We start from the raw sequence: 55,471 nt of genomic DNA, 5'->3' as shown, positions 1-55,471 counted from the left end.
CGCACCAGCAAGAGCTCGGGTTGGCTCGTGCTGGACTATTCGGGCGATGCCTATGAACTGCAGAGCCTGCCCGGAAAGCCCGCCGTCACGGCCAAGATCGCTCCGATTCCGCAGGGCGGCCAGTGCCCCTACTCGCGCAACGCGCCCAACGCCACCTACACGATCGAGTTCATCCTCCGCAACGTGATCTACCGCGGATGCGGCTACTTCACCCAGCCGCAATGACCCCGGCGGCAGGTGCCGCCGTCTGAGTCTCGACGGCCATCGGCGGTGGCCGCGGTGCCCCTCGCCCCCGAGTCCACCGCACCACCGCCGGGGCCGTCACCTCGCACTACCCCCCGCAGGAGCGGCGTAAGCCGCGAGGACCTTCCCATGAACGCCCGATCGCGGCTTACGCCGCTCCTACGAAGAGCGTTTGTCTGCTTCATGACCCCAGCCCCCTGAGTCAGGGGGCGATTCGCGCCGCAGGCGCGAATGGGGGTGTGGAAGCGCAACGGCGGGGCCCAAGGTTTGCGCAGCAAACTTTGGGAGATATCCGGGCGCGGCCGGATATCGTTCCCCCCTGAGTCAGGGGGCGATTCGCGCCGCAGGCGCGAATGGGGGTGTGGAAGCGCAACGGCGGGGCCCAAGGTTTGCGCAGCAAACTTTGGGGATTTCCGGGCGCAGCCCGGGAATCGCGGCTTACGCCGCGCCTACGGATGCTCCCATCAATCCACGGCGTCGGCGCGTCGGTAGATCCCGACGAAGGCGGTGCTCCAGCTGGCGCCGCCGTCTTCGGAGGTTTCCCAGTGCTGGCGCACGCTGCCGTCGGCTTGCGGGGTCCAGGTGATGCGCTGGCGCTGGACGCCGCCATCGCGGCCCTTCAGCTCGCCGTCCATCACCATCGCACCCTCGCGCAGCCCGCCTTCCAGCCGCAGCACCCCGCCGTCGCTGCCGATCCAGAACTGGCGCCAGACCCGGTAGCGTCGATCCCAACCGTTCAGGCTCTGGCCGCTGCCGCCACGGGCACTGCTCCAGTTCTCCAGCAGGCGGCAGCCATCGGCGCTGCGCTCGATCCGGTTGCGGCCCAGCAGCGCGGCCTCCTCGTCGTCGGCACGCACCTCCCAGTCGCCGACCCAGAAGTCGAACTGGCGGTACTCGGCGGTGTCGCATTTCGGCGGCGCCGGCGGCGCCGGCGGCGAGGCGTCCTGCGCCCGGGCAAGCGGCAGGCACAGCCACAAACCCAACAACAGGCATGGCGTTCTCATCACGAAGCCTCCGTCGGTGGTGTCGGCCCAGCCTGCGACCGTTCCCGCTGCGCTTGCAAGCTCCGAAGGTCACGCCATCGCGCTAGAGGAAACCGGTGAGCTGGAATACGGTGTTGCCGGCCGCGTGCGCCAGCAGCGGCAACAACAGACTGCCGCTGTTGAAGCGCATCCAGCCGTAGGCGAGTCCGCCGGCCAGGGTGAAGGCGGCCGATACCGGTTCGAACGAGAAGCCGTCGCGGCCATAGCCCAGCCCGTGCCACAGCGAGAACATCAGCGCGGTCACGATCACCACCGCCCACGGCACCCGCCGCGGCGGCGCCTTGCGCCCGAACAGGCCCAGCAGCAGCGCCGGGGCGACGCCCCGATAGGCCAGCTCCTCGGCCAGCGCCGGCATCGTCGCCTGGAACGCCAGGGTCTCCAGCGACGGCGGGCCGGGCCGGAACGCGAAGCCCAGCGCCACGCCCACCGCGACCAGCACGCCCAGGACGATCAGCGAGGCGCGCAGGTTGCGTTGCCTCAGGGTCAGCCCGACCGCCTCGGGCTCGAGCCGGAACACATAGATCACCAGCGCCGCCAGCAGCAGGCTGTAGAGCTTGCCGCTCCAGTTCCAGCCGCCGCCGAGCAGGTCCGCCGAGGCCAGCGCGGTCGGCAATGCGGTATCGAAGTCGTCCAGGCCCAGGTACAGCGCGAACAGCGCCGCGCCGGCCACCCCGATCCGACGGTCGAAACCGGTCGCGATCAGCGCCAGGGCCAGGGCCAGCGCGATCGCGGCGAAGACCAACGAATAGGTGAGGATGAACATGCACGGCCTCCGGACACCGCTCGGCGCCACCGCGGGTGCGGACACGCGACGGCGGCGTCGACCGGCAGTGTCCGCCGCGGCCATGGCCTTGTCCAACGCGGCGGCCGTGAGGCCGCCATATGCCGTCCCGGCATGTCGCCATGCGCAGCCGCATGGGTCCGCGCCTTTGCCCTGAAACTCCCCGGTTGCGACAATGGCGGGCCCGCTGCGCGCCGCCACGGACGCGCCCTCCCACGATTCCGCGAGACCCCTCCATGACCGACACCCCGTCCCAGGCCGCGCCGAAGATCATCTACACCCTCACCGACGAAGCCCCGCTGCTGGCGACCCAGTCGCTGCTGCCGGTCATCGAGGCCTTCGCCGGCACCGCCGGCGTGGCGGTGGAGACGCGCGACATCTCGCTGTCCGGCCGCATCCTGGCGCAGTTCCCGGAGCGGCTGTCGGACGCGCAGAAGGTCGGCGACCACCTGGCCGAGCTCGGCGAGCTGGCCAAGACCCCGCAGGCCAACATCATCAAGCTGCCGAACATCAGCGCCTCGGTGCCGCAGCTCAAGGCCGCGATCAAGGAACTGCAGGCGCAGGGCTACCCGCTGCCGGACTACCCGGAGGAGCCCAAGGGCGAGCAGGAAAGCGAGATCAAGGCGCGCTACGACCGGGTCAAGGGCAGCGCGGTGAACCCGGTGCTGCGCGAGGGCAACTCCGACCGCCGCGCGCCGGCCTCGGTCAAGAACTACGCGCGCAAGCACCCGCACCGCATGGGCAAGTGGGACGGCGACTCGAAGTCGCATGTCGCCCACATGGACGCCGGCGACTTCTACGGCAGCGAACAGTCGGTGGTGATCGGGCAGCCGGGCACGCTGAAGATCCGCCTGACCGGCAGCGACGGCCGCTCCAACATGCTCAAGACCGGGCTCAAGGTCGAGGCCGGCGAGGTCATCGACGCGACCTGCATGAGCACCCGGGCGTTGGCCGGCTTCATCCGCGACCAGATCGAGGAGGCGCGCGCCCAGGGCGTGCTGTTCTCGCTGCATCTGAAGGCGACGATGATGAAGGTGTCCGACCCGATCATCTTCGGTGTCGCGGTCAGCGAGTTCTACCGCCCGGTGCTGGACAAGCACGCCGCGGTGCTGGAGCAGACCGGCTTCGATCCCAACAACGGCATCGGCGACCTGTACGCGCGACTGCCGTCGCTGGCCGACGACGTCGCCGCGCAGATCCGCGCCGACATCGACGCGCTGTACGCCGAGCGCCCGGCGCTGGCGATGGTCAACTCCGACAAGGGCATCACCAACCTGCACGTACCCAGCGACATCATCGTCGACGCGTCGATGCCGGCGATGATCCGCGACTCCGGCCGCATGTGGAATCCGGCCGGCGAGCTGCAGGACGCCAAGGCGGTGATCCCGGACCGCAACTACGCCGGCATCTACCAGGCGGTGATCGAGGACTGCAGGGCGCACGGTGCGTTCGACCCGGCGACCATGGGCAGCGTGCCCAATGTCGGCCTGATGGCGCAGAAGGCCGAGGAGTACGGCAGCCACGACAAGACCTTCCAGATCCCGGCCGACGGTGTGGTCGAGGTGCTCGACGACGCCGGCACCGTGCTGATCCGGCACGAGGTCGAGGCCGGCGACATCTGGCGCATGTGCCAGACCAAGGACGCGCCGATCCGCGACTGGGTCAAGCTGGCGGTCAGCCGTGCGCGCCTGAGCGCGACCCCGGCGGTGTTCTGGCTCGATCCGCAGCGCGCGCACGACCGCAACCTCGCCGCCAAGGTCGAGCAGTACCTGGCCGACCACGACACCAGCGGCCTCGACATCCGGGTGATGTCGCCGGTGGAGGCGATGCGGTTCTCGCTGGAGCGCATCCGCCGCGGCGAGGACACCATCTCGGTCACCGGCAACGTGCTGCGCGACTACCTGACCGACCTGTTCCCGATCATGGAGCTGGGCACCAGCGCCAAGATGCTGTCGATCGTGCCGCTGATGGCCGGCGGCGGCCTGTTCGAGACCGGCGCCGGCGGCAGCGCGCCCAAGCACGTGCAGCAGTTCCAGCAGGAGGACTACCTGCGCTGGGATTCGCTGGGCGAGTTCCTGGCCCTGGCGGCGTCGCTGGAGCACCTGGCCGAGACCACCGGCAATGCCCGCGCCCAGGTGCTGGCGGACGCGCTGGACGTCGCCAACGGCCGCTTCCTCGACGAGAACAGGTCGCCCTCGCGCAAGCTCGGCGGCATCGACAACCGCGGCAGCCACTTCTATCTGACCCTGTACTGGGCACAGGCGCTGGCCGCCCAGGACGCCGATGCGGAACTGAAGGCGACCTTCGCGCCGCTGGCGGCGACCCTGGCCGACAACGAGGCGAAGATCGTCGAGGAACTGATCGCGGTGCAGGGCCAGCCGGTCGACATGGGCGGCTACTACCACCCCGACTTCGCGCTGCTGGCCAAGGCGATGCGCCCCAGCGCCACCCTCAACGCGGCGATCGACGCGCTGGCCGGCTGAGCCGGCGCCGCGCATCGATCCGGACGGGCCCGGCACTGCCGGGCCTTTTCGTGTCCGCGGCCGGCACCGGCGTCACTGGATGTACGGAGCGTCGCCGTTACGATCGCGCTGGCGCGCGCGCTCCTCGAACAGCTGCTCGGCCTTTTCCTCGCTCATCTGGAACTTCGGCGCGACGTGCGGCAGCAGCAGGCGCAGCCACGCGCTGCTGACCCGGCGCGCTTCCTCCGGGCAGCTCCTGGCACGCGCCTCAGGCAGGTCGCCGCCGGTGACGATGTCCAGGTAGCGGGCCGGGTCGCTGCCGTACAGCAGGCATTGCAGGTTGAAATAGCGCTGCTCGCCCAGCGCATGCGCGTCGGCGTAGGCATCGAGGTTGTACTGGCCGGTGCTGCGCAGCAGGAACCAGTGCGAGGCCATGCGCAGGTTCTCGGCGACCGTCGCCGAGGACTCGTCGATGCCGGCGAAGCGCAACATCAGCGTGGTCGCCAGCTGGTCGACCGCATCTTCCTCGCGCCCGGTGACCGGGATCTCCAGCAGGGTGATCAGGGCATGCCCGGTCTCGTGCAACAGGATGAAGCGCACGTTGGCGTCGAGGTACCGGCGCGCCAGCGTCTGGGCGTCGGCACCGGCGATGCCGTTCTGCGCGGCCAGCTCGAGGCCGCGTTCGCGCAGCACCCGCATGGTCTCGTAGCACAGCACCACCTCGCCGCGCTCGTCGGAATAGAACGCGTTGATCTCGCCGCACTCGGCGGTGACGAAGCGGATCGGCCGCGGCAGCATGAACATACCGTCGATGGCCTGGATCTCGGGCTGGTGCTTGAACAGATCGGCGTCGACCACCTGCCGGTAGAACGGCATCAGCGCCTCGTCCCTGGGCTCCAGGTAGGCATAGGCGAATTCGGCACCGCCGGGCTGGTTCTCCGACTCCGGCGCCCGCTCGATCCGCAGCGGCCTGAGCGCGGCCAGCTCCTGCTCCAGCGCCGCGCGCGCCGCCGCCTCGCCGGCGGCCCAGCCTTCCTCGCGGGCCTGCTCGCGCGCGGCCTGCAGTGCCGCGGCCTGGCGCGCGGACGACAGCAGTGAATAGCCGAACGCGCCGCTCACCAGGCCCAGCGTCAGGGTCAGCAGCAGGAGCAGGGTTCTCGACGACATCGTCCCCCCAAGGACTCGCGCGCGGACGACAGGGTCCGCGGCCGGCAGTGATGTTCGTCGGGAATCCTACCGGACCCGCCGCGACGGCGTAATGCGTGCTCAGCCGGCCGGCGCCACGCAACCGCGGAACAGGTCCAGCTCGGGACGGTACTCGGGCGTCGCCACCTGCATCAGCCCCAGCACCGAGCTGAACAGATTGTCGTGGCTGGCCGGGCGGCGCGCGCGTTCGCGCATGCAGGCCACGTCCAGACCGCGACTGCCGGCCAGACCGGGCGAGAACCACATCAGCATCGGCACCCGGGTCTGGGTCCTGGGCGCGATCGCGTACGGCAGCCCGTGCAGGTAGACCCCATCCTCGCCGAGCGACTCGCCGTGGTCGGACAGGTAGATCAGCGCGCTGTCGTGGCCGTCGTCGGCCTGCAACCGCGCGATCAGCCCGGCCAGCACGCTGTCGGTGTAGCGGATCGCGTTGTCGTAGGCGTTGACGATCTGCTCGCGGCTGCAGCGCGACAACTCCTCGCTGGTGCAGTCCGGCGCATAGGCGCGGGCATCGCGCGGATAGCGCTTGTAGTAGGCCGGGCCATGGTTGCCGAGCATGTGCAGGACCACCACCTGGTCGGCGCCGGTGTCGACGCCGGGGTCGGCGAGCGCCTCGTCCAGGCCGCGGGCGAGCACGCCATCGAGGCAGCGGTCGCCGTCGCACAGCGCCGGATCGTCGAGATGGGCCAGCGCGCGGTACGCCACGCCGTCGCAGACCCCCTTGCAGCCGCTCTGGTTGTCGTACCAGCGGGTCGCGATCCCGGCATGGTCGAGCACGTTGAGCAGCGACTCCGAGCCCTCGATCCGGGCCTTGTCGTAATCGGCGCGGCCGATATTGGAGAACATGCACGGCAGCGACACTTCGGTGTTGGAGCCGCAGGCGGTGACATCGCCGAAGTTGACCGGATCGATCCGTCGCAGCGCCGGCGTGGTGTCGCGGGCATAGCCGTTCAGCCCCCAGTTCTGCGCACGCACGGTCTCGCCGACGACCAGCACCAGCAGCCGCGGCTTCGCGCCGGCCGGCCGGCCGACCACCTTCGCCTGCACCCCGACCGGGGTCTTCGGGCCCTGGCGACGGCCGTGGCCATCGCCGGCCACCCGCAGCAGCGACACCAGATAGTTGCCGGGGGTGATCAGGTGGCGCAGTTCGCGATGGTTGCGCATCAGCGAGGACACGCTCTGGAACGACCCCAGGATCGCCGCGATCGCGACCAGCAGCGCCAGCGCCAGGCTGCCGGCCCGGATCAGCGCGGCGCGGCGCCATGGCCGCCGTCGCAGGCGGACCCGCCACACCAGCAGCGACGGCAGCACGCCCAGCAGCAGCCATTCCGGCAGCAGGCTGGAGGTGACCAGTTCACCGGCCTCGTCGGGATCGGTATGCAGGATGTTGCGGATCATGTCGGTGTCGAAGTACACCGTGTAGTCGCGCATGAAATGCAGCGCGAGCGCGCCGCTGAGCAGCAGCGCGATCAGCACCGGCTTCGCGGTCCAGCGGGTGAACAGCAGGCCCAGCAGGATGAAATGCAGCGCGGCGATCGCGACGAACAGGGCCACGCCGGTCATCCAGCCGCCGGCGCCGTGCAGGCCGCCGCTGTCGATCACCGCCGAGAAGAACGGCGTGTTGAACACGGCGGCGAAATACAGACTGGCGAGCAGAGCCAGTTGTTCGCTGCCCAGGCTGGGGCGCATCCGCCACCATTGGCGACGGATGCCCGCGCGCGGCGACGACGCCCGCGGATGGACGATGGACGCGGGACCTACCGCGCTCATGCCACGGCCTCCGCCGCATCCGACCGTCGCGGCCAGAACATCAGGTACAGACCGAGCGCGACGAACCAGCAGATCGCCGCCGTCCAGACGTCGTGGGACAGGAAGTGGGCGCCGCGCAACTGCTGGGCGACGCCGAACACCAGGCCCATCGTCAGTCCCAGCGCCAATCCGGCGAAGCGCAGGCGCGGCCACGCCACGCGCAGGAAGAAATACGACGCCATCCACGCATAGCCGCCGCTGGCATGGCCGGCAGGGAAGCACGCGGCCTCCGGCAGTCCCGCCGGACGCACCGAGAACAAGCCGACCATCGGCAGATCGCCGCCATAGCGGCTCAGGTCCCACGGGCAGTCCATTCCCGTGACCCCCTTCAGCAGCGACACCGCCGCCGTGGCGACCGCGGTCGCCAGCAGCAGGTAGCCCAGCGGTTTGCGCAGCGGCGCCCAGCCGGCGCGCAGGCAGGCCACCAGCCAGGCCGCCAGCACCGCCAGCCACATCAGCGCACTGAGGTTGCGTCCGCCCAGATGGATCGCCTGCTGGGTCACCCAGCTCCCACGCAACGCCCAGTCCCCGCCCTCCCAGGCGTACAGGTGATCGGCCAGCCAGAGGTCGCCGCCACCGGCCATCGTCGCCACGGCCAGGACCAGGAACGCCAGCAGCGGCGCCAGCGCATGGCCGCGCAGGAAGCCCGGCCCCGACGGCAGCGCCCGCGACCGGGCCGTTCCGGAGGTCGCGTCCCAGAGGGCGGGCAGCAGCCAGGCCGAGCCGCCGCTGCGGATCGCTCGGGAAGGTCTGGAATGGGGGCTCATGCGGTCGATGGGACGGGGTCGCGAAAGTCGCACGCATCGTCCTGGCGGCCACGTCGGACAAAGGTCGGAGCAGGATTCGCCCACCGTTAACCGTTCAGCATTCCGACGTATTTCCGACACTCCCCGGCCGACGCTGGCAGCCATCGACTCGCGCCCGGGGGCGCGATCGCACGACAATGTCCCAGGGCCGACTCTCAGGAATCCCGATGCGCCTGCTGGTGGTGGAAGACAACCGCAACCTGATGGCCAACCTCTTCGACTACTTCGAAGCGCGCGGCCACCAGCTCGATGCGGCGCCGGACGGCGTCACCGGCCTGCACCTGGCGGTGACCCAGAACTTCGACGCGGTGGTGCTGGACTGGATGCTGCCGCGGATGGACGGTCCGGCCGTGGTCGCCGCGCTGCGCGAGGCCGGCCACGAGGTGCCGGTGCTGATGCTGACCGCGCGCGACGAGCTGCCGGACAAGATCGCCGGCTTCCGCGCCGGCGCCGACGACTATCTGACCAAGCCGTTCGAACTGGCCGAGCTGGAAATCCGGCTGGAAGCGCTGGTGACGCGCGCACGCGGCCGCCAGCGCCCGCACCTGCTCGAGGTCGGCGACCTGCGCCTGGACCTGGACACTCTGGAGGCCAGTCGCGGCGGCCGGCCGCTGCACCTGTACCCGGCCGGCCGCAAGCTGCTGGAAGTGCTGATGAAGGCCAGCCCGGCGGCGGTGCCGCGCGACCGCCTCGAACTCGCGTTGTGGGGCGAGGACCCGCCCGACGGCGACATGCTGCGCTCGCATGTCTACGAACTGCGCCGCGCCGTCGACGGCCCGTTCGCGACCAAGCTGATCCGCACCCTGCCACGGGTCGGCTACCGGATCGCGGCACCGGCGGACGAGGAGGACGGCGATGACGCATGAAGGCGGCGCCGGCGCGCGACGTCCGAGCCTGCGCAGCAAGATCCTGCTGGCGATGGTCGCGTTGATGGCGGTGCTGTCGGTCGCGGTCGTCTACCAGGGACTGGTCGTCAACGAATACGTCGAGCGCATCGTCTGGAAGACCCTGCTCGACGGCGAGCTCGATCACCTGCTGCAGCGGCACCGCGAAGAGCCCGGCTATCGCTGGGTCGACTCCGACAACATCGCCCTGTACGGCATGCCCGGCAGCAACCCGATCCCGCCGGAGTTGACCGGCTTCGGACCGGGCCTGCACGACGACATCGACTTCGCCGGCGGCGAACGCGTGTTGCTGGTGCGCGAAGTCGACGGCCGCCCGGTGATGCTGGCACTCGACGCCGAGCCGCTGGAACAGCGCGAACAGGCACTGGCGGCGGTGATCATCGCCGCCGCTCTGACCACCCTGCTGCTGGCGACGGTGGCGATCGGCTGGAGCGTCAGCCGGCTGATGCGGCCGCTGGACGCGATCGCGACGCGGATCGGCGCGCTGCACCCCGACCGCCCCGGCCAGCGCCTGCAGACCCCGGCCGGCGCCAGTCACGAGGTCGCGGTGATCGCCGAGGCCTTCGACGGTTTCCTCGACCGCACCGACCGCTTCGTCGAGCGCGAGCGCGGCTTCATCAACCAGGCCAGCCACGAGCTGCGCACGCCGATCGCGATCATCGCCGGCGCCAGCGCCCTGGCCATGAACGCGGCGGACCTGCCGGACGCCGCGCGCGGACAGCTCGAACGCATCCAGCGCACCACCCGCGATGTCGAGCAGCTGATCTCGCTGCTGCTGGTGCTGGCCAAGGACCCCGAGCGGCTGGCCGCCTCGTCCGACCTGGTCGCGTTGGACGCGCTGCTTCCGGAGATCGTCGACGACCACCGCCACCTCGCCGCGGGCAAGGATCTGGCGATCGATATCGCGCCGCTGCCACCGTGCACGCTGCGGGCGCCGTTGCCGATCGTGCAGGCGGCGATCGGCAACCTGCTGCGCAACGCGATCGAGAACAGCGACCGCGGCCATATCCAGGTGCGGCTGGAACGGCCGGCGCGGGTGGTGATCGAGGACCCCGGCCATGGCATGTCGGCCGAGGAGATCAGCGCGATCTACGCACGGATGGCCCGCAGCGGCGGACCGGACGGCGGCGGTATCGGCCTGGAGCTGATCGCGCGCCTGTGCGAACACCTGCACTGGCGGCTGGACATCGCCTCCGATCGCGGCCAGGGCACCACCACGGTGCTGGACCTGGACACGGCCGGCACCGCCGCGGACTGACCGCGGCGCGTCCGCCTCAGGGGCAGCCGCCAGTCGCCATCGCGACATCGCCGATCGCGGACATCGTTTCCTGGTCGCTGCCGCGGGCGGCGGCGCCCCGGGACTCGCGGGTCGGCGCCGGTCCGGATACCTGTACCTCGGAATCGGCGACCGCCGGGATATCCAGCAGGTAGCCATGCAGGAACAGCAGGTCCTTGTAGATGCTCATCGTCGTTCTCCAGGCTCGGGCCCCGGTTCAGTCGCACCGGTTCAGTCGCAGGTGTCGCCGGACAGCGGCGTCGCCCGCATCGAGGCACGTTCGGCGAAGCGCTCGAACCAGACGGTCAGCCGCGGGCGGTCCGCGCGGAAATCAGGCAGGCCGCGGAAGCGCAGCCAGTCCAGCGCGGTGGCCACGGCGACATGGCCGACATGCAGCGGTCCGTCCGTGTCCAACCCCGCTTCCAGCCAGTCGTAGGCGGCCACCAGCTTGGCCAGGTAGCCGTCGCGCAACGGTGGATGACGCAGCGGCGGCGGACGGCGCTCGGTCTCCCAGCGCACGGCGATGCCGGCATCGGCCATTCCCTGGGCGACGGCCTGCAGCCGCAGCGCGTGCCAGCGCGCCTCGCCCGCCGCGGGGATCAACGGCGGTCCATCGTGCAGGGTGTCGAGACAGGCGCAGATCAGGTCCGAGTCGAACAACGGCGCCTGGCCCTCCCTGAGCAGCACCGGCACCTTGCCCAGCGGGTTGTGCGCGAATACCTCCGGGTTGCGCCGGGTCGGACTGGTCTCGTGGTGGATCACGTCGATCCGTCCGGCCAGTCCGGTCTCGTGGGCGAACACCAGGACCTTGCGGGCGTAGGGGGAGTGGGTCTGGTAGAGCAGTTTCATGAGGATTCCGGAATGCGGATGGGGCGCTGGGCGGGCATGCTAGGCCCGCCGTCGCATCGCTTGGCCGCAATCGTCGGGCCTTGGCCGCGGTTTTCCGGCGCACTGTCCGCCTAAGATTGAGCGATGGACCTCGACCGCTTCGATCGCCAGTTGCTCAACCTGATGCAGGACGACGCCGGCCGCACCGCCGAGCAGTTGGCCGAGCATGTCGCGCTGTCGCCCTCGGCGATCCAGCGCCGCCTGCGCCGGCTGCGCGAGCAGGGCGTGATCGAACGCGAGATCGCGATCGTCGACCCGAAACATGCCGGGCGACCGGGCTTCTTCATCGTCAGCCTGCAGCTCGAGCGCGAACGCCCCGAACAGCTGAACCAGCTGCGCCGCTGGCTGGCCGCGCAGGCGCATATCCAGCAGGCGTTCTATGTCACCGGCGAAGTCGACTTCGTCCTGGTGGTCACCGCACCCGACACCGAGAGCTATGACGCGCTGATGGCGCGCATGGTCGCGGAGAACCCGAACGTGTCCCGGTTCACCACCCACGTCGCGCTGGGCGTGGTCAAGCGCGGACTCGCGATTCCGGTGCCGCCGCTCGAAGCCGGGTGAGTCGCGGGCGCCGCGCCAGGATGGCGTGATGCGCCGTTTTCGTGCACCGCGACGGGCTCGATCGCCGCCGTCCGTCGATACCTTCGCCGCACAGTGGCGGCATGGACATCCCACCCTGGCTGCTCGCTCCCGAATCCGCGCACACGCCCTGGCTCGATTGCCAGCCGACCCGCCTGCTGGCGCTGCCCGCGCTGGCACGACAACTGGGCATCGCCCAGCTCTGGGCCAAGCTCGAAAGCGAGCGGCCGCTGGGCAACTTCAAGTCCCTCGGCGGCATCCCCGCCGCCACCCGTGCGCTCGCCCTGGCGATGCAGCGGGCACCGGGCCGGCCACCGCCCAGGCTGATCTGCGCCAGCGATGGCAACCACGGCCTGGCCGTGGCGGTCGCCGCGCACCGGGCCGGAACCTCCGCCACCGTCTACCTGCCCCGCTCGATCGACGCGGCCCGGGTCGCCCGCATCGTGTTCGCGGGCGCGACCATCGCCTGGGTCGATGGCCGCTATGACGATGCGGTCGAGGCCGCACGGGCGGCCGCCGGCGAGGACGCCCTGCTGATCAGCGACACCTCCGACGACCCCGACGATCCGGTGGTCGCCGACGTGATGAACGGATACGCGGTGCTGGCGCGCGAACTGAGCGACCAGTTGACGCGGGTGCGGGCACGCCCCAGCCATGTGTTCGCGCAGGCCGGGGTCGGCGGTCTGGCCGCGGCCCTGGCCGAAGGCCTGCAATCCGGGCTGGCGCCAGGAGGCCGGGTGCTGGTGGTGGAACCGGCCAGCGCCGCCTGCGTCGGCCATGGCCTGCGCCTGGGCCGGGTCGCCAGCGTCGACGGGCCGTTGAAAACGACGGCGTCGATGCTGTCGTGCGGACGCGCGTCGGCGCCGGCGCTGCGGATCCTGCTACGACACCGCGCCGGGGCGGTCAGCGTCGACGAATCGGAGTTGTCCGATGCGGTGACGGTGTGGCACGGCACCGGCAACGGCACGACCACGGCGTCCGGCGCCTGCGGCCTGGCCGGCCTCCGTCACATCGCCGCCGATCCGGCACGGCGCCGGTCCCACCGCCTGGACGCCGACAGCGTCGCCCTGGTAGTGATCAGCGAGGCGGCGCCATCGGCCTGAGAGCCGGCTCAGGCGCAGCCGCCGGCGGCGACGCAGGCCGCCGACTTGCGGCCGCGGTCCGACCGCGCCGGACGCGCCTGGCCACGGCCGCGGTCGCCGCCGCCCAGCGGCCTCGACTCGACGGCGTCGCCCGGCACCTCGCTGGACGCCTTCGGCGTGATGTCTTCGGCCACAGAGAGATCCCACAGGTGGCCGTGCAGGAACAGCAGATCCTTGTAGATGCTCATCGTCGTTCTCCGGTTGGCGGGCCGTCCGAGGGGAGGGGGGGTGGACGGTCCTGGGGGACGAGTTGCAAGATACGCTCAAGCCTAAGCGCCAAAAAGCGACACTTTTGCAAGTGTTCGTTGAACTGAATTCAAGTCTGGAGCATTGCCATGGCCCGTCCTCCGCTGCACGCCCTGCTCGGCTTCGCCGCCGCCGCCCGCGCCGGCAACCTGACCCGAGCCGCCGAGTCGATGCACCTGACCGTCAGCGCGCTCAGCCACCAGATCCGGGGCCTGGAGGAGCGCCTGGGACGGCGCCTGTTCGAGCGCAACTCGCGCGGCGTGCGCCTGACCGCCGACGGCCGCCACCTGATGAGCCGGGTCGCCCCGCACCTGGATGCGCTGGAGCTGGCACTGCGGCCCTACGGTCCGCGCCACGACGACATGCTGACCCTCAGCGTGACGCCCTCGGTCGCATCGGCCTGGCTGGTACCGCGGCTGAGCGGCTTCCTCGCCGCCCATCCGCAGGTCCAGGTCAGCCTGCAATCGACCGCGCGGGTGACCGACTTCGAGCACGATCGCGAGGTCGACGCGGCGCTGCGGATCGGCCGGGGCCAATGGCCGGGCCTGGTCAGCGAGCATCTGTTCGACGAATGGGTCGCGCCGCTCGCCAGCCCGGACCTGGTCGCCCGGCTCGGGCCGCCGCGGCTGTCCGACCTGCAGGACTGGCCGCTGCTGGGCGAACCCGACGACGGCAATGAACAATGGCTGGCCTGGTTCGCGGCCCACGGCGGCGAGCCGCCGACGCGCTACGCGGCCCATTTCGACGACACCGAGGCGATATTGCGTGCGGCCGCCAGCGGCGTCGGGGTGGCCCTGGGCCGACTGACCCGCGCGCGCCTGCTGATCGAATCCGGCCACCTGGTACGCCTGAGCAACGAGCGCCTGCGCACCAACTACGCGCACTACCTGGTCTACCCACAGCGCTCGGCCGACCACGCCGGCCTGCAGGCGTTCCGCGGCTGGCTGCTGGAAGAGGCGCGCAACTACGAGGCGGTGCTGGAGGAAAGCCGCTGAGGCACGCGCCGCTGCAACGCGGCACCCGCGGCGCCCGCCATCGGGTAGGCTGAGCGCCCCAACCCCCGGAGGCATTGCATGACCCGCACCCTGCTCGCCACCCTCGTTCCGATCCTGCTGCTCGGCGCCTGCGCCGCGCCGGAGGCGCCTCCGGCAGCGGATGCGCCGGCCGCCACCGAAGCCGCCGCCGACGGCACCACCCCGACGGCCGAGGCCGCACCCGCCGACGCCCTGGCCACCGCGATCGCCGGCGACTGGCGCGACCCGGCCAACACCGCCCGCGACGACTTCCGTCATCCGGCCCAGACCCTGGCCTTCTTCGGCATCGCCCCGGACCAGACCGTCATCGAGATCACCCCCGGCGGCGGCTGGTACGCGCAGATCCTCGCGCCCTACCTGCGCGACAACGGCCAGTACGTCGCCGCGGTCTGGGACGACGCGATCGAAGGCCAGCCCGACTACCGCTACCGCCTCAACAAGGAGCTGCGCGCGATGTTCGCCGGCAACGCCGCGGCCTACGGCACGCCGGAGGTGCGCGTGTTCGATCCCAAGGCGCCGGCGTTCGGCGCGGCCGGCTCCGCCGATGCGGTGCTGACCTTCCGCAACGCCCACAACTGGGTCGCCGCCGGTGACGGCGCCGCCTACTTCGAGGCGTTCTTCGACGTGCTCAAGCCCGGCGGCACCCTCGGCGTGGTCGATCACCGCGCCAAGCCCGGCACCGACGCGGAAACGATGAAGAAGTCCGGCTACCTGACCGAGGACGTGGTGATCGAACTGGCCACCGCGGCCGGCTTCAACCTGGCCGAGAAGAGCGAGGTCAACGCCAACCCGGCCGACACCGCCGACCACCCGAACGGGGTGTGGACGCTGCCGCCGAGCAACCGCCACGACGAGGCCGACGACGCCAAGTACCAGGCGATCGGCGAGAGCGACCGCATGACCCTGCGCTTCGTCAAACCGGCTGCGCCCTGATCGGGGCATTCAATCCTGGGCCGGCGGCGGCAATAATGGTCGCCGCCGGCACCGGACGACACCGTCACGGTGCCGGAACACCCTTTCTCCATGCATAAGGACATCGAGTGCACAAGCTCACCCTGACCGCCATCGCCGCCGGCCTGATGATGGCCACCACCGCCGCCCATGCCGCCGACCCGACCCTGACCGTGGGCCGACTCACCAACGGCGCCCTGACCGAGGCCAGCCGCCCCAGCGACGGCGGTGGCCGCAGCCAGGACTACACCGTGCGGCTGGCCGCCGGCCAGCTGGTCGCGATCAGCGCCAAGTCGGACGACATGGACCCGGTGCTGATGCTGTTCGCGCCGGACGGCAGCCGCCTGGCCGAGAACGACGACCGCGCCGACGGCGACACCAACGCGCTGATCGTCGCCTCCACCACCGAGGCCGGCGAATACCGCGTCCGCATCAACTCGCTGGGCAGCGGCGACAGCTCGCTCGGCGAGTACACGATCAAGGCCAGCGTCGTCAGCGACGACTGAGCGACCGAGTCCGCACCGGCGCGGCCCCGCGCCGGTCGCGGCCCGCGCACCGATCGAACCGCCGTGCTGGTCGCGTTCAACAAGCCGTTCAACGTGCTGTGCCAGTTCACCGACCGCAGTGGATCGCAGGGTGGATCACCGGCACGGCGCACCTTGGCCGGCTTCGGGCTGCCGGCGGACATCTATCCCGCCGGCCGCCTCGACTACGACAGCGAAGGCCTGTTGCTGCTGACCGACGACGGCCGTCTCGCCCACCGCCTGACCGATCCGCGCCACAAGCAGCCCAAGACCTACTGGGTGCAGGTGGAAGGCGATCCGGACGATGCCCAGTTGCGCGCGCTGCGCGACGGCGTCGTGCTCAAGGACGGGCCGACCCGACCGGCGCGGATACGCCGGATCGAAACCCCGCCACTGTGGCCGCGCGATCCGCCGGTGCGCTTCCGCAAGACCGTGCCCGACACGTGGCTGGAACTGACGATCGGCGAGGGCCGCAATCGCCAGGTCCGGCGGATGACCGCGGCGGTCGGCCTGCCGACGCTGCGGCTGGTGCGGGTGGCGATCGGTGCGGTCCGCCTGGACGGTCTGGCGCCGGGCCAGTGGCGCCTGCAGCCACGCGGATAGACCATCGAAAAACCGACGCGATACCGGCGGTATCGTCCTGTGCAGGTTTACAGGATGTACGGCGAGGCAAGCCCCTCGGTTTCTGCTAACGTGCAAAGCTGTTGAGGAATGGATCGACGCGTGTCTGGGGAAACCGCGCGACCCTGGGGCCACACCGCATGACCACACCTGCCAACAGCCAGGGCCAGATCCTGGTGGTGGACGACCAGGCCGCCAACCTGCGCGTCGTCGGCACCCTGCTGACCCGTCAGGGCTACGCCGTGACCACCGCCTCCAGCGGCGACGAGGCGCTCGCCCGTTGCCGGGAGTCGGACTTCGATCTGATCCTGCTCGACGTGATGATGCCGAGCATGGACGGCTTCGAGGCGCTGACCGCCCTGCGCGGGGCGATGGACAACGCCCGTGTGCCGGTGATCTTCGTCACCGCCGCGCACGACCGCGACCTGCTGCTGCGCGCCTTCGATGCCGGCGTGGTCGACTACGTGACCAAGCCGTTCCTGCCGGAGGAACTGCTGGCGCGGGTCAACGCGCACATCGGCCTGAAGCTGACCGTCGACCGCCTGGAACGGGTCGCGCGCGAGCGCGAGGAACTGGTCAGCCTGGTCGCGCACGACCTCAAGAATCCGCTGACCAGCGCGTTGTTCGCCAGCGAGCTGCTGCTGGAGGACCAGTGCAAGCCCGAGCGGGTGCCGCGGTATCTGAAGATCATCCACGAGAGCGCGACCGACGCGCTGGGCTACATCCACCACTACCTGGAAAGCCGCCACGAGACCCGGCGCGGCAACGGCAATGCCCGCGCCAGCGTTTCCGCGACCCTGCACTGGTTGCTGCAGCGCTACGAGGTGCAGCTGGAAGCCACCGGCATCGAGGCCGAGCTGCACCTGCCGCCGCGCGACGCGCTGGTCGCCATCGACGAACGGGTGCTGCGCCAGGTCACCGAGAACCTGGTCACCAACGCGATCAAGTACGCCCCCGGCGCGCCGCTGACGATCAGCGCGCGGATGGGCGCGCCCGGCTATTGGCAGATCGTGGTTTCCGACCGCGGCCCGGGCATTGCGCCGGCTCAGCAACGCGACCTGTTCAAGCCGTTCACCCGCCTGACCGAGGAAGAGGACGGCATCTCCAGCGGTCTGGGCCTGTCGCTGGCGCGGCAGATCATCTCCGAGGCCGGCGGCCAGCTGTGGTACGAACCGCGCCGGCGCGGCGGCGCCCGCTTCATCGTCGAGCTGCCCGAAGCCGGCAACGGCGGCGCCGACAACGCCGCCACCCGCCCCGACCCCGGCCACACCCCGGCGGTCGACCACGAATAGCCGGCGATACCCCGCTCAGTCGGCGCTGGGCGTCAACGCCGACGCGGTCTCCGGAGCGTGCCCGGCGCGACCGGCGTCGACCCGCTGCGCACGGCCTTCGAGGGCATGCTCGTAAAGGGCATGCTCGTCGAAGTCGGGCCCTTCGAGCGCCCGTGCCCGATCCGCGCGCAGCTGTTTTCTGCGCCGATGCGCCGCGTACCAGAGCAGGCCTGCACCGGCCACCGTGGCGATCGCGACCGCCGGATGGCGACGGGCGAAACCGCCGACCACGCGCGCGCCGGTGCGCAGCGCGCCGATCTTGAGTCCGGCCTCGAGCCACTTGGCCGCATCGCTGCGGCGCAGGGTATCGCCGACCTCGCCGGCCCAGTGCTGGGCGTTCTGGGCGGCATGACGGGCCTGTTCGACGGTCTTGTTCATCCTCAAATCCGTTGCGGGGGCAAGGCCGACAGTGTGCACGCAACAGTGTCGAACGGTTGTGAGCGGTTGCCCGCCCGCGGCCGAATGCCGATCATGGCGGCGTTCCCCGTCGCTCCGAGCCACCGATGATCCATGTCCTGCCCCAGGTCCTGAATGCCGCCGAGATGCAGGCGGTGCGCGAGCTGATCCCGCAGATCGGTTTCAACGACGGCCGCATCACCAACCCGGGCTCGGAAGTGAAGCGCAACCTGCAGGCGCCGCAGGAGGATCCGGCCAACGCCCGCATCGCGCAGATCGTCCGCGACGCCCTGGTCCGCAACACCGACCTGCGCAGCTACGCGCAGCCACGGACGATGGCGCGGACCACGGTGGTCCGCTACGAGCCGGGCATGACCTACGGCTGGCACGTCGACGAAGCGCTGTTTCCGTCGCAGCCGCCGATCCGCAGCGACCTGTCCTGCACGATCTTCCTCAACGACCCGGCCGACTACGACGGCGGCGCGCTGACGATCCAGCTCGGCGAGCAGGAGCTGGCGTACAAGCTCGATGCCGGCAGCGCGATCCTCTACCCGTCCACCACCATCCACCAGGTCGCGCCGATCACCCGCGGCGTGCGCATCGCCGCGATCACCTGGCTGCACAGCTGGATCGCCGACTCCCACCGCCGCGAGCTGATGGTGCAGCTCGACGAGGCGCGCGCGCTGGTCGCCCGCGGCGGCGCCGGCGAAGAACAGCGCAAGCGCCTGCAGGTGCTGCTGGAATCGCTGCGCTCCAACCTGTTCCGGATGTGGTCGGATACCTGAGCGGTTCCCGACGCGCTCCGGCCTGATCGCCACGCCCACCCGACCGCCCCCATGCGCCGGATCACGGCGCCGCGAATCGGGGTCCGAGCCGGTCCGGCCAACGCCGCGCCTGTGCCGCCACCCAGGCTTCGCCGGCGGCGATCGCCTCGCCGTGGCGCTGGATCGCCAGTTGCAGGTCGTGGTTGCGGTCGCGGCGGCCGTATTCGTGGCTCTGCGCCTTCGAGTAACGCCCCCAGGCCGGCGACTCCAGTGCCGCCGGCACACCCGCCTCGGCCAGCCCCAGGTGTCGCGCGATCGCCGCCAATGCCGTTTCCGGCGTTTCCAGCAACGCCTCGAAGTCCACTCGCAGCACCCGTGCCGCATGCGGCCCCGCCGCCAGCGCGTCGAAGCGCAGCCGCTCGGCCAGCCAGCCCATCGCGCACTGCTCCGGCAGCGACATCGCGTGCAGCGCCAGGCCATCGCCCAGACCGATGTCGCGCAGGAAGCGCAGCCGCTCGGTGGCGGCGCTGGCGGCATCGTTCACCGAGTCGGGCGACTTGAACAGGGTCGCCAGCCACGGCCGCAGCGGCAGGTCGAGCAGGATCGCGCGCATGCCCGGGACGGCATCGAGCAGCGGTTCGGCCAGGCCGTTGCAGCTGCTGGTCGCCTTGACCAGGCTGCGCGTATGCGGCGGCAACGGTCGCGACCAGGCCGTCCAGGCCGCGCGCAGCAATTGCCCGGCGCCATCGGCCGACAGCCGCGCATCGGCCTGGCCACGCACCGGCCAGGCCTCGGCCAGCACCCGCAGCGGCAGCGGTTCGCGCAGCGATTGCAGTGACGGCCAGCTTTCCAGCAGCCGCGCCAGCAGGGTCGAACCGCAATGGCCGATATGGAAGATCGCATCGGCCGGCGCCGCGACCGCTGCCGGCGACGCCTGCAGCCAGGCCGACAGCGGCAGCCAGCCACCCTCGGGCTGGGCCGGCAGCGCGCGCTCGTCGAGAAAGGCGGCGGCGCGGCGACGGTCCGCGTCCAGGCGCACCCACAGCACGCGCTGGCCGACCAGATCGAGGCGGAACGGCAGGAACTCGGGATCGTGCGACGGAGACGGGCTCATCGCGCCAGTGTAACGAGCCTGTCCCGACCCGCCCGTCCCGACCCGCCGCTCAGCGCGGGCGCGGCTTGGCCCGATGGGTCGCCTGCGCGGTCCAGGGATCGTCCGGCCACGGATGCTTGGGATAGCGGCCCTTCATTTCCTTCTTCACGTCCGGGTAGGTGCGATCCCAGAACCCGCGCAGATCGCGGGTGATCTGCAACGGCTTGCCGCCCGGCGACAGCAGATGCAGGGTCAACGGAACGCGTCCGTCGGCGATGCGTGGGCTGTCGGCCAGTCCGAACAGCTCCTGCAGCTTGACCGCCAACACCGGCTCGACCGGCGCGTCCGCCGCCGCGTCCCAGGCGTAGACGACCGGCCGCTCCAGTCCCGACGGCACCGCCACCCGGGTCGGCGCCAGTGCATCGATCCGTTGCCGCGCGTTCCAGTCCAGCGACGCTTTCAAGGCCTCGGCGAAGGCCTGGGCGTCGAGCGCATCGAGCCGGCTCTTGCCGTCCAGCGCCGGTCGCAGCCAGTCCTCCAGCGTCGCCAGCAGCGCCTCGTCGGACAGGTCCGGCAGATGCTCGGCCAGCTCCGGCATCCACGCCCGCAGGCAACGCACCCGCGCCCGCCACTGGCGCAGGCCGTCGCTCCACGGCAAGGCGTCCAGCCCGAGCTGGCGAACCGCGTCGACCAACGCATCGGCGTAACGCGACGGGTCCGGCCGCGCCGCCGGGCGGCTGTCGAGCACGATGCGGTCGTAGCGCGATTCGCGCACCGCGGCGATGCCGCGCCGCTCGGCATCCCAGTACACCCGCTCCTCGCTGACGAAGCGCTGCGGGAACTCGCGCCGCAACCGCGCCTCGTCCAGCGGTACCGCGCGCAGGACCCGCGCCTCGCGCGCCTCGTCGCGCAGTTCGCTCACCACCAGCCAGGGCTCGCCATACAGGGCGCTGTCGTCGAACAGGCCGGCGCTGCGCCCGTTGGCGAGCACGTAGCGTTTCGGATCGGTCGCGTGCTGGCGGGCGATCCGGTCCGGGAAGGCGTGCAGCAGCAGGTCGCCGAGCGCGTGCGCGGGCAGGTCGGAGGGCGGCGGCGCTTCGACCCGCAGCCGGCGCCGCCACTGCCGCGCGGCCTGGTCGATCGCCGCCAGCGCCGAGCGCGAGGCCTCGGCCGGCAGCCGCCGCTCGCGGAACGCCGCCAGCGCCTGCCAGCGCTCGGCCAGCGCGTCGCTGCGGGAGCGGAGCGGGTCGCGCGCCTCGATCAATGCGGCAAGGTCGCAGGCCAGCGCGATCTCCCCACGATCGTCGGATGCGAGCAGCATCGCCGCCAACCGCGGGTGCGTGCCCAGGGCCAGCATGCGCCGCCCCAGCGGGGTGATCGCGTCGCGATCGAGCGCGCCCAGCCGCTCCAGCAGCGCGCGCGCGGCGGCCAGCGCACCCGGCGGCGGCGGATCGACGAAGGCCAGCGCGTCGTTGCCCCAGGCGGCCAGCTCCAGCGCCAGCCCGGCCAGCTCGACCTGGGCGATCTCCGGCCGCCGCTGCGCCTCCAGCCGCTGCGACTGCGGCCACAACCGGTAGGCCCAGCCCTCGGCAACGCGACCGGCGCGGCCGGCGCGCTGGTCGGCCGAGGCCTGCGCGATCGCGACCACGTCCAGGCGCGCGAACCCGCTGTTGGGGTCGTAGCGCGGCTCGCGCGCCAGTCCGGCGTCGACGACCACGCGCACGCCCGGCAGGGTCACGCTGGACTCGGCGACATTGGTCGCCAGCACCACCCGGCGACGGGCGTCGCCGGCCGGCTGCAGCACCCTCGATTGCTGTTCGACCGGCAACTCGCCGTGCAGCGCCAGCACCTCGACCGCATCGGCCGGCGCGCCGCCGGCCCGCGCCGTCGCCAATGCCGCCTCGACCCGTGCGATCTCGCGCCGCCCCGGCAGGAACGCCAGGACATCGCCCGGGTGCTCGCGCAGCGCGTGCTCGATCGCGCGGCGCATCTGTTGTTCGAGCTTCTCGTCGCGGCGCGCCGGGACGTGTTCGATCGCGACCGGGTGGCTGCGCCCCTGGCTCGACAGCCGCGGCGCGTCCAAGTGTCGGGCCAGTCGCTCGCCGTCGAGGGTCGCCGACATCACCACGATGCGCAGGTCCTCGCGCAACTGCGCCTGCACGTCCAGCGCCAGCGCCAGACCGAGATCGGCGGCGAGATGGCGCTCGTGGAACTCGTCGAACAACAGCGCGCCGACCCCGTCCAGCTCGGGATCGTCCTGGATCATCCGGGTCAGGATGCCCTCGGTGACGACCTCGATCCGGGTCGCCGCGGAGACCTTGTTGTCGAAGCGGATCCGGTAGCCCACCGTCTGCCCGACCGCCTCGCCACGCTCGCCGGCCATGAACATCGCCGCCGCGCGCGCGGCGACCCGCCGCGGCTCCAGCATCACGATGCGGCGGCCCTGCAGCCACGGCGCGTCGAGCAGGGCCGGCGGCACCCGGGTGGTCTTGCCGGCGCCCGGCGGCGCCTCCAGCACCAGTCGCGGGTGCGCGGCGAGACTGTCGCGGATCCGCGGCAGCAACGGGTCGATCGGGAAGGCGGGCGGACTGCGATTCGGTTTCACCCGCGCAAGGATACGGGCTGCGCCGGCGCGCGGGCGACGGCGCGGCCTCGCCGTCCACCTCAGTCGTCGTAGTCGCCGCAGCCGTACAGGGGATGACCGTCGATGAACACCAGGACCGCATGCGGGTAGCGGGTCCCCTCATTGTCCTGGCACGGCGTGCCCGTCGCGCTGGGCGCGATCATCACCTTCATCGCCGGACTGATCCCGTCATCGCTGGCGAGCCCGTAGCGGCCCTTCAGCGGAGGCTCGTCGATGCTCGGCTCGACCGATCGCAGCAGGCCGTCGCTGGCGCTCGCCCGGCGCGGAAAGTGCAGCGTGTAGACGACCTGCCCCGGCGCGACCCGCACCAGGCGGATGCTCCAGTCGGTATTGCCGCCCTGGAACGGCCGGATGGAAAAGTCGTACCGGGGCGCCTTCGCCGCGACCGGATCGACGCGGCCGCCGGCAAGCAAGCTGCAGGCCGACAGCAGGGCCATGGCGAGGTATCTGTACACGCGCATCGGGGGCTCCCAGACTCGAGGCGATCTTGCCTCGTCGGTTTCCAACGCGGCCGCCGCCTGGTTGTGAACACCCCGGCGGGCGCGAGGCGATCAGTCGGGCAGATAGCGACCGCAGCCGTACAGCACCCGGCTGTCGTCGGCGCCCAGGGGGTCGGAAGCGCCCACGCTCACCAGGATCGCCTGGGGATAGCGCACGCCACGCACGGTCCGGCATGGCGTATCGTGCCTGGCCGGACCGACCAGCACCTTCATCGGGCGTGTCGCGTGCTGGTAGCGCAGGCTGCCGGTCAACCCGTATTGCCCGTGCATGCGGCCGATCAGGCCCTCCGGATCGACCGAACGCAGCGACCCGGTCGCGGTATCGCCCTCGCCGGGCGGTTCGAACACGAAGATCGCCTCGCCCGGGCCGTAGCGCCTCAGCACGATCCGCCAGTCGTCGTTGCCCCCCTCGAACGCACGCTCGGGGAAATCATGGCCAGCGGCCACGTGGCGGACATCCTCCTCCAGCGGCCCCGCAAGCACCCCGAGCGCGGCCATCCAGCCCAGCACCAGCAGCAAACGCACAAGTCGCATCGGACCCCCCTGCTGACGGCGCCACGCCGCCTTCGGCAACAGGAACGCCGCTTTCGAGCCGCTGTGAACCCGGCTCGACCCGCGGCCGCCACTGCCGGGCCGGCCGGTGCCCGGTACACTGCGCGCTCCCCGCATCACCGGCACAGCACCTGCCATGCAATTGATCGACATCGGCGCCAACCTGACCCACGACTCCTTCGATCACGACCGCGACGCGGTGATGCAGCGCGCGCGCGAGGCCGGCGTGGTGCAGATGGTGATCACCGGCGCCAGCCGCGAACACTCGCCCAAGGCACTGGCGCTGGCCCAGGCGCATCCGGGCGAGCTGTTCGCCACCGCCGGCGTGCATCCGCACCATGCCAGCGAGTACACCGTCGAATGCGATGCCGAGATGCGCGCCCTGCTGGCGCACGAGGAAGTGGTCGCGGTCGGCGAGTGCGGACTGGACTACTTTCGCGATTTCTCGCCGCGACCGGCGCAGCGGCGCGCGTTCGAGATGCAGCTTCAGACCGCCGCCGACACCGGCAAGCCGCTGTTCCTGCACCAGCGCGACGCGCACGCGGATTTCGTCGCGATCATGCGCGACTTCGAGGGCCGGATCGGGCGCGCGGTCGTGCATTGCTTCACCGGCACCCGCGAGGAGCTGTTCGCCTGTCTCGACCGCGACTGGTACATCGGCATCACCGGCTGGCTGTGCGACGAGCGCCGCGGCCAGCATCTGCGCGAATTGGTGAAGTCGATCCCGGCCGAACGGCTGATGATCGAGACCGACGCGCCCTACCTGCTGCCGCGCACGGTCAGGCCGGCGCCGTCGCATCGGCGCAACGAGCCGATGTACCTGGCCCACATCGTCGAGGAACTGGCCCGCGACCGCGGCGAGGACGTGGCCGTCACCGCAGCCAACGCGACCGCCACCGCACGGGCCTTCTTCGGCCTGCCCGCCGCCACCGGGGCGTAGCGGGCAGACCGTGGCAGCGATCCGAGGACCGGATTACTGCTGCATCGCCGCGGCGGCGGCGGACATTTCCGCCATCTCGCGACAGGCCTGCTCACGCTCGGCGCCGGACACGCCCTCGAGCTTGGCCTTCGCCTCGTTGTAGCCGTTGTCGTAAGCGGCTTCGAAGTCGGCTTCGCTGCCACCGGTCTGCGTGAACGCCAGCATCTGGCCCTGCTTGGCCTGTTCGAGCTGGGCCGCGCTCATGTGACCGCACAGCTCGGCCGCGGCATGCATGGAACCGCCGACCTGGGCCGCCATCGCCATGCCGGAGCCCTGCATCTGCGCGGCCATGCCGTCGACCTCGCCGGCCTGGGCGGCTTCGGAAGGCGCGACGCCGGCCTCGGGCATCGTGGCCTCGGCCGCCTGGGCCGCGGGCTCGGCGCCTGCCGGCTCGGGAGCGGTTTCCGGCTTGCAGGCCGTGGCGAGCACGGCGATGGCGAGGGCGAGCAGGGCGGGGTGGGGCCGCATATGGGTCATGTCGATCTTCCTGTTGGATCTGGCTGTTGGAGCCAGGGTGGGTGAAAAGCCGGTATCGGATCGGTATCGCGATCACGGCGAGTGCAATGGGAAGACGGCCCCGACCGGGCCATCATCGGCGGTGTCGCCCGCGTCTTCGGTGGCGGCCAAGGACCGTCCCGGTGCCGCGGCGCAGTCCGGCGTCAGGCCGGCATCGACCCAGGCGCGGACGAACCGCCGCACCGGGGCCAATTCGGCACGCTCGCGCAGGGTCGGCGCCCAGCGTCTGTCCAGCTCGGCAACGGCTTCCGCGCGACCGGCGCCGATCTCGCCCAGCATCGCGATCAGCAGCATCTGGTCGCGCACGTCGTCCGCCAAAGCGGCGTCCGGCAGCGCGAGCACCTCGAGTGCGGCGGCACGCATCGCCGCCGGATCGCGACGGGCGGCGGCACCGTAGGCGGCCATGACCGCGGCCACCTCCGGCATCGAGGCCGCCGCTTCCGGCAACCACTGCGGGCGGTTCCAGACCGCCTCCAGATCCTCGGCAGGCAGATGTCCGATCGTGCCCTTGGCCAGCGACGCTACGCCCTCGCTCCAGCTCATCAGCAGGGCCGGGTCGTCGGCCAGGTACTGCGAGGTCTGCAGCAGCGCGGGCAGGGCGCGGGCGAGGTAGGGTTCATGGCCGGCCAGCCACGGGTCCAGGCGGCCATCGGCCATCGTGCGCACCGACGCCGCGGCGGTGCCGTGCCACTCGCTGGTCCACACGTTCGGCACCGGCTGCAGGCCCTGCGCCAACGCGGCCGGTTTGCGGCACTCCAGCAGGTCGAGCACCGGCATGCCATTGGTCGCCAGGTGCAGCAGCAGGTCGGCTTTGCCGTCCATGTAGCGCGCGACCGGCCCCAGGTGGGATACCGTCGGGTAGTAGTCCGAATGCGGGGTCACGCCGGTCATCCGCACATAGGCGTGGATCAGGTCGGCACCACCGATGCGGCGCAGGCGCAACTGCCCGGGGCTGTCGAGACCGACCCGCACCAGCTCGGCGCGGATGTCTCCGTCGAGGTCGTTCCAATGCGTCTGCAGCGGCTTGCCGTCGGCGCGCGCGACCATCACCAGGTCGGTGGTGTTGCTGACGTAGATGTCGATGTCGGGAAACTCCTCGACCAGCGCCGCCAGCATCGTCGCCATCAGCGCATCGCTGGTCTCGTAGGAGTGCAGCCATTGCACCAGCACGCCTTCCTCTTTCAGATGCTGCTTGGCGAAGGCGTAGAACTCGCGGGTGAACAGGCTGGCGACGCCGCTGACCCAGGGGTTGGACGGTTCGGAGACGATCACATCGTACTTCTTGCCGTTGCGGGCGAAGAAGGTGCGCGCATCGTCGATCCACAGCCGCGAGCGCGGATCGTCGTAGGCGCGCGCGACCTGCGGACCGAATGCGCGCGCGGCCTCGACCATCTTCGGCTCGATCTCGATGGTGTCGACTTCGCGCGGCACCCGGCTGCCCAGCACGGTGTGCGTGGTCATGCCCGAGCCCCAGCCGATGATGCCGATCTGGCGCGGCTCGCGGTGATAGACCAGCGGCAGCAGGCCGAGCAGCACCATCGTGTGCTCGTCGTCCCCGGCGCCGACCGCGAGCGAACGTATCGCCGCGTCGGGCTTGCCATTGGTGGAGATGATCCGATTGCTCTCGCTCGACAGCACGGTGATGGTCGAGGTCTTGCCGTCCTCGATGAACTCGACCTCCGGCGAATCGATGAAGATCGCGCCGGTGCGGAACACGCCGGAAGCCTGGGCGACCGGGTCGGGACGTCCGTACACGGTGCCGGCGAACAGTGCGACGGCGGCCACTGCGATCGCCACCGCCATCCCGCGCCGATTGCTCCGCGTGGCGGCCTGCCCGGCTCCCGTTCCGGCTTCGTGCGCGCGCTGCGCCAGCACGAACAGGCCGACGCCGATCGCGATATCGATCAACGCCGCCGCCACCACCGCGCCGCGCACGCCCAACAGCGGAATCGCCACGTGCACCATGCCGGCGACACCGATGATCGCGCCCAGGGTATTGGCGGCGTAGATCCGCCCGATCACGCTCTCGCCGCCGCCGTTGCGCAGCAGCACCAGGGTGAACAGCGGCAGGGTCATGCCGGCGAAGAACGCGGCCGGAAACATCACCAGCATCGCGATCGACGCGGAGGCCAGCTCGAACAGCCCATAGCCGCTCCAGCTGCGCTGCAGCGCGTCCATGATCCACTCCATCCACTCGAAGCTGCTGGCGAACACCGGCAGCGACAACAGTGCGGCGACCCCCATCAGTACCTGGGCGTGGCCCAGGTAGGTCAACGGCCGAGCGATCCGGTCGGCCCGCTTGCGGATCCACATGCTGCCGCAGGCCAGGCCGAGGATGAAGGCCGCCAGCATCAGCTCGAAACTGTGCACGGTGGTGCCGAGGACCAGGTTCAGCATCCGCACCCAGCCGATCTCGTAGACGAACGAGGCGGCGCCGGAGGCCATGGCGCCGAAGGTCAGCGCGCGCAACAACAGCGGGTCGACGATGCGGCCGCTCCGAGCTTCCGGCGCGGCGGCCTCTTCCATCGCCGCCGGACGATCGACCTGCTTGCCCAGCCCCCAGGCCAGCACCGCGACCAGGATGTTCAGCACGCCGGCGGCGGCCACCGTGCCCGGCAGGCCCATCATCGGCAGCATCAGGAAGGTCGAGGCCAGCGCACCCAGCGCGGCGCCCAGGCTGTTGGCGAAATACAGTCCCCCCAGCACCTCGCCCTTGCGCTCGGGCCGGGCGCGAATCAGGCCGGCGCTCAGCAGCGGGAAGGTCGCGCCCAGCATCACGCTCTGCGGCAGGATCAGCGCGGCCGCGCTTGTCCACTGGAACAGATGGGCGGTGCCGGAACCGGGCATCCACGGCAACAGCTGGTCGCGGACGAAGCCGATATAGGCATCGAACACCGGATGGAACAGGATCCCGGCCACGCCGATCGCCGCCTCGACCACCGCATAGCACGCGATCAGACGCGTCCAGCGCACGCCGCGACGGCTGGCGATCCAGGCGCCCACCGCCATGCCGCCCATGTAGATCGCCAGCACCAGGGTCTGGGCATGCGCGGCATGGCCCAGCACCAGCCCCAGATACTGCGACCACACCGACTGGTAGATCAGCCCGGAGAAACCCGACAGTACGAACAACAGCAGGGCGATGGGCAGCACCCGCGCCTGACCTTTGCCTTTCTTGGCGCGCGCCGCGTCCACGCGCGCCCCTTCAACCGGCATCGATACCCCCGGCTCCTGGTGCGATTCGATCGAACCGGCCCTACGGCTCGCCTTCGTCGGCTGGCGCATACGCGATGCTCACACCGGCCACATCCTGCTCGGACGTGGTCGTGACCTGCAGACGCGCGCCGGCCACACCGGCGGCGGTCAACGCGTTGTACACGTGCTGGGCGCGGGCCTGGCCCAGCGCGCCGCGCTCGCCCGCCGACAGCCCCGGCCCGGCGCTGCCGCGCAGGGTCAGCGCGGCATCCGGATTCCGGTCCATGTAGCGGACCACCTCGGCGACCTGCGCATCGGCATCGTCGGCGACTTCCGCACCGGCCTTGTAGGTCAGGCCGAGCCGGACCTCCCCCCCTTTTCCAACCGCTCGGCCAGCGCCTGTGCCGACAGCGCCGCCTGTTCCTGCGCCTCGACCGGGATCTCGGCGATCACCCAGCCGCCACCGATGTCGCCGTAGGTGCAGGCATGGACCCAGACGTGACGGCGCGCATCGCGGACCACGTAGGTCCGCACCGGTTCGGTCGGCCAGCACAGGCCCTTGTTGTACTCGGCAGTGAACTCGCGGGTCAGCACCGCGGCGCGCGCGCCACTGGGCACGACGCCGTCGGCGATCAGGACACCGCCCTTGCCGAGGATCTGCTTCTCCAGCGCCAGCGTCAGCTCCGGGCTGGAAAACACCTTGCCGTCCACGGCCTGGATGTTGCCCTGGTAGATGCGGCCGTTGGCGCCGATGTAGTCGTTCCCGTTCCAGAACGCGAACTGCCCAAGCGCCTGGGTGGACTCGTTCTTGGGCTTGGTGTGGTAACCCTCGGGCAGGTGGAAGAACGGGAACTCGCCGAGCCGGACATCGGTCATCGGCAGCTTGTCGGGGTCGAACTCCGGCGCCTCCTCCTCGGTGGCCGCTTCCTCGGCCTCGTCCGCCTCGGCGTCGGCATCCTCCTCGACGACATCCCCTTCACCAACGCCTTCGGAGCAGCCCGGCACGGCCAGCGTTACCGTTGCAAGCAGCGCGCTCAGCAGCACCGTCCGGGAAAACATGAATCCGCAATGCACTTGTTCGATCCTCGTTGAAACCGGTCCGGACCGGCATGTCCTGATTGCCGGCCCGGCCTGAATTTAAGTCAATGGCTGCCCGTTCCTGCAGCTAGTATCGAGCACGACCCCCACCGTCGGCATCCGGCAGTTCGAACAGTTCCGTCGCATCCTCGACGGTAACCACGCTCAACGCCTGCATCTTGTACATGCGCGAGCGGCCGGCCCGGTGCCCCTCGTACCCGAGGATCAGGCCGCGTGCCGGATCGACCCAGAACTCGCCGCGGGCGGTGCCGCCCGGGCCGCGCTGGCCGGCACCCAGGTAACGCCAGCCCTGCGCGCGGACTCCGGCGATCATCCGTGCGGGAATCTGCCGGCACTGCACGCCCAGCCCACTGCATGGTTCACCCGGGTCGACCCGCAGTTCGGCGAATCCCCGCGCCTGGGCCGGCAGTGCCTGTGCGCGTCCGCTGTCGACCAGCCAGCCATTCCCGCTCTGCTCGTCGATCAGCATGTAGATCGACTCGGCGCCACGCTGATTGAAGTCGATCCGCGACTTGCCTTCGGCCAGATGGATGGTGACCGGCACCGGCCGGTTGCCGTCGGCAAGGCCGGGGCCGGCCTGTCCCTCGATGACCGCCTTGATCCGCAGCGCCTCCTCGGCTCGGACAGGAGCCGCGATGGCGAAAGCGAGGGCAAGGCCGCAGACCACGATCCGGATGGCGGACGCCTTCAGGCTCATGGCAGCAGGTTCTTGTCGTATATCGGCGTCTGCATCCGCACGATCGCGTACGACTCGATCGGAATCCGGTAGTGGCTCCAGAAGCCGAGGCGGTTGCTCATCTTGACCTTTGCCGGATCCAGGAAACCCTGCGGTTTCACGTAGTCCGAATCGCCACGCATCACCCGGTCGACGAACGGCACGATCAGCGGGTAGTGATAGGTGACCTTGATCTTCAGGATGTTGGCGTCCTGGACGTTCATGCCGCTGCTGCCGACACGGCGATCGCGAAACGCCAGGCTGTCGTTGGGCAGGGCGTAGCGGCGATTGTGCTGGCGCTCCTTGTGATTGTCCCAGGCACGCTTGGTCGGACTGATGATCTCGATCTTCGCCGCCCGGCCCAGGCCGATGTCCGCCTTGGCACGGCCCCAGGCCGCGGCGGCGCCACCGGCGCCACCCGAGGTCGCATACAGCGGCATCAGCCCGCGGATCAGGCCACGCTGCATCGCCCCCTTGTCGGCGCCCTTGACCGCGCCCATGCGCGCGGCTTCCAGCGCGGCATAGTCGAGCGTCATCTTGGCCCGGTAGATCAGCACCAGCTGGAAGATCACCAGCACCAGGAACAGGAAGATCGGTGTGACGATCAGGAATTCGACCAGCGACTGTCCGCGCGCGCGCCGGGGCGCTCTGCGGTGGCGTAGGGTTGCATGCTTCATCGGCTGCCTCCTGCCTCCTCGTTGATGCCCGCGTCCACGGCTTCCGGCGCCGCGGCAGGCGACCCGTCGGTGGCCGCCGCTCCGGGCTCCGGCATTGCGGTGACGGGCGTCGCCATCGCCGGTGCCGGAGCGGACACGGCACGGCCGCCGTGCTCCAGCACGCGCGCCGTCGCCTCCGCCAACCGGCGATTCTCCTCATGCACACGGGCACGCTTGCTGCCGCGTTTCTCGCCCGCCTCGAAGGCCTCGTGGGCCAGCTTCAGATGCATCATGCCCATGTTGTGCCAACCGCGGGCATTGCCGGAATCCAGCGCCAACGACTGCTGGTAGGACAGCGCCGCCTGTTGGCTCAGGCCCTGGCGCGCATAGGCGTTGCCCAGACGGTACCAGTAATCGGCTTCGCCGGGCATCGCCTCGACGATGTCGGCATACAGTTCGGCGGCGCGCGCATGGTCGCCCTGCCGGTAGGCCTGCTCGGCCAAGCGCTCGGTTTCGACCAGGTCGATCGTCGCGGCGCGCGGCGCCGGCGCGGACGCACACGCGGCGAGCGCGAGCGACAGGACAACCGGAAGCAAACGAACGCTCAGGCGGCCCATCGCAGCACGTCTCCCACCTTGAGCCCGACCTTCTCGGCGACGCCGCCACGCAGCTCCAGCGCGTCGCGCGCGCCGAACTGCATGCAGCCGCGCCAGGGTCTGATATTGGAATGGATCGACATCACCCGTCCGTCCTCGGCCAGGAACACCACGTCCAGCTCATAACGCATGCCAATGGTGTGGATCGACGAGCACGGCCGGATCAACAGCGCATCGCCGCCATCGGCCGGCAGGGCCGGCGAGAACAGCAGACCACGCAGACGCTGCAGCCAGGTGACCGCGCCCCGCACCTTCGGCAGGACGATCGTGTCGCCGTTGTACAGCGGGCCGCACTTCATAGGATCCCGTCCTGCACCATCTTCAGGTAGATGAAGTAGGCCAGCACGATGAAGACCAGCGGGAAGAAGCAGGTCACCAGCGGCAGCATCATCTTCACCGGCGCTTCCAGGGCCAGCTTTTCCGCCCGCAGGAAGCGCTCCTCGCGTCGCTGCATCGACTGCGCGCGCAGGGTTTCGCCCAGGCTGGCGCCGACGCGGTCGGCCTGGATCAACGCACTGGTGAAGCTGGAGATCTGGGCGATGTCCATGCGATCTGCCAGCCGGCGCAAGGCCTCCGAGCGCGGCAGGCCCGCGCGCAGGTCGCGCAGCATGCGCGAGAACTCCTGCCCCAGCGGTCCCTGCGGGCCCTTCTGCACCGCCTGCTCGATCGCGCCGGTGATGTTCAGGCCGGCTTCGACCGACATGGTGATGAAGTCGAGGAAGATCGGCAGGTCGCGGATCACCTTCTTGACCCGCAGCTTGCGGCGATCGCTCAACCACAGGGACGGGTACAGCCAGCCGATCGGGGCACCGAGCACGAACGCCAGCATCAGGCTGCCGAAACTGGGGTCGAGCATCATCAACACCGCGAAGAACATCGCGGTCGCGATGCAGGCACCGACCACTCGCAGGCCGGCCAGCTCCTCGGGCGAGACCAGATAGTCCTGGCCGGCGCTCTGCAGCGCGCGGTGGGACTTCTCCATCGATTCCGAGCTCAGCCGCGGTCCGATGATGTGGGTCGCGATCGTGACCAGCGGCCAGATCATCCGCAGCATCGCCGGCAACGGATCCTGGTACTCGCGCTCGGCCTTGGGCGCGGACTGCAGGATGCCACGGATCGCCACCATGACCATGACGATCGCCGCACAAATCATCAGGGAGAGAATAATCAGCATTATATGTCGATCGTCATGATTTTCAGGCAGATCTTGTAGCCCACGTACTCGAGGACCGCACCGATCGCGATGACGCCGTAGCCGATCGGCGTATTGAACATCGGCTCCATCGTGTCCGGATACATGAAGGCCAGGTAGGCGACCATGCCGACCGGCAGCATCGCCATCACGATGCCCTGCAGGCGGCCCTGCGCGGTCAGCGCCTTGACCTTGTTCTCCATGATCAGGCGCCGGCGCAGGGTCTCGCCCAGGGTCGCCAGGCTCTCGGCCAGATTGCCGCCGACCTCGCGCGAGATCTGCACCGCCGACACGAACAGGCGGGCGTCGAGGATCGGCACCCGCTCGGCGAAGTGGTCGAGCGCCTCGTCGGTCTTGACGCCGATGCGCTGCTCACGCAGCACCAGCGCCAGCTCCTGCGCCAGCGGCGGATAGCCGTCCTTGATCAGCCCCTCCAGCGCCGGCGAGAAACCCAGGCCGGCCTTCATCGTCCCCGACAGCATCATCAGCGCGTCCGGCAGCTGCGCCTGGATCTTGTTGAGGCGACGCTGCTTGAGGAAGGCGTACAACTTCTTCGGCAGCACCGCGATCAGGCCGGCGAGAACCGCGGCGACCACCCAGTTGCCACTGATGATCCAGGCCAGCAACGGCAGGACCACGAACATCGCGATGTTCAGCGTATACAACTTGGAGGGGTCGACGAACAGGAACATGTCGGCCAGGTTCGCCTTGGCCTGGTCCATGAACGCGTCCTGGTAGCGGGCCATGAACTTGTCGCCCGCGCTGGCGAAGTACAGCCCCGCCAGCAGCATCGAGCAGAAGGCCAGCCCAGCGATCATCCATATCATCGCCGCCTACTCCTCTACCTTCCGGAAGATGTCCAGATCGATCGGCACACCGCGATCGGCCAGCTCTTCCATGAACTCGGGGATCGCGCCGGTGGGCGTGAAATAGCCCTCGACCTTGCCGTCGCGCCCGTTGAAGGTGCTGACCTTGAAGCTGAAGATGTCCTGCAGCTGGATGGTGCCGCTCTCGATGCCGGTCACCTCGGTGATGTGACTGACCTTTCGCGAGCCGCAGGGATAGCGGCGCTGGTGGACGATCATGTCGACCGCCGAGGAGATCTGTTCGCGCACCACCGCCATCGGCAGGTCCATGCCGGCCATCAGCACCATCACCTCGACACGCGAAATCGCGTCGCGCGGCGAGTTGGCATGGGCGGTGGTCAGCGACCCTTCGTGGCCGGTGTTCATCGCCTGCAGCATGTCCAGGGTTTCGCCACCGCGGCACTCGCCGACCACGATGCGGTCCGGCCTCATTCGCAGCGCGTTCTTCACCAGGTCGCGGATCGTGACCTGGCCCTTGCCTTCCAGGTTCGGCGGACGCGCTTCCAGCGCGACCAGATTGGGCTGGACCAGCTTGAGTTCGGCCGCGTCCTCGATGGTGACGATGCGGTCGCGGTCGGGAATGAAGTTGGACAGGATGTTCAGCAGGGTGGTCTTGCCCGAACCGGTACCGCCGGTCACGACGATGTTCTTGCGCTCGCGCACCGCGATCTCGAGGAAGGCCAGCATCGACTCGTCCAGCGAGCCGAAGGTGATCAGGTCGCGGCCCTCGAGCTTGCGCTTGGCAAACTTACGGATGCTGATGCTGGGGCCGCGCAGCGCGATCGGCGGAATGATCGCATTGACGCGCGAGCCGTCCTTCAGGCGCGCGTCGACCATCGGCGAGCTTTCGTCGATGCGGCGGCCCAGCGGGGTGACGATGCGCTCGATCGCCGACAGCACCGCGCGATCGTTGGTGAAGTACACCGGCGATTTCTCGATCCGGCCGGCGCGCTCGATGTAGATCTGGTCGTGCGCATTGACCATGATCTCGGTCACGCTGTTGTCTTCGATCAGGTTCTCCAGCGGGCCGAGGCCGATCGCCTCGTCCAGGACCTGCTTGGCGAGCATCTTGCGATTGATCACCTTCGGCAGGTCTTTGTACTCCTTGTCCATGACCGCATCGATCAGCTCGCTGGTCTTGGTCCTGAGCTCCTCGTCGCTGAGGCTGTGGACGTCGATGCGGCGCAGGTCCAGCTGCTTGAGCAGGGACGCGTGCACGCGCTCGCGCCAGACCACGATGTCGGGCGGCACGTCGTCGGTGGTCGCCAGGTCGGTCGAGGCCGACGCGGGTGCCGGCGCCGCGACGGCGGCCGGCGGCGGCGACGACGCCTCGCCCCCATTGAACGAGGGCGCCGGGGCCGGCTTGTGCCCCGCCGATGGCGCCGCGCGCTTGGCCTTGCCCAGCTCGGAGCTGATCCGCAGCTTGTAGTCGCCGATCTCGACCAGGTCGGTCTCCTCGACGGGGCCATGCTGGCTCTTGATCACGGATCCGTTGACGCGCACGGTCGCGCGTCCGCCAGTGCTTTCGATGTAGATCGCCTCGTCGATCACGCGAATGGTGGCGTGATGCTTGGCGATGCTCCAGCCCTGCAGGATCACCAGGTTCTCGTCCGAACGTCCGATGCCGCACTCCTTGTGCAGGCAGCGGACGGTCCTGGGACCTGATTTACCCGTTTCTACGACGACGTTGAACATCCGGGCCTCAGTCGAAGATTTCCGAGCCGATCGTTTCCTCGAACTCCTCGAGGAGGCGGTCGCTCTTCTGGATCGCATCGATATTGCGCTCGTGGTCCGGCGTGATCACACGCGGGGTCACGAACACCACCAGGTCGGTGCGGCCCTTCTGGAACTCGTCGGAACGGAACAGGCGGCCCAGGATCGGGATGTTGGCCAGGCCCGGAATGCCGCTGAAGCCCTTGCTGCCCTCGATGTCGACCAGGCCGGACAGCACGATGGTCTGGCCGTCCTTGACGTTGAACTCGGTCTCGGTCTTGCGGGTCAGCAGGCCGGGGATGCCCTCGACCGAGACCGTGCGGTCCAGCTTGCTGATCTCGGTCATGATCGAAGCCGAGATCTCGTTGTTGCGGTTGACCACCGGCTGGATGTTCATGCGGATGCCGTATTCCTTGAACTCGACGCTGGTCTGGCCGAACGAGCCCACCAGCGGCAGCGGGATCTCGCCGCCGGCCAGGAAGGTCGCGACACCGCCGCTGCGCGCGCTCAACTGCGGGGCAGCCAGTTCGAAGGCGTTGCCGGTCCTGGTCAGCAGGTTGATCTTCGAGGCGATGCTGGTCGCGATGCCGAAATAGGTCTCCATCGGGTTGATGCGCGCCGGCAGCTGGTCGGCGATGTCATCGAACACGCTGCCGGCGGGCAGCACCCGGTAGAACGAGGACGAGAAGTCCTTGATCGCGCCGCCAGTCGGGCCGTCGATCTGGTTCTGCCAGGCGATGCCGAGTTCGCGCAGGCCGTCGCGGCTGACCTCCATGAGGCGCACGTCCATCAGCACCATCGGCTGCATCGCCACCAGATCGGTGGTGCTGAGGTCGACCACGTTCGGGAACAGCGTCTGGATCGCCTCGATCTGCGCCGCGTCGTGCGGATGCAGTTCGCCGGTGATGACCACATTGCCGGCGACGTCGGAGATCTGCGCGGTGGTGTTGGGTCCCAGCATCTGGCGCACCGCCGCCGACGTGGCGCTGGTGTCCTTGGCATTGACGACGACCTGGATCGAGCGCTGACCGCCATCCTCGTACCACAGGTGGACGGTGGTCTCCCCGGTCTTGCCGGTACCGGCGATCAGCACCAGCTGGCGCTTCTCGATGGTGGTGACCTCCAGCACCTCGCCGTTGCCGACCGCGACCCGCGCCAGCGGGCGGGCGCTGGTGTGGACGAGAACCTGGCCCCCGTACATGTTCAACTGATTCGGAAGCGTCGCCATCTGCGCATTCGAGACACCGACCATACCCAACGCGGCGGCGACGAACAGCGCGCACCGCAAAAAGACATTCCTTGCCATCGTCAAACTATCCCCTGGCGTTAGTTGCTGCCGCCGATGATGTACTCGACACCATCGGTCTTGATTCCCCCGAACGAAGCCATCAGCTCGTTCTCGGTCAACCCGTCGAGGTTGAACGGGGTCTTGTCATCCAGGTTGCGCAGGATGATCCTCAGGTCGCCGGTTTCCTCGGCGACGGTCAGCTTCTGCGCCTGGTCCGGCGACAGCTCCAGCGTCATCGTGGAGTAGCCTTCGCTCTCCTCCTCGCCCAGCGTTTCCCCGACGCGGGCACCGGTGGCAAGCACGATGATGTTCTCCAGCAACGGGAACACCCGCTCGCCGGTCGAACCGTTGCGCTTGGCACCGCCGTCCTGGGCCTCCTCGGCACCGACGGTGAAGAAGATGTCGACCGCGTCGCCGGGCGCGATCATGCCCGACACCGAGTTGTTCTCGTTGACCGACAGGGTGTAGCCGACCTTGCCCAGCGGGATCACCCGCGAGAACTGCTGCGCGGCCGGCACCAGCGCGCTGGCACTGAGCGGCGCGCCGCCGCGGACCGGCGACCGCACCAGGCGATCCACGTACTCGCCATAGTTCTCGGCGGTGACCGCATCGGCCGGCACGAACTCGGTCGGCACGCTGCGCAACACCATCTCGTCCTCGGTGACCGCCTCTCCGATCTCCAGATCCCGGAAGGCCACCACCACCTCGGTCTCGTCGACCTGGGCATCGGCGACCGCCTTGTCGATGGTTTCCTTGACGTAGGTGACGCTCATCAGTGCCGCCAGTCCACCGAGCAGGAGGGCCCCGCCGATGAAGAGCACGTTCTTGTTCAACTTGGGCAATGCCACGATTACCTCTTACTCACAAGTTCGGTAGTGGAAAGGTTGTCGACAGGCTGTAGGCGAACGCTTCATAGACACTCTTGATCGCGTTCAGCGTTTCGGCGACGACATTCGGATTGGAAACCAGCACCAGCACGGCCAGGCCGGTGACGATGGTGTACTCGATGAGCGCGCTGCCGCGCTGTTGCTCGCGGCTCGGCGTCGGGTGGTAACGGCGTAGGGGTTTCATGGATGAGCTCCCGCGCTGCTGATCATTCGATGTTCACGACAATGACGGTCTCGGGCGGCTGGTCCCGGGTCAGCGCCAGCGACAGCCTGGCGTCGCCGGATCCGGCGAGATTGACCACGCATTCGTTCGAGGACGCGAGGCACTGCTCGGGATCGCGCTCCAGCTTCCAGCCCCGCATCTGCAGGCGCTGCACGTAGTAGCGCATGTTCACGTACGGGCTCAGCCGGTTCTTCATCACCAGGGTGCGCGCATCGTTGGACGTGTCCAGATAGCGGATGTCGCTGACCACCTCGGTGTTGGCCGGCTTGTCGAAGCCCTTGCCCAGCTCGGCTTCGACCGGTTTGTCCGGCAGTTCCATCACCCCGACCGTCCCTTGCGAACGCGACCCCATTCCGGTGAGCTCGACGGTGACGTAGTGCTTGCCCTCCAGATGGCCGACGATGGTCTTGCCGTCGAGGCGATCGACGACGACCTCGCTCCCCCACTGGCGGCGATAGAACTCGATCGCGTCGTCCACGCTCATCGGAAACGAAACCTGGCTGGCCCGCATCGGCACGCCGTTGTAGAGCATGTTCTTGCTGACCGCCTGGCCGCTGGCCCCATCCGGCAGCGGCACCTTCGGCCAAGCGCCCACCGGCGGCGCCAGCGCCAATGCCAGCAGGGACGCCGCCAGCAGGCGTCCGCGATACGCATGCGACCCGCGCATGCGCCTAGCGTCTCTTCAACTTGTCGGACGGGATGATGTCCGGCTGCACATAACCGGGGCGCAGACGGGTGATCGGTCCGATGATCGGAACGAAGTCGGCGCCGTCGATCTTCTCGAAGAAATCGCCGCTGTTTTCGGCAACGGCGCCTGGCGAAAGTGACGTGACCTGGTTGATCAAGCTGCGCTCACGCCCGGCCGAGGGCTGGCCGTCGAGACCGTTGCCGGCCGCGTTCCAGGCATCGGCAAGCAGGGTGTGGTGGCTCTTGAACTCCAGGTCGATGCGGTCGAACGGGGCGAGATAGCTCGCACGCGAGCCATTGCGGTTCTTCAGGTTCTGCGGCTTCAGCGTGACCTCGGCGGTGATCAACCCCTTCTGGTTCGGTGGAAAGTCGCCAGGCAACTTCTCCAGCAGCCCACCGATGCGGCCGAACAGGCCGCTCAGGCCGCCCGGCGCCTCGTTCTTGTAGGCCTCCAGGGTAATGTCCTGCCCGCGCAGCAGCTCCTTGTTCGAGAAGGTGTTGAGCATCTCGTTCTTCAACCGTCCGGTCGCGTTGCCGGTGATGTTCGAGCGGATCACCGTATCGGCGTCGCCGAAGTTGTGCTCGCGGATGAAGGCCAGTTGCGCGGCACGACCGCCGTTGAGCTGGTTGAACTTGAAGTCGCGCGTCACCGTCGCTTCCCAGGCCGCCGTGCGCGCGGCCTGCTGGGCCATCTGCTTGGCGTGGAAGTACTTGGCGAGGGTCGGCACCAGCAGGAACAACGGCACCAGGACGGCGGACAGCACCGCCACCTCGACCATCGCCTGCCCACGCTGTCGATTGCGCGCCCCCTTACGGCGCAAGACCACGTTCATGTCACGATCCCTCCCGTCCTTCGACTTCCGATGGCAGCAGTGCATCCTTCGTCCACGGTTCGCCCAGCATGAAGCGGGTCAGCGTGACGCGCGCGCCATTGCCCGCCGCCGGCTCCTGGCTGAGGATGATTTCGTACTCGGACAAGGGGTCGGTGACCTGGAAGAACCCCGGCGACGCATCGAATCCCCATTCGGCGCCGCCACTCCACTTGCACACCACCCCCTGCGCGGACTTCCACTGCAGGCAGGCCTGCCCCTGCACTTCGCTCCTTGCTCCCCGTTCGATCCCCGTCCCATTCGCCGCCGCCTCGGCATTCGCGTCGACGGCCTCGACCGCATAGCGCAGCAGCGCGTCCGGATCCCCCGGCCCCTCGCTGGCGACCGCCATCCCCGGCAGCTCGTAGGCCACCGACCGCTCGGCATCGATGTATTCGTGGACACCGCTGTGCTCGAGGCTGAAGTGGCACTGGTTGATGTCGCCGCTGTTGGCGAGGTTCCAGTACTCGCGTCGCAGCGCGATCCGCTCGGGCGTGATCCACCACTGCAACCGCCCCGTCCCCAGCAGCGCGCTGTCGTCGGCCGACAGCGGCACCGTCGATACGCCCGCCTGCTGGCAGGCCTGCAGCATCGCCTGGTACTCGGCCTGGCCGGCATTGCCGCCGTCGGCCAGGGTTTCGACCTTGGCATCGGCGTACACGCTGGGCATGTCGTCCGATACCGCCGCCATCGCCTCGCCGTCTTCCGCCGCGCAACCGCCCACGCCCAGCAGGGCGACCGCGAGTATCGATACGCACAGGCCGGCGTGGCGCCGGTACGAATGGATGTGCCTGCAATGCCCCATGCTCACGGCCCCGTGACCAGCGATCCGATTCCGACCTTGGTGTAGACCGAGTTCGGGGTTTCGACCAGGCGCGCCTGCCAGTACGGGCTGAACAGATTGCCCATCTCGAGCTGATCGTCGCTGGAGGGGCGACCGTTCCAGCGGCGCGGCACCATGCGCCGGAACAGCGCGCTGTACGGTGCGCGGTTGAAGTAGACCTGCGCGGTCGATATCGCACTGATCTTGTTGACGTTGCTCTTCAGCTCCATGTCGCTGCCGGCGGGTCCACCGATGCCGTTGATGTCCTGGCTGGTGCGCGCGTTCCTGCGGTCGCTGGTGACGTAGACCGAGAAGATCGGACCGGCCTTGTCGTTGTCCGCGTCCGGATTCTCGGCGAAGCCCTTGCGGACATCGTCGTAGTCGCGCAGGCCCTGGTAGCCGGTGAAGTAGGCGTCGTTGCGCTTGGTATAGGTGCGCTGGGTGATATTGCGGTACGGGAACGGCTTGTACAGGTTCACCGACGGCTGGGTCTCGGCCATCCGCTTGGCGATCCAGTTGGTCGCACCGCCGTACTGGCGGTAAGTCGGACGACGGTTGTGGTAGTAGGCGCGCCAACCGTTGCCGCGACCGCTACGCCCGCCGGCGCGGATGCCGGGGAAGAACTTCGGTCGCGGGCTCGTGTTCTCGACCGCCTGTGCGCCACCCCAGCCCAGCGGGATGTTGATGTCGGACAACGGCCACGGCAGGTTGATCTTCATCCGCAGGATGTCCACCGCCGCCCAGCGGTCGTAGTCGACCATGTCGGTGCCGCCGTTGGCCGGGAAGCTGATGATGAAGAGGCTGTTGCGCTGACTGCGGTCGGCGCTGAAATGATCGCGCGACTCCATCACCACATTGCGATAGCGGTCCATGCCCGCGGTACGCCGTTTGCGACCGGGCACATCGTGTTTCTGCAGGAAACTGTTGGGGCCGTCCGAGGCGGCGTTCCGCAACTGCTGGGCCAACACCACCCAGCCGGTCGCGTCGATCTCGGCGGTGGGGTCGTTCTTCTGCAGCACGTCCTTGGCGATCTGGGCGGCCTCGATGCCGCCCCAGCGGACGAAGGTCCTGGCCGCGCCGGCAAGCAGTCCGTTGAGCCCGTCGAGCAGTTGGATCGCGGTGGCGGCCAGGGGGCGATACACGGTCCGCACGCCGCCGACCACGACCTCGACGACTTTGTAGGCGGCTTCCATCGCCGCGAATATCGCGCCGACATAGGGGATGTACTTGAGCCAGCTCAGCGCCTCGATGAACAGCGCGGTGTGGGTGTGCAGGTAGTTGGTCCAGGACCAGATGCTGACCAGCTGCGCGACCGCGACCTCGTTGGCGACCCGCCCACGGTTCATGTAGGCGGCGAAATTCAGGGTGCGTGCCTGCTGGACGGCGACGCTGTAGGCGGCCGCGTCGGCGCTGTTGACCAGCTGCACTTTCTTGTTGACGGACTGACCGGTGTCGAAGACCAGGATCAGGCCCAGGCACAGGATCGACACCAGCACGACGAACAGCACCAGCGCCTGGCCACGGACACTCCTGCGGCCACCCGGTCGAGGGGCTTTGCGCGCGCGCATGATTGGCATCGACAACTGCTGCATGACGGCTCCTTCCGCTGCGAATACGGGCACCGACCAGCACCGGGCTCACGCCCTGCTGGTCGTTCATCTACGGTGCGAGGCCCGTGCCCCGGCAGTCGCCGGGGCACGGGCAGTGACATCAACGCGCGTTGTCGTTGGTGTACTTGTCCAGACCCTTGTTCTTGCTTTCCTTCTCCGCCTTGTCAGCGGACTTCTGGGCCTTGTCGATGGCCGAGCCGGCGGACTGGCCCGAGAGCTCCTTGGCCATACCACCGACCTGCGAGCGGACGGTGCCGCCGAAGAAGGTGAACACGGCGATAGCCGCGATAGCGATCAGGGCGACGATGATGATGTATTCCACCATGCCCTGTCCGCGCTGACGGGATCCAAAACGACGCTGCTTGAGTTCCATGAGAAAATTCTCTCCATCTCGTTACACAAATTCCCTGGCGCCACCTGGCATCCAAGGCGTGGCGTGGGGTAGCCGTGGCTACCATTCTTCATGCTTGCGGCACAAAAAAAGACGACGGGCGTCACCTTTCGTCCCGCAAGGTCAAACTGAACGTACACTGTCGAAGTGACAAGTTCAAGACTCACGCGTATGGAAGCACCGCGCGGACCCGGTCCGCACGGTGCTGGATCTCAGCCAAGTATTTGAAGCGAAAGAGAGACCGGGAAGCCTGTCTCAGCGCGCGGCGGCGGCGGTCGCGGCGATCTGCTCGCGGATATCGGCACAGGCCTGATCGCGCTGTGCGGCCGACATCGTCGCCCAGCGCTGCGCGATCTTGGTCTCAGCCCGGGCAAAGGCCTGCTCGAACGACGCCGCGTCCAGGCCGCGCTGCAGGTGCACCGCCTTCTGCTGCTGCTTCATCGTCGCCAGCTCCTGCTCGGAGTAGCCGCCGCAGGTCTTGGCGGTGGCGTGCATCATGCCGCCGATCTCGGCCATCTGCGCGGCCATGCCGCCGGGCCCGCCCTGCTGGGCGAATGCGATCAACGGGACGGCAACGGCGGCCAACGCAAAAGCGCGGACGGCGGCGGGAACCCTGGGGGACGTGGGCGTACGGGTCTTGGACACGGATGCGCTCCTTGCATGGGGAGTCTGTAGACGGGGCGGCCACCGGGACGCACCCCCTGGATTTGACGGACCGCCATGGCATCACCACGCCATGGCACCGACTTTCGGAGCCCGACCATAACAACTCGCAACGGCCGGTTTCCTGCACGCAGCGAACAGTATTCAGCGTCGCATCAGAATCGATGCCGCGCCCATGATCCCGGTCACGCGAGCAGAGTGATTGGCTTCAAGCTCAGCGCGCTGAGCTCTGCGGATCGCAGTCGGCACCGGCGCAATGCTCATGGTCGGTACGGCGCAATCCCGTAGTCCTTCGCCAGGTCATCCGGACACCCCTTGAGACGCAGGAACATCTCCGCCTTGTCTCGGTTGAGCGCATCCTGCATCTGGCCAAAGGTCTGCGAAGACTCGCCCTTCAGCGCCGGAATCGCCGCCGCCAGATTGTCGCGATAATCGTCCCAGTTGGAGCGCGGCATGCTCGCGAGCAGCTTGTCCACGTGCTCCTCGATTGCGCGCGCGTCTTCGGCGTCGATGCCGGTCCGCACCGGCGGCTCGAAGGACTGGCCGGAGCGGATCGCGATCCGCTCGTCGACGATCCCCACCAACTCCTCGTACTGGAGGATCGCCTCCTGTCGCTTCGCCTCCGGCAGGCGGTCCAGCGGGGGAATCTCCTCCCGCTTGGCGCGCTGATACTCGGCGATGATCGCGCTTGAGTCGCACGGTGCGGGCTCCGGCACGCGCGACTCGGCGGGCCAGGCCCAGGCAGCGACGCCAACCAGCCCGACCACCAGGACACAAGGCAACGCGGCCTTCTTCATGCTCAACCTCCCTGTTCCACCTTCACCGACTCCACCTTCAAGAAGGCGGGCGATCTCCGCCGCCCGCCACTGGATCGCTCGGCATCGCCCGCGCTGCGCGGGCGACACGATACGAGCGATCAGATCCTGACCAGTTCGACCCGGCGGTTCTTGGCCCGGCCCTGCTCGGTGGCGTTGTCGGCGACCGGCTCGCTCTGGCCCAGGCCGCGGGCCTGCAGGCGGCCGCCGTCGATGCCGCGCGCGACCAGGGCGGCGACCACCGACTTGGCGCGCGCCTCGGACAGCGCCTGGTTGTGGCCGGCGTCGCCGGTGGCGTCGGTGTGGCCGTCGATCGACAGCTTCAGCGCCGGGTCGTTGTTCAGCAGGTTGGCGACCTGCTCGATCTGCGGCATCGAGCCGGGCAGGATGTCGGCCTTATCGACCGCGAAGTTGACCTGCATCGCGACCTTGCCGTTGGCGTCGATCTCGCGCTTGAGCGCATCCGCCGGCAACAGGCTGGCGGTGGCCTCGAACGGCTTGGCCTCGACGATGATCATGCCGGCGCCGGCGCTGTCGGCGCACAGGTGCAGCCAGACCGTCTTGTCGGCGCCGCGGATCACATAGGTCTGCACCGGGTTGTTGTAGACGTCGCCCCAGCCGTCGACCAGGTTCTTGCGGACGTCGCGGCTGACGCCCTCCAGCAGGTCCGGCGCGATCGCAGAATCGGTCACCAGCACGCCACCGGCCTGCTCGATCACGTGCTGGACGTTGCGCTCCAGCTCCAGGTCCGAATAGGTGTGGCCCGACTGCTCCTGGATCGTCGCCAGGTAGGCCTTGCCCTCGACGTTCTCCAGCCGGTCGCCGGTCCAGAACGGCACCCGCGCGATGTTCAGGGTCTGCTCGTTGATCGCCTCGTAGCCGGTCGGCAGGGCGATGAACGGGAACGCGCCCAGGGTGTGATCGGACACCGGCACCGCGGCCAGGTCGAATCCGGCCGGCGCCGCCGGCTCGGACGCCGGCATCGCTTCGGCGCCGGTGTCGGTCGCGGCCATCGCCGCATCGGGGGCGGAGTCCTGGGCCGCGGCCGGCTGCTCCGAACCGCCGCAGGCCGCCAGTGCGCCGACGGCCATCGCCACCATCACGCCACGTCGCATCATGCTCATAGAACACCGGATTGCCATCTTGTTCCTTCCTTTCTGGGTGGGGGAGCCGGGCCAGGGGCCAAGAGCCGCGAGCGGGCCCGTGCGGCGGCGCCGGCACCGGTGGCCGGCGCGCGGCGCGACACGCCTGGCACCGCGGTCCGCTCGCGCGGGCCGCGCCGACCATCATATCGGCGTGTCCACGACAGTTCGTTCACACGGCCCGGAAAAGTGACCGGGATAACACCCCACGCGCGAACGCCTGCGTGCGCGCGGCATCGCAGCGCAGCGATCGCGCAAGCGGGTGGACCCGGCCGGCGGCGTTGGCCCGCCATGCGCTCAGCTGCGCAGGCCGACGCCCTTCTTGAGCAGGGTCAGGCCGACCGCGGCCAGCACCACCACGAAGCCCAGCATCAGCGCATAGGCGACCCACAGCCGCACGTCGCTGACCCCGAGCAGGCCATAACGGAACGCATTGACCATGTAGAAGATCGGGTTGGCGTGGGTCATCGCCTCGGCCCAGCCCGGCAGCAGCTTGACCGAGTAGAACACGCCGCCGAGGTAGGTCAACGGGGTCAGGATGAAGGTCGGCACGATCGCGATGTCGTCGAACTTCTTGGCGTAGACCGCGTTGACGAAGCCGGCCAGGGCGAAGATGGTCGCGCCCAGCACCACCGTGGTCAGGGTGACGAAGGGGTGCGGGATGCGCACGGTGGTGAACAGCATCGCGATGCACAGCACGATCGCGCCGACCGCCAGTCCGCGCGAGACCGCGCCGGCGACGTAGCCGGTCAGGATCACCCAGTTCGGCATCGGGCTGACCAGCAGCTCCTCGACATGGCGGCCAAACTTGGCGCCAAAGAAGCTGGAGGAGATGTTGCCGTAGCTGTTCTGGATGATGCTCATCATCACCAGGCCGGGGACGATGAAGTCCATGTAGCCGATCCCGTCCATGGTCCCGATCCGCGAGCCGATCAGGCCGCCGAAGATCAGGAAGTACAGGGTCATGGTGATCGCCGGCGGGACCAGGGTCTGGCCCCAGATGCGCAGGATGCGGCTGATCTCGCGGCGCACGATGGTGCCCAGCGCGACCAGGTTGCGGCGCGCCGGAGTGGAGGACTCGAAGCTGTCCGGGGTCTTCCCCGGTGTGTCGGGAGTACTGCTCATGCGGTGGGCTCGGGTGCGACCTGGGCGGTGCTGTCGGTGGCGCCGTTGACGGCGTTCTCACCGGTCATGCGCACGAACAGTTCCTCCAGGCGGTTGGACTTGGTGCGCATCGAACGCACGCGGATGCCGGCGTCGCCGAGGGCGGCGAAGACACGGTTCAGATCCATCGAACGCGGCATCTCCACGTCCAGGGTGTGGTCGTCGGTGGCGATCAGGGTCGCCCCCTCGATCGCCGGCAGCCGCTCCGGCAGCTGGCCGTCGATGTCGAACAGGAAGCCCTCGACGTCGAGCCGCGCCAGCAGCGCCTTCATCGGACCGGCGGCGACGATGCTGCCGCGGTCGATGATCGCCAGGTTGCGGCACAGGCTCTCGGCTTCCTCCAGGTAATGGGTGGTGAGGATGATGGTGGTGCCGGCGGCGTTGATCTCGCGCAGGGTCTGCCACATGCCGCGGCGGATCTCGATGTCGACGCCGGCGGTGGGCTCGTCGAGGATCAGCAGCCGCGGCCGGGTCATCATCGCGCGGGCGATCATCAGCCGCCGCTTCATGCCGCCGGACAGGGTGCGGCTCATCATCCGCGCCTTGTCCCACAGGTGGGCGCGGCGCAGCTCCTGTTCGGCGCGCGCCAGCGCCTCCTCGCGCGGGATGCCGTAGAAGCCGGCGTAGTTGACCAGGATGTCGAGCGGCTTCTCGAACATGTTGAAGTTCAGCTCCTGCGGCACCAGCCCGATCAGCCGCATCGCGGCGTCGCGGTTGCGGGCCAGGTCGGTGCCGAACACCTCGACCGAGCCGCCGCTGAGGTTGACCAGCGAGCTGACGATGCCGATCAGGGTGCTCTTGCCGGCGCCGTTGGGGCCCAGCAGGGCGAAGAAGTCGCCCTGTTCGACGTCGAGCGAAACGCCCTTGAGCGCCTCGACGCCGTTGCCGGGGCCGCTGCCGGGGTAGGTCTTGCGCAGTTCGTGCACGCTGAGGGCGGGCACTGTCGGCGCCGCAACCGACGATGTCGGCGCCGCGCCCGCGGTGGTGTGTTCGTTCATGGCGGGAATCATGGCCGGGCCTGGGCCGCGGTCGTCGCGGCGATAGCCGTTATTATAGGCGGCCGACTGTACGCGCCCTCGGGCCACAGTGTTCCACCCGGCGCAGCGCGGCGTGGCGTAGCCTGAACACCCCGTCGCGCGCCCGTACGCCCCGAAAGGACCGACCGACTCCGTGGCCATCACGCATTTCCCGCTCAAACTGGTGTCCCGTCGCATGCTCGCCCCCGCGGTGGGTCACTACGCCTTCGTCCGCGACGACGGCCAGCCGCTGGACTTCGTCCCCGGGCAATTCATCCAGGTCCACTTCGCCTACGCCGACGGCACCGCGACCAAGCGTTCCTACTCGCTGGCGACCATCCACGACCACGCGATGGGCCCCGGCGAGGCGGTCGAGATCGCGGTCAGCTACGTGCCCGGGGGCGCCGCGACGGCCCTGTTCGAGGGGCTGGAGGTCGGCGGCACGGTCGATGCCAGTGGCCCGTTCGGCCGTTTCTGCCTGATGCCGGGCGACGCCAACGGCCGTTACCTGTTGATCGCGACCGGGACCGGGGTCACCCCGTACCGGGCGATGCTGCCGCAGCTGGAAGCGGCGATCCGCGAACGCGGGGTCCGGGTGGTGTTGCTGTTCGGCGCCCGCACCCCGGCCGAGCTGCTCTACGGCGACGAGTTCCGCGCCTTCGCCGACCGGCACCCGGAGCACTTCCGCTTCGTCCCCTGCTTCTCGCGCGAGCTGCCGGCCGAGGGCAGCGCCCACGCGCATGCCGATGTCCGCCGCGGCTACGTGCAGCAGTTCCTGGCCGAGGTCGCCCCCGACCCGACCGCCGACATCGCCTACCTGTGCGGCAACCCGAACATGGTCGACGCCTGTTTCGAGGCGCTGAAGGCGGACGGGCTGGAGGTCAAGCAGATTCGCCGCGAGAAATACGTCAGCAGCAAATGACCGGAGACACCGACGCGCACGCGGCATTCCTCCCGCCCGCCGCGCCGGACACCGGCCGCGGCGGACGTCCGGGCAAGCTCGGCTTCCCGGCATCCCTGCTCCTATGGATTCTGGTGGGCGGCCTGGTCGGCATGCTGAGCGGACGCATGGGCATCGGCCCTTCGGCCTGGATCGCCGATTGGGCGCCCACCGCCTCGGTACCGCTGGCGCTGCTGTTCGCATTGCTGACGATCTGGCCGAACATCATCGTGCACGAAGCCGGCCACGCGCTGTGCGGGATCGCCCGCGGCATGCATGCGATGGCGTTCGGCATCGGTCCGCTGCGCCTGGAGCGCGGCGAGCACCGCTGGCGTTTCCGCCGCGGCGCGTGGCTGCGCGGGATCGGCGGCTTCGCCGCGCTGCTGCCGAAGGGCCGGCGCGGTCTGTCGCGCTTCGACCAGGCCTGCTTTTTCGTCGGTGGCCCGCTCGCCAACCTCGCCACCGGCGTCCTCGCGCTGGCACTGCTGACCTCCTGGACGGCGCCACCGGCGATCGCCTCGCTGCTGCTGGGAACCGCGCTTTCGGCGTTGTTCTTCGGGGCCCTGAACCTGCTGCCGTTCCAGACCCAGGGCTGGCAGTCCGACGGACGCCAGCTGCTCGACCTCGCCCGCCACTCGCCCGACGCCGTCGTCCGCCAGCGGCTGCGACAGCTGATGGCCCTGACCCTGGCCGGCGTGCGTCCGCGCGAATGGCCCGAGGCGCTGATGCCGGTCCCGGCCGACGACACATCGCCCGGACTGGCGGTGAACGCCCAGATACTGCGACTGAGCCGGGCGATGGACCGGAACGATGCCGTCGCCGCCGCGGACGCGGCCCGACGCACGGCCGCGGGCCTGCACGACCTGCCGGTGTCCGTGCGCCCGCACCTGGCGGTGACGATGGCCGGCTACGCCGCCCTCATGCTGCGCGACCCCGTGGTGCTGGCCGCGTGGCGGCCGCTGTGCGAGGGCGGGCTGTTCGACCTGTCGGCGTTCCGGGACTGGCTCGACGCGGAGTCGGCCGCCCTCGCCGGCGATGCGGCAACGGCCCGCGACAGGATCTCGGCGGCCCGCGCCGGCCTGGAGCGGCTGCCGGACCCGGTATCCGTGCTGCAGATGCGGGAAAGCCTGGACGCGCTGCAGGCCCGGCTCGCCGCCGCCTGAGCGCGCCCGCGGCGGCCCCGCGCATCGCCGCCACCTCCCGCACATCGGTCACATTTATCGCGACATGGCCGTCTGTCATGCTGTAGCGGATTGGCTACGGACTGATGGGGAACCCATGCGCAATACCCGATTGATGCCCGCCGCGCTGGCGTCGGCACTCTGCCTTGCGGCATGCCAACCGGCGACGCCGGTGGCGGACACCGAGGCCGGCGCCTACCGGTTCGGCGATATCGGCTTCAAATCCTGCGTGCTCGGCGGCGAGCGCGGGATGCCGACGGTGGAAGCGCAATGCGGCAGCTTCGAGGTCGCCGAGAACCCGGAGGCGCCCGACGGGCGCCGGATCGCGCTCAACATCGCCTGGCTGCCGGCCAGCGGCAAGGGTGGCGGCAGCGACGACCCGGTGTTCTTCCTGGCCGGCGGTCCGGGCCAGGCCGCGACCGATGTCGCCCCGGTCGTCGACATGGCGCTCAGGGACGTGCGCAAGCAACGCGACATCATCCTGGTCGACCAGCGCGGCACCGGCGGTTCCAACCCGCTGGACTGCCGCGACGCCGACGGCGAGCCGTTGCAGCTCGACCCCGCCGACGCCGCCGACAGCGCCGCCACCGAGGCCTTCCTCGGCCAGTGCCTGCGTTCGCTGGAGGGCCGCGCCGACCCCCGTTTCTACACCACCGCCCATGCCATCGCCGACCTCGACACGGTGCGTCAGGCGCTGGGCGCGGAGCGGATCAACCTGGTCGGCGGCTCCTACGGCACCCGCGTCGCCCAGCAGTACGCGATGCACTACCCGGCGCACACCCGCAGCGTGGTGCTCGACGGCGTCGCCCCGAACCGGCTGGTGGTCGGCGGCGAGTTCGCGCGCATGCTCGACCGCGCGCTCCAGCGCCAGGACGCGCAGTGCGCGGCGCAGGAGGCCTGCAAGAACCGTTTCGGCGACGACCTGATCGGCCGCATCCGCGCGCTGGAGTCGAAGCTGGGCGAAAATCCGGTCGAGGTCGCCTACCACCACCCCACCACCCATGCGCCGGACACCGACACCCTCGGCGCCGAGACCGTCGTCGGCCTGGTCCACGGCGTGTCCTACGTGCCGCAACTGAGCGCGCTGCTGCCGCTGGTGGTCGACGAGGCCGAGGACGGCCGCTACCAGCCGCTGATGTCGCTGGCCCAGCTGTGGTCGGGGCAGATGGAGGGGATGATGAGCTTCGGCATGCAGCGCTCGGTGGTCTGTGCCGAGGACGCGCCGCGCTACGTGCCCGATCCGGCCGACGCCGACACCCTGATGGGCGCCGAGGCCGGCAGCCGTTTCTTCAGCGGCTGCGCGGACTGGCCGACCGGCAAGGTCGACGCCGACTTCACCGAGCCCTACGGCGGCGACATCCCGACCCTGCTGCTGTCCGGCGAACTCGACCCGGTGACCCCGCCCGAGTACGGCGAGGAAGTGGTCAAGGGCCTGAGCAACGCGCGCCATTTCAGCCTCAAGGGCCAGGGCCACGGGGTGATGGGCGTCGGCTGCATGCCGCGGCTGCTGGCCCAGTTCGTCGAGTCGACCGATCCCGGCGCGCTGGATGCCAGCTGCCTGGACAGCCTCGACTACGTCCCGCCCTTTACTTCCTACAACGGCTGGGAGCCGTAGCAGGGTGTCGAAGAACACCCTGCTATGGCGGCCAAGGATGGCCGCAGCGGCGGAGCAAGCGCGCGAGCGCTTGATCCACCGGGAGCGCGTCCGGACGTGTACCGGACTCGCGACTTGAGGAACGCACCGGACGTGCGTTCCTCAACAAGTTCCTGAGCGCGGCGCCCGACGGCGAACGCGACGGCTCCTTCCGAACCACTGGATCCCAAATGATCATCGCAAACGACCTGCACAAGGCGTTCAAGACCAAGACCGGCACGGTCAAGGCGGTCGACGGCGTCAGTTTCCAGGCCCACGACGGCCAGATCACCGGACTGCTCGGCCCCAACGGCGCCGGCAAGACCACCACCCTGCGCATGCTCTACACGCTGATGACGCCCGACTCGGGCGACATCCGCGTCGACGGCCTCGACGTCGCCACCCAGCCGACCGCGGTGCGGCGCGCGCTGGGCGTGCTGCCGGATGCGCGCGGCGTCTACAAGCGGCTGACCGCACGCGAGAACATCGCCTACTTCGGCGAGCTGCACGGCATGCCGTCGGCCGACATCGCCCGCCGCACCGAGGCGCTGTCGAAGGCGCTGGACATGACCGACATCCTCGACCGCCAGACCGAGGGCTTCAGCCAGGGCCAACGCACCAAGACCGCGATCGCGCGCGCGCTGGTGCACGACCCGCGCAACGTGATCCTCGACGAGCCGACCAACGGCCTGGACGTGATGACCACCCGCGCGATGCGCGAATTCCTCAAGCAGCTTCGCGCCGAGGGCCGCTGCGTGATCTTCTCCAGCCACATCATGCAGGAGGTCGCCGCGCTGTGTGACCGCATCGTGATCATCGCCAAGGGTCACGTGGTCGCCGCCGGCACCGCCGACGAGCTGCGCGAGCGTTTCGGCGAGCCCAACCTGGAGGACGCCTTCGTCAAGGCGATCGGCACCACGGAGGGCCTGCAGGCATGAGCACGATCAAGGCCCCCGGATTCTTCGCCACCCTGCTGTCGGTGATGCGCAAGGAACTGCGCGACATCGCCCGCGACCGCCGCACCCTCGCCCTGACCCTGTTCCTGGGCCCGCTGCTGTACCCGGCGATGCTGATGGGCATGGGCTACCTGGCCGAGCAGCGCGCGCGCACCCAGCTGGAGAAGGAGCTCGAACTGCCGGTGGTCGGCGCCGAGCGCGCGCCGAACCTGATCAAGTTCCTGGCCACCCAGAGCATCAAGGCGGTGCCCGCGCCCGACGATCTGGAAGCGGCGATCGCCCGCCAGGACCACGACGTCGGCCTGGTGATCGGCGAGGACTATCGCGAGGACTGGTCGCAGGGACGTTCGGCGTCGGTGGAGATCCTCGCCGACAGCACCCGGCGCAATGCCGAGATCCCGATCGCGCGCGTGCGCGGCGTGCTCGACCGCTACCGCAGCCAGGTCGCGACCCTGCGGCTGATGGTGCGCGGCATCGATCCGGCGGTCGCGCAACCGGTGGCGATCGGCACCCGCGACCTCGCCAGCGCCCAGGCCAAGCGCGGACAGCTGCTGTCGGTGCTGCTGCCGTACCTGCTGATCCTCAGTTCCTTCCTCGGCGGCGCCTACCTGATCATCGACGCCACCGCCGGCGAGCGAGAGCGGCAATCGCTGGAACCGCTGCTGGCGACGCCGGCCCCGCGCGGCGCGGTCGTCAGCGGCAAGATCGCCGCCGCCTGCGCGCTGGGCCTGATCTCGCTGCTGCTGACCCTGCTCGCGTTCAAGGGCACCGCGCTGATGGCCGCCGACGTCGCCAAGATGCTCGACGTCAGTTTCGCGGCGATCGCCAAGATGCTGTTCATCCTGCTGCCGATGCTGCTGATCGGCACCTCGCTGCTGACCTTCCTCGCCGCCTCGGCCAAGAGCATGAAGGAGGCGCAGAGCCATACCGTCTGGCTGATGCTGTTGCCGATGGTGCCGACCTTCGTGCTGATGGTGAATCCGGTGAAGTCGGAGCTGTGGCAGTACGTGGTGCCGTTCCTGGCCCAGAACCAGCTGCTGCTGAAGGTGATCCGCGCCGAACCGATCGACCCGCAGGTGTGGGCGGTGTATCTGGCCGCGGGGCTGGGACTGGCGGCCCTGCTGTGGTTCGCCGCGGTGCACCGCTACCGCCAGGAGCGGCTGGCGATCTCCGGCTGAGGCCAGCGACAGCGAGACAGCGACGGGCCCGGCCGATGCCGGGCCCGTTTGCGTCGAGGCCCCGGAATCGCGGCTCACGCCGCTCCTACGGCATGAACGCGTGCGACCCAGCCCCCTGAGTGAGGGGGCGATTCGCATCGCAGATGCGAATGGGGGTGTGGAAGCGCAACGGCGGGGCCCAAGGTTTGCGAAGCAAACTTTGGGAGATATCCGGGCGCAGCCGGATATCGTCCCCCCCTGAGTCAGGGGGCGATTCGTGCCGCAGGCACGAATGGGGGTGTGGAGGCGCAACGGCGGGGCCCGAGGTTTGCGTAGCAAACCTTGGGAGATATCCGCGCGCAGCCGGATATCGTCCCCCCCGAGTCAGGGGGCGATTCGTGCCGCAGGCACGAATGGGGGTGTGGAGGCGCAACGGCGGGGCCCAAGGTTTGCGAAGCAAACTTTGGGGATTTCCGGGCGCAGCCCAGGAATCGCGGCTTACGCCGCTCCTACGAAAACCCGGGAACCGATTGGCCAGGCCGGGCGCGATCCACTGTAGGAGCGGCGTGAGCCGCGATGGGTTTCGCGAGCAACCCGGCCCCGCGCTACCTTCGGTCCCGGGAATCGCGGCTTACGCCGCTCCTACAAAACCCAGGAGGCCGCTCGGCCAAGGCGGCATGTGATCCACTGTAGGAGCGGCGTGAGCCGCGATGGGCTACCCGGATCGCTGGCTCGTGCGCATGCAAAAAGGCCGATGCGCGGGGCATCGGCCTTTGTTGGGTGCTGCGACCTTCGGTCCGAGTCGGCGGCGGAAACAGGGGCCCCGAGCGCGATTTCTGGAAACGCTTGATGCCATCCATGGCGTCACTGCATCGGCTTCGGGTTGTCCGGCCCGGCCATCCCTGGCCGGGCGTTCGGCAGGCCGCGAGGCAGTGCCTCGGAGGGCGGATTCTGGAAGTGCTTGATGCCGTCCGTGGCGTCACGCTATCGACTTCGGATTGCCCGGCCTGACCATCCGTGGTCAGGCGTTCGCCTCCGCGCGGGCCAGTGGCCCGCGAGCGCGGGGGCTCACCCCCCCGGGTTGAAGCCGATGGTGCGGCGGGTGGTGACCGGGTTGGCGACCGGCTGGAAGCGCCAGTTGCGGACCGCGGCGACCGCCTCGCGGTCGAACACCCGCGGCGGGCTGGAACGGACCACACGGGCGCTGGTGACCGAACCGTCGGTGCCGACGGTGAACTCGATCTGCACCTCGCCGGAGGTGCCGGCGCGCAGCGCCTCGGGCGGGAACCGCGGTGCCGGGGTCGACAGCGGGCGCAGGTCCGCCGCGGTCGCCCGGGCCGGGGTCGCGGCGCGCTGCTCGGCGGCACGGCGCTCGGCGGCGCGACGCTCGGCCTCGCGCTGTTCGGCGGCGATCCGGTCGGCCTCCTCCTTCTCGGCCTGCTCACGCGCGGCCTCCTGCTCGGCGGCGAGCTGGCGCGCGGCCTCCTGCTGCTGGCGCTGCTGGTCGGCCAGGCGCTGGCGCTCCAGCTCCTCCTGGCGCCGCGCCTGCTCCTCGGCAGTGATCTTCTCCTGCTCGGCGCGCCGTGCGACCGCCTCCTGCTGGCTGCCGATGCTGGTCTTCAGGCGCGCCAGCGCCGGGTGCTGGGGTTCGGCCCGCTCCAGCAGCGCCGACAGCCGCTGCGCCTCGCTGAAGTCCTCGCGCTGCACGCTCTGCTCGATCGCGATCACCGTCATCGGCAACAGGTCGGTCAGCGCGCTGGACACCGCGGCGTCGGCCGGGGCCTTCTCGCGCAGGGCCAGGTAGTACTCGACCGCGTTGTCCTCGGCCGGCGCGTACAGGCGGTTCTCGGCGTAGGCCTTGCGGGCGGCCTGGCGCAGCTCGTCGGCGCTCAGCGCGTTGACCTTGTCCGAAACCGCGGTTTCAGCGGTGACCGCCGGCTCGGCCGGCGCCTCGGCCGCCGGTGCCGGCGCGGTCGTGGTGGGTGTCGGCTCGTCCTTGCCGCAGGCCGCGAGGGCCAGACCGAGGGCGACCAGCAGCACGGTGCGGCCGGCGACCCCGCGCCTGGAGCGCGCCTGATCATGGATACGGTATGACGTCATTGCTGAAACTCTCCCCTGATTTGCTCATGTGCGAGCCGCGCCCTTCATCGCCCCTTCACAGGGCTTTGTCAAGCACATACGCATGACAAGGACATGATACGCGGCACATTCGTGATGGCTGTAGGGCACAAGTTGAACATTGGTAGACATCGCCCCGGAAACTGAACAGGGGCAGTGCGCACCCCGGTGGTCACTTGCCGATGCAGAAGCTGGAGAAGATATGGCCGAGCAGGTCGTCGGCATGGACCCGGCCGGTGATCTCGCCGAGGCGGTCGTGGGCCTGCCGCAGCGCCTCGGCGGCCAGCTCCAGCACCTCGTGGTCGAGTTGCAGGCGGGCCTCGGCCAGCTCGGTCGCCGCCGCCTGCAGGGCCTCGACGTGGCGGGTACGGGCACTGAACGCGCCGGCCTCGCCGGCCCCGGCATAGCGGGCAGCGCGCGTACCCAGCGCCGCGTGCAGGGCGTCCAGGCCGGCGCCGGTCTGTGCCGACACATATAGTGTGTCGGTGCCGGCATCGGCGTTGTCGCTGCCGGCATCGCCACTCAG

Annotated in this window: 57 protein-coding genes (2 of these 57 running past the window's edge); 18 read left to right on the top strand and 39 right to left on the bottom strand. The window is 69.5% G+C overall.

The genetic code is table 11. From position 1 onward, the window contains the following. Positions 1 to 225: the 3' portion of a hypothetical protein gene (locus tag C9I47_RS00785; protein WP_111265039.1), read on the top strand. It extends 192 nt beyond the left edge of the window; only the last 225 of its 417 coding nucleotides appear in the window; the start codon falls outside the window, past its left edge; it ends in the stop codon at positions 223 to 225. A gap of 482 nt (positions 226 to 707) precedes the next feature. On the opposite strand, the gene C9I47_RS00780 is transcribed toward C9I47_RS00785, so the two are convergent. Together C9I47_RS00780 and C9I47_RS00775 are read right to left on the bottom strand one after the other, a co-directional pair. After that, positions 708 to 1,247, bottom strand: coding sequence for a hypothetical protein (locus tag C9I47_RS00780; protein WP_145985387.1), 540 nt, complete (start codon positions 1,245 to 1,247; stop codon positions 708 to 710). An 82-nt stretch (positions 1,248 to 1,329) separates the two neighbouring features. After that, a complete protein-coding gene (locus tag C9I47_RS00775; protein WP_111265037.1) occupies positions 1,330 to 2,049 on the bottom strand; it encodes a CPBP family intramembrane glutamic endopeptidase in 720 nt (239 codons plus the stop codon). Between the two features lie 254 nt (positions 2,050 to 2,303). On the opposite strand from C9I47_RS00775, the gene C9I47_RS00770 reads away from it, so the two are divergent. Beyond that, positions 2,304 to 4,550, top strand: a complete 2,247-nt coding sequence (locus C9I47_RS00770; protein ID WP_111265036.1) for an NADP-dependent isocitrate dehydrogenase — start codon at positions 2,304 to 2,306, stop codon at positions 4,548 to 4,550. Positions 4,551 to 4,622: 72 nt separating this feature from the next. Here the strand turns inward: C9I47_RS00770 and C9I47_RS00765 are convergent, their stop codons facing one another. The 3 genes from C9I47_RS00765 to C9I47_RS00755 all read right to left on the bottom strand — a co-directional run bounded on the left by C9I47_RS00765 (position 4,623) and on the right by C9I47_RS00755 (position 8,311). Then, a complete protein-coding gene (locus C9I47_RS00765; RefSeq protein ID WP_190238564.1) occupies positions 4,623 to 5,696 on the bottom strand; it encodes a DUF4344 domain-containing metallopeptidase in 1,074 nt (357 codons plus the stop codon). A gap of 99 nt (positions 5,697 to 5,795) precedes the next feature. Then, positions 5,796 to 7,505, bottom strand: a complete 1,710-nt coding sequence (locus tag C9I47_RS00760) for a phosphoethanolamine transferase (RefSeq protein WP_111265035.1) — start codon at positions 7,503 to 7,505, stop codon at positions 5,796 to 5,798. Next, a complete protein-coding gene (locus C9I47_RS00755) occupies positions 7,502 to 8,311 on the bottom strand; it encodes a phosphatase PAP2 family protein (RefSeq protein WP_223250219.1) in 810 nt (269 codons plus the stop codon). Before C9I47_RS00755 ends, C9I47_RS00760 begins: the two co-directional genes overlap by 4 nt. 206 nt (positions 8,312 to 8,517) lie before the next feature. Here C9I47_RS00755 and C9I47_RS00750 point away from each other — a divergent pair, with 206 nt between their 5' ends. Both C9I47_RS00750 and C9I47_RS00745 read left to right on the top strand, forming a co-directional pair. Further along, positions 8,518 to 9,216, top strand: coding sequence for a response regulator transcription factor (locus tag C9I47_RS00750; protein ID WP_111265034.1), 699 nt, complete (start codon positions 8,518 to 8,520; stop codon positions 9,214 to 9,216). Continuing rightward, entirely contained in the window at positions 9,206 to 10,513 is a 1,308-nt protein-coding gene (locus C9I47_RS00745; protein WP_111265033.1) for a sensor histidine kinase, read from the top strand. The genes C9I47_RS00750 and C9I47_RS00745 overlap by 11 nt, the downstream gene beginning before the upstream one ends. Before the next feature lie 16 nt (positions 10,514 to 10,529). Here the strand turns inward: C9I47_RS00745 and C9I47_RS00740 are convergent, their stop codons facing one another. Then, complete coding sequence (locus C9I47_RS00740) at positions 10,530 to 10,721, bottom strand: hypothetical protein (RefSeq protein WP_111265032.1); 192 nt, start codon at positions 10,719 to 10,721, stop codon at positions 10,530 to 10,532. 41 nt (positions 10,722 to 10,762) lie between these two features. Next, positions 10,763 to 11,380: a glutathione S-transferase family protein gene (locus tag C9I47_RS00735; RefSeq protein WP_111265031.1), complete on the bottom strand. Its 618-nt coding sequence runs from the start codon at positions 11,378 to 11,380 to the stop codon at positions 10,763 to 10,765. 123 nt (positions 11,381 to 11,503) lie between these two features. On the opposite strand from C9I47_RS00735, the gene C9I47_RS00730 reads away from it, so the two are divergent. Beyond that, entirely contained in the window at positions 11,504 to 11,980 is a 477-nt protein-coding gene (locus tag C9I47_RS00730) for an Lrp/AsnC family transcriptional regulator (RefSeq protein WP_111265030.1), read from the top strand. Between the two features lie 101 nt (positions 11,981 to 12,081). Then, on the top strand, positions 12,082 to 13,101 hold the full coding sequence (locus C9I47_RS00725; RefSeq protein ID WP_111265029.1) for a pyridoxal-phosphate dependent enzyme: 1,020 nt from the start codon (positions 12,082 to 12,084) through the stop codon (positions 13,099 to 13,101). An 8-nt stretch (positions 13,102 to 13,109) separates the two neighbouring features. Here the strand turns inward: C9I47_RS00725 and C9I47_RS00720 are convergent, their stop codons facing one another. Continuing rightward, entirely contained in the window at positions 13,110 to 13,328 is a 219-nt protein-coding gene (locus C9I47_RS00720) for a hypothetical protein (protein WP_111265028.1), read from the bottom strand. Positions 13,329 to 13,475: 147 nt separating this feature from the next. Between C9I47_RS00720 and C9I47_RS00715 the strand changes: the two genes are divergently transcribed. The 5 genes from C9I47_RS00715 (at position 13,476) to C9I47_RS00695 (ending at position 17,808) form a co-directional block, all read left to right on the top strand. Continuing rightward, on the top strand, positions 13,476 to 14,381 hold the full coding sequence (locus C9I47_RS00715; protein ID WP_111265027.1) for a LysR substrate-binding domain-containing protein: 906 nt from the start codon (positions 13,476 to 13,478) through the stop codon (positions 14,379 to 14,381). A 78-nt stretch (positions 14,382 to 14,459) separates the two neighbouring features. Beyond that, positions 14,460 to 15,353, top strand: a complete 894-nt coding sequence (locus C9I47_RS00710) for a class I SAM-dependent methyltransferase (RefSeq protein WP_111265026.1) — start codon at positions 14,460 to 14,462, stop codon at positions 15,351 to 15,353. 107 nt (positions 15,354 to 15,460) lie between these two features. Beyond that, positions 15,461 to 15,877 (top strand): PPC domain-containing protein, encoded by a 417-nt coding sequence (locus tag C9I47_RS00705; RefSeq protein WP_111265025.1) that lies wholly within the window; start codon positions 15,461 to 15,463, stop codon positions 15,875 to 15,877. 63 nt (positions 15,878 to 15,940) lie between these two features. Further along, a complete protein-coding gene (locus C9I47_RS00700; RefSeq protein WP_111265024.1) occupies positions 15,941 to 16,498 on the top strand; it encodes a pseudouridine synthase in 558 nt (185 codons plus the stop codon). A gap of 158 nt (positions 16,499 to 16,656) precedes the next feature. Beyond that, positions 16,657 to 17,808, top strand: coding sequence for a hybrid sensor histidine kinase/response regulator (locus C9I47_RS00695; RefSeq protein WP_111265023.1), 1,152 nt, complete (start codon positions 16,657 to 16,659; stop codon positions 17,806 to 17,808). A gap of 15 nt (positions 17,809 to 17,823) precedes the next feature. Here C9I47_RS00695 and C9I47_RS00690 read toward each other — a convergent pair whose 3' ends face one another. Further along, positions 17,824 to 18,225: a hypothetical protein gene (locus tag C9I47_RS00690; RefSeq protein ID WP_111265022.1), complete on the bottom strand. Its 402-nt coding sequence runs from the start codon at positions 18,223 to 18,225 to the stop codon at positions 17,824 to 17,826. Positions 18,226 to 18,350: 125 nt separating this feature from the next. Here C9I47_RS00690 and C9I47_RS00685 point away from each other — a divergent pair, with 125 nt between their 5' ends. Continuing rightward, a complete protein-coding gene (locus tag C9I47_RS00685; protein ID WP_111265021.1) occupies positions 18,351 to 19,028 on the top strand; it encodes a Fe2+-dependent dioxygenase in 678 nt (225 codons plus the stop codon). A gap of 61 nt (positions 19,029 to 19,089) precedes the next feature. Here the strand turns inward: C9I47_RS00685 and C9I47_RS00680 are convergent, their stop codons facing one another. From C9I47_RS00680 to C9I47_RS00665, 4 genes are all read right to left on the bottom strand, one after another. Then, positions 19,090 to 20,121, bottom strand: coding sequence for a sulfotransferase family protein (locus C9I47_RS00680; protein WP_111265020.1), 1,032 nt, complete (start codon positions 20,119 to 20,121; stop codon positions 19,090 to 19,092). 49 nt (positions 20,122 to 20,170) lie between these two features. Beyond that, positions 20,171 to 22,705, bottom strand: a complete 2,535-nt coding sequence (hrpB, locus tag C9I47_RS00675) for an ATP-dependent helicase HrpB (protein WP_111265019.1) — start codon at positions 22,703 to 22,705, stop codon at positions 20,171 to 20,173. Between the two features lie 59 nt (positions 22,706 to 22,764). Beyond that, positions 22,765 to 23,205, bottom strand: a complete 441-nt coding sequence (locus C9I47_RS00670; protein WP_145985386.1) for a hypothetical protein — start codon at positions 23,203 to 23,205, stop codon at positions 22,765 to 22,767. A gap of 90 nt (positions 23,206 to 23,295) precedes the next feature. Next, positions 23,296 to 23,778 carry a hypothetical protein gene (locus tag C9I47_RS00665; RefSeq protein WP_145985385.1) on the bottom strand — a complete coding sequence of 161 codons (483 nt, stop codon included), beginning with the start codon at positions 23,776 to 23,778 and terminating at the stop codon, positions 23,296 to 23,298. Between the two features lie 154 nt (positions 23,779 to 23,932). Here C9I47_RS00665 and C9I47_RS00660 point away from each other — a divergent pair, with 154 nt between their 5' ends. Beyond that, positions 23,933 to 24,736 carry a TatD family hydrolase gene (locus tag C9I47_RS00660; protein ID WP_111265016.1) on the top strand — a complete coding sequence of 268 codons (804 nt, stop codon included), beginning with the start codon at positions 23,933 to 23,935 and terminating at the stop codon, positions 24,734 to 24,736. 33 nt (positions 24,737 to 24,769) lie between these two features. On the opposite strand, the gene C9I47_RS00655 is transcribed toward C9I47_RS00660, so the two are convergent. From C9I47_RS00655 to C9I47_RS00540, 24 genes are all read right to left on the bottom strand, one after another. Continuing rightward, a complete protein-coding gene (locus C9I47_RS00655; protein WP_111265015.1) occupies positions 24,770 to 25,252 on the bottom strand; it encodes a hypothetical protein in 483 nt (160 codons plus the stop codon). A 72-nt stretch (positions 25,253 to 25,324) separates the two neighbouring features. Further along, positions 25,325 to 28,507 carry a spermine/spermidine synthase domain-containing protein gene (locus C9I47_RS00650; protein WP_170288369.1) on the bottom strand — a complete coding sequence of 1,061 codons (3,183 nt, stop codon included), beginning with the start codon at positions 28,505 to 28,507 and terminating at the stop codon, positions 25,325 to 25,327. A 40-nt stretch (positions 28,508 to 28,547) separates the two neighbouring features. After that, complete coding sequence (locus C9I47_RS00645) at positions 28,548 to 28,772, bottom strand: hypothetical protein (protein ID WP_145985384.1); 225 nt, start codon at positions 28,770 to 28,772, stop codon at positions 28,548 to 28,550. Between the two features lie 65 nt (positions 28,773 to 28,837). Then, positions 28,838 to 29,545: a hypothetical protein gene (locus tag C9I47_RS00640; protein ID WP_111265012.1), complete on the bottom strand. Its 708-nt coding sequence runs from the start codon at positions 29,543 to 29,545 to the stop codon at positions 28,838 to 28,840. A 106-nt stretch (positions 29,546 to 29,651) separates the two neighbouring features. Continuing rightward, positions 29,652 to 30,281, bottom strand: a complete 630-nt coding sequence (locus C9I47_RS00635; protein ID WP_111265011.1) for a hypothetical protein — start codon at positions 30,279 to 30,281, stop codon at positions 29,652 to 29,654. After that, complete coding sequence (locus tag C9I47_RS00630) at positions 30,278 to 30,976, bottom strand: TadE family protein (protein WP_111265010.1); 699 nt, start codon at positions 30,974 to 30,976, stop codon at positions 30,278 to 30,280. The genes C9I47_RS00635 and C9I47_RS00630 overlap by 4 nt, the downstream gene beginning before the upstream one ends. After that, positions 30,973 to 31,572: a tetratricopeptide repeat protein gene (locus C9I47_RS00625; protein WP_111265009.1), complete on the bottom strand. Its 600-nt coding sequence runs from the start codon at positions 31,570 to 31,572 to the stop codon at positions 30,973 to 30,975. Before C9I47_RS00625 ends, C9I47_RS00630 begins: the two co-directional genes overlap by 4 nt. Next, positions 31,560 to 31,910: a DUF192 domain-containing protein gene (locus C9I47_RS00620; RefSeq protein ID WP_111265008.1), complete on the bottom strand. Its 351-nt coding sequence runs from the start codon at positions 31,908 to 31,910 to the stop codon at positions 31,560 to 31,562. The genes C9I47_RS00625 and C9I47_RS00620 overlap by 13 nt, the downstream gene beginning before the upstream one ends. Further along, complete coding sequence (locus tag C9I47_RS00615; protein WP_111265007.1) at positions 31,907 to 32,785, bottom strand: type II secretion system F family protein; 879 nt, start codon at positions 32,783 to 32,785, stop codon at positions 31,907 to 31,909. The genes C9I47_RS00620 and C9I47_RS00615 overlap by 4 nt, the downstream gene beginning before the upstream one ends. After that, positions 32,785 to 33,621 carry a type II secretion system F family protein gene (locus tag C9I47_RS00610; RefSeq protein ID WP_223250218.1) on the bottom strand — a complete coding sequence of 279 codons (837 nt, stop codon included), beginning with the start codon at positions 33,619 to 33,621 and terminating at the stop codon, positions 32,785 to 32,787. The genes C9I47_RS00615 and C9I47_RS00610 overlap by 1 nt, the downstream gene beginning before the upstream one ends. 15 nt (positions 33,622 to 33,636) lie before the next feature. Beyond that, positions 33,637 to 35,364: an ATPase, T2SS/T4P/T4SS family gene (locus tag C9I47_RS00605; RefSeq protein WP_111265005.1), complete on the bottom strand. Its 1,728-nt coding sequence runs from the start codon at positions 35,362 to 35,364 to the stop codon at positions 33,637 to 33,639. A gap of 7 nt (positions 35,365 to 35,371) precedes the next feature. Further along, complete coding sequence (locus C9I47_RS00600; RefSeq protein ID WP_190238563.1) at positions 35,372 to 36,610, bottom strand: type II and III secretion system protein family protein; 1,239 nt, start codon at positions 36,608 to 36,610, stop codon at positions 35,372 to 35,374. Positions 36,611 to 36,708: 98 nt separating this feature from the next. Continuing rightward, complete coding sequence (cpaB, locus tag C9I47_RS00595; RefSeq protein WP_223250217.1) at positions 36,709 to 37,518, bottom strand: Flp pilus assembly protein CpaB; 810 nt, start codon at positions 37,516 to 37,518, stop codon at positions 36,709 to 36,711. 13 nt (positions 37,519 to 37,531) lie between these two features. After that, positions 37,532 to 37,741 (bottom strand): hypothetical protein, encoded by a 210-nt coding sequence (locus C9I47_RS00590; protein ID WP_111265002.1) that lies wholly within the window; start codon positions 37,739 to 37,741, stop codon positions 37,532 to 37,534. A 22-nt stretch (positions 37,742 to 37,763) separates the two neighbouring features. Continuing rightward, positions 37,764 to 38,447 carry a hypothetical protein gene (locus tag C9I47_RS00585; RefSeq protein WP_111265001.1) on the bottom strand — a complete coding sequence of 228 codons (684 nt, stop codon included), beginning with the start codon at positions 38,445 to 38,447 and terminating at the stop codon, positions 37,764 to 37,766. A 4-nt stretch (positions 38,448 to 38,451) separates the two neighbouring features. Continuing rightward, positions 38,452 to 39,300 (bottom strand): TadE family protein, encoded by an 849-nt coding sequence (locus C9I47_RS00580; protein WP_190238562.1) that lies wholly within the window; start codon positions 39,298 to 39,300, stop codon positions 38,452 to 38,454. A gap of 1 nt (position 39,301) precedes the next feature. Beyond that, positions 39,302 to 40,147: a hypothetical protein gene (locus tag C9I47_RS00575; protein WP_145985383.1), complete on the bottom strand. Its 846-nt coding sequence runs from the start codon at positions 40,145 to 40,147 to the stop codon at positions 39,302 to 39,304. Then, positions 40,144 to 41,727 carry a TadE/TadG family type IV pilus assembly protein gene (locus C9I47_RS00570; protein WP_111267877.1) on the bottom strand — a complete coding sequence of 528 codons (1,584 nt, stop codon included), beginning with the start codon at positions 41,725 to 41,727 and terminating at the stop codon, positions 40,144 to 40,146. Before C9I47_RS00570 ends, C9I47_RS00575 begins: the two co-directional genes overlap by 4 nt. A 142-nt stretch (positions 41,728 to 41,869) precedes the next feature. Continuing rightward, positions 41,870 to 42,142 (bottom strand): pilus assembly protein, encoded by a 273-nt coding sequence (locus tag C9I47_RS00565; protein ID WP_111264998.1) that lies wholly within the window; start codon positions 42,140 to 42,142, stop codon positions 41,870 to 41,872. A 273-nt stretch (positions 42,143 to 42,415) separates the two neighbouring features. Then, positions 42,416 to 42,805: a hypothetical protein gene (locus tag C9I47_RS00560; protein WP_145985382.1), complete on the bottom strand. Its 390-nt coding sequence runs from the start codon at positions 42,803 to 42,805 to the stop codon at positions 42,416 to 42,418. A gap of 278 nt (positions 42,806 to 43,083) precedes the next feature. Then, on the bottom strand, positions 43,084 to 43,620 hold the full coding sequence (locus C9I47_RS00555; protein WP_111264996.1) for a hypothetical protein: 537 nt from the start codon (positions 43,618 to 43,620) through the stop codon (positions 43,084 to 43,086). Between the two features lie 119 nt (positions 43,621 to 43,739). Then, positions 43,740 to 44,762: an OmpA family protein gene (locus tag C9I47_RS00550; protein WP_223250216.1), complete on the bottom strand. Its 1,023-nt coding sequence runs from the start codon at positions 44,760 to 44,762 to the stop codon at positions 43,740 to 43,742. Between the two features lie 315 nt (positions 44,763 to 45,077). Then, positions 45,078 to 45,905, bottom strand: a complete 828-nt coding sequence (locus C9I47_RS00545; protein ID WP_111264995.1) for an ABC transporter permease — start codon at positions 45,903 to 45,905, stop codon at positions 45,078 to 45,080. Further along, positions 45,902 to 46,942, bottom strand: a complete 1,041-nt coding sequence (locus C9I47_RS00540; RefSeq protein ID WP_111264994.1) for an ABC transporter ATP-binding protein — start codon at positions 46,940 to 46,942, stop codon at positions 45,902 to 45,904. The genes C9I47_RS00545 and C9I47_RS00540 overlap by 4 nt, the downstream gene beginning before the upstream one ends. A 172-nt stretch (positions 46,943 to 47,114) precedes the next feature. Here C9I47_RS00540 and C9I47_RS00535 point away from each other — a divergent pair, with 172 nt between their 5' ends. The 5 genes from C9I47_RS00535 to C9I47_RS00515 all read left to right on the top strand — a co-directional run bounded on the left by C9I47_RS00535 (position 47,115) and on the right by C9I47_RS00515 (position 52,848). Next, positions 47,115 to 47,882, top strand: a complete 768-nt coding sequence (locus C9I47_RS00535; protein ID WP_223250215.1) for a ferredoxin--NADP reductase — start codon at positions 47,115 to 47,117, stop codon at positions 47,880 to 47,882. After that, entirely contained in the window at positions 47,879 to 49,063 is a 1,185-nt protein-coding gene (locus tag C9I47_RS00530) for a M50 family metallopeptidase (protein ID WP_111264992.1), read from the top strand. Before C9I47_RS00535 ends, C9I47_RS00530 begins: the two co-directional genes overlap by 4 nt. A gap of 115 nt (positions 49,064 to 49,178) precedes the next feature. Then, positions 49,179 to 50,696, top strand: a complete 1,518-nt coding sequence (locus C9I47_RS00525) for an alpha/beta hydrolase (RefSeq protein ID WP_111264991.1) — start codon at positions 49,179 to 49,181, stop codon at positions 50,694 to 50,696. Between the two features lie 209 nt (positions 50,697 to 50,905). Beyond that, positions 50,906 to 51,652, top strand: coding sequence for an ABC transporter ATP-binding protein (locus C9I47_RS00520; RefSeq protein WP_111264990.1), 747 nt, complete (start codon positions 50,906 to 50,908; stop codon positions 51,650 to 51,652). After that, positions 51,649 to 52,848, top strand: a complete 1,200-nt coding sequence (locus C9I47_RS00515) for an ABC transporter permease (protein WP_111264989.1) — start codon at positions 51,649 to 51,651, stop codon at positions 52,846 to 52,848. The genes C9I47_RS00520 and C9I47_RS00515 overlap by 4 nt, the downstream gene beginning before the upstream one ends. A 1,047-nt stretch (positions 52,849 to 53,895) precedes the next feature. Here the strand turns inward: C9I47_RS00515 and C9I47_RS00510 are convergent. Together C9I47_RS00510 and mnmE are read right to left on the bottom strand one after the other, a co-directional pair. Further along, on the bottom strand, positions 53,896 to 54,927 hold the full coding sequence (locus C9I47_RS00510; protein ID WP_111264988.1) for an energy transducer TonB: 1,032 nt from the start codon (positions 54,925 to 54,927) through the stop codon (positions 53,896 to 53,898). 190 nt (positions 54,928 to 55,117) lie between these two features. After that, positions 55,118 to 55,471, bottom strand: the 3' portion of a protein-coding gene (gene mnmE / locus C9I47_RS00505; RefSeq protein WP_111264987.1) for a tRNA uridine-5-carboxymethylaminomethyl(34) synthesis GTPase MnmE. 1,002 nt of this gene lie beyond the right edge of the window; the window shows 354 of its 1,356 coding nt (coding positions 1,003-1,356); the start codon falls outside the window, past its right edge — the gene reads right to left on this strand; it ends in the stop codon at positions 55,118 to 55,120.

It is taken from the genome of Marilutibacter maris, assembly GCF_003233695.1.
Lineage (GTDB): Bacteria > Pseudomonadota > Gammaproteobacteria > Xanthomonadales > Xanthomonadaceae > Marilutibacter > Marilutibacter maris.
The sequence above is the reverse complement of the archived record's forward strand: the minus strand, read 5'-3'. Positions and strand labels throughout refer to the sequence as shown.

Bases quoted from the DNA above. Each gene is read 5' to 3' on its own strand.
- C9I47_RS00590 (WP_111265002.1), bottom strand. From the start codon at position 37,741: ATGAAACCCCTACGCCGTTACCACCCGACGCCGAGCCGCGAGCAACAG.
- C9I47_RS00745 (WP_111265033.1), top strand. From the start codon at position 9,206: ATGACGCATGAAGGCGGCGCCGGCGCGCGACGTCCGAGCCTGCGCAGC.
- C9I47_RS00740 (WP_111265032.1), bottom strand. From the start codon at position 10,721: ATGAGCATCTACAAGGACCTGCTGTTCCTGCATGGCTACCTGCTGGAT.
- C9I47_RS00530 (WP_111264992.1), top strand. From the start codon at position 47,879: ATGACCGGAGACACCGACGCGCACGCGGCATTCCTCCCGCCCGCCGCG.
- C9I47_RS00510 (WP_111264988.1), bottom strand. From the start codon at position 54,927: ATGACGTCATACCGTATCCATGATCAGGCGCGCTCCAGGCGCGGGGTC.
- C9I47_RS00735 (WP_111265031.1), bottom strand. From the start codon at position 11,380: ATGAAACTGCTCTACCAGACCCACTCCCCCTACGCCCGCAAGGTCCTG.
- C9I47_RS00660 (WP_111265016.1), top strand. From the start codon at position 23,933: ATGCAATTGATCGACATCGGCGCCAACCTGACCCACGACTCCTTCGAT.
- C9I47_RS00750 (WP_111265034.1), top strand. From the start codon at position 8,518: ATGCGCCTGCTGGTGGTGGAAGACAACCGCAACCTGATGGCCAACCTC.
- C9I47_RS00690 (WP_111265022.1), bottom strand. From the start codon at position 18,225: ATGAACAAGACCGTCGAACAGGCCCGTCATGCCGCCCAGAACGCCCAG.
- C9I47_RS00670 (WP_145985386.1), bottom strand. From the start codon at position 23,205: ATGCGCGTGTACAGATACCTCGCCATGGCCCTGCTGTCGGCCTGCAGC.
- C9I47_RS00555 (WP_111264996.1), bottom strand. From the start codon at position 43,620: ATGAAGAAGGCCGCGTTGCCTTGTGTCCTGGTGGTCGGGCTGGTTGGC.
- C9I47_RS00760 (WP_111265035.1), bottom strand. From the start codon at position 7,505: ATGAGCGCGGTAGGTCCCGCGTCCATCGTCCATCCGCGGGCGTCGTCG.
- C9I47_RS00585 (WP_111265001.1), bottom strand. From the start codon at position 38,447: ATGCGCGGGTCGCATGCGTATCGCGGACGCCTGCTGGCGGCGTCCCTG.
- C9I47_RS00520 (WP_111264990.1), top strand. From the start codon at position 50,906: ATGATCATCGCAAACGACCTGCACAAGGCGTTCAAGACCAAGACCGGC.
- C9I47_RS00650 (WP_170288369.1), bottom strand. From the start codon at position 28,507: ATGCCGGTTGAAGGGGCGCGCGTGGACGCGGCGCGCGCCAAGAAAGGC.
- C9I47_RS00620 (WP_111265008.1), bottom strand. From the start codon at position 31,910: ATGAAGTGCGGCCCGCTGTACAACGGCGACACGATCGTCCTGCCGAAG.
- C9I47_RS00640 (WP_111265012.1), bottom strand. From the start codon at position 29,545: ATGTTTTCCCGGACGGTGCTGCTGAGCGCGCTGCTTGCAACGGTAACG.
- C9I47_RS00615 (WP_111265007.1), bottom strand. From the start codon at position 32,785: ATGCTGATTATTCTCTCCCTGATGATTTGTGCGGCGATCGTCATGGTC.
- C9I47_RS00635 (WP_111265011.1), bottom strand. From the start codon at position 30,281: ATGAGCCTGAAGGCGTCCGCCATCCGGATCGTGGTCTGCGGCCTTGCC.
- C9I47_RS00680 (WP_111265020.1), bottom strand. From the start codon at position 20,121: ATGAGCCCGTCTCCGTCGCACGATCCCGAGTTCCTGCCGTTCCGCCTC.
- C9I47_RS00610 (WP_223250218.1), bottom strand. From the start codon at position 33,621: ATGATCGCTGGGCTGGCCTTCTGCTCGATGCTGCTGGCGGGGCTGTAC.
- C9I47_RS00545 (WP_111264995.1), bottom strand. From the start codon at position 45,905: ATGAGCAGTACTCCCGACACACCGGGGAAGACCCCGGACAGCTTCGAG.
- C9I47_RS00540 (WP_111264994.1), bottom strand. From the start codon at position 46,942: ATGAACGAACACACCACCGCGGGCGCGGCGCCGACATCGTCGGTTGCG.
- C9I47_RS00720 (WP_111265028.1), bottom strand. From the start codon at position 13,328: ATGAGCATCTACAAGGATCTGCTGTTCCTGCACGGCCACCTGTGGGAT.
- C9I47_RS00685 (WP_111265021.1), top strand. From the start codon at position 18,351: ATGATCCATGTCCTGCCCCAGGTCCTGAATGCCGCCGAGATGCAGGCG.
- C9I47_RS00665 (WP_145985385.1), bottom strand. From the start codon at position 23,778: ATGCGACTTGTGCGTTTGCTGCTGGTGCTGGGCTGGATGGCCGCGCTC.
- C9I47_RS00580 (WP_190238562.1), bottom strand. From the start codon at position 39,300: ATGAACGTGGTCTTGCGCCGTAAGGGGGCGCGCAATCGACAGCGTGGG.
- C9I47_RS00550 (WP_223250216.1), bottom strand. From the start codon at position 44,762: ATGAGCATGATGCGACGTGGCGTGATGGTGGCGATGGCCGTCGGCGCA.
- C9I47_RS00525 (WP_111264991.1), top strand. From the start codon at position 49,179: ATGCGCAATACCCGATTGATGCCCGCCGCGCTGGCGTCGGCACTCTGC.
- C9I47_RS00730 (WP_111265030.1), top strand. From the start codon at position 11,504: ATGGACCTCGACCGCTTCGATCGCCAGTTGCTCAACCTGATGCAGGAC.
- C9I47_RS00630 (WP_111265010.1), bottom strand. From the start codon at position 30,976: ATGAAGCATGCAACCCTACGCCACCGCAGAGCGCCCCGGCGCGCGCGC.
- C9I47_RS00605 (WP_111265005.1), bottom strand. From the start codon at position 35,364: ATGTTCAACGTCGTCGTAGAAACGGGTAAATCAGGTCCCAGGACCGTC.
- C9I47_RS00780 (WP_145985387.1), bottom strand. From the start codon at position 1,247: ATGAGAACGCCATGCCTGTTGTTGGGTTTGTGGCTGTGCCTGCCGCTT.
- C9I47_RS00695 (WP_111265023.1), top strand. From the start codon at position 16,657: ATGACCACACCTGCCAACAGCCAGGGCCAGATCCTGGTGGTGGACGAC.
- C9I47_RS00715 (WP_111265027.1), top strand. From the start codon at position 13,476: ATGGCCCGTCCTCCGCTGCACGCCCTGCTCGGCTTCGCCGCCGCCGCC.
- C9I47_RS00600 (WP_190238563.1), bottom strand. From the start codon at position 36,610: ATGGCGACGCTTCCGAATCAGTTGAACATGTACGGGGGCCAGGTTCTC.
- C9I47_RS00515 (WP_111264989.1), top strand. From the start codon at position 51,649: ATGAGCACGATCAAGGCCCCCGGATTCTTCGCCACCCTGCTGTCGGTG.
- C9I47_RS00770 (WP_111265036.1), top strand. From the start codon at position 2,304: ATGACCGACACCCCGTCCCAGGCCGCGCCGAAGATCATCTACACCCTC.
- C9I47_RS00625 (WP_111265009.1), bottom strand. From the start codon at position 31,572: ATGGGCCGCCTGAGCGTTCGTTTGCTTCCGGTTGTCCTGTCGCTCGCG.
- C9I47_RS00725 (WP_111265029.1), top strand. From the start codon at position 12,082: ATGGACATCCCACCCTGGCTGCTCGCTCCCGAATCCGCGCACACGCCC.
- C9I47_RS00655 (WP_111265015.1), bottom strand. From the start codon at position 25,252: ATGACCCATATGCGGCCCCACCCCGCCCTGCTCGCCCTCGCCATCGCC.
- C9I47_RS00710 (WP_111265026.1), top strand. From the start codon at position 14,460: ATGACCCGCACCCTGCTCGCCACCCTCGTTCCGATCCTGCTGCTCGGC.
- C9I47_RS00755 (WP_223250219.1), bottom strand. From the start codon at position 8,311: ATGAGCCCCCATTCCAGACCTTCCCGAGCGATCCGCAGCGGCGGCTCG.
- C9I47_RS00765 (WP_190238564.1), bottom strand. From the start codon at position 5,696: ATGTCGTCGAGAACCCTGCTCCTGCTGCTGACCCTGACGCTGGGCCTG.
- C9I47_RS00565 (WP_111264998.1), bottom strand. From the start codon at position 42,142: ATGGAACTCAAGCAGCGTCGTTTTGGATCCCGTCAGCGCGGACAGGGC.
- C9I47_RS00645 (WP_145985384.1), bottom strand. From the start codon at position 28,772: ATGGACCGGAATCCGGATGCCGCGCTGACCCTGCGCGGCAGCGCCGGG.
- C9I47_RS00570 (WP_111267877.1), bottom strand. From the start codon at position 41,727: ATGCGCGCGCGCAAAGCCCCTCGACCGGGTGGCCGCAGGAGTGTCCGT.
- C9I47_RS00775 (WP_111265037.1), bottom strand. From the start codon at position 2,049: ATGTTCATCCTCACCTATTCGTTGGTCTTCGCCGCGATCGCGCTGGCC.